52 protein-coding genes and 2 tRNA genes (1 of these 54 running past the window's edge) are annotated in these 57,671 nt (G+C 31.6%); 24 read left to right on the top strand and 30 right to left on the bottom strand.

What is annotated here, in order from left to right; all coding sequences use genetic code 11:
• On the bottom strand, positions 1–167 hold the 5' end (the start) of the coding sequence (locus tag WNY78_RS17935; RefSeq protein WP_342874603.1) for an ABC transporter ATP-binding protein. The gene continues 751 nt to the left of window position 1, outside the view; only the first 167 of its 918 coding nucleotides appear in the window; it begins with the start codon at positions 165–167; its stop codon lies off the left edge, out of view.
• A gap of 422 nt (positions 168–589) precedes the next feature.
• On the opposite strand from WNY78_RS17935, the gene WNY78_RS17930 reads away from it, so the two are divergent.
• The 7 genes from WNY78_RS17930 (at position 590) to WNY78_RS17900 (ending at position 8,026) form a co-directional block, all read left to right on the top strand.
• Positions 590–1,531 carry a hypothetical protein gene (locus WNY78_RS17930; protein ID WP_342874602.1) on the top strand — a complete coding sequence of 314 codons (942 nt, stop codon included), beginning with the start codon at positions 590–592 and terminating at the stop codon, positions 1,529–1,531.
• 2 nt (positions 1,532–1,533) lie between these two features.
• Entirely contained in the window at positions 1,534–2,061 is a 528-nt protein-coding gene (locus WNY78_RS17925) for a hypothetical protein (RefSeq protein WP_342874601.1), read from the top strand.
• Between the two features lie 131 nt (positions 2,062–2,192).
• On the top strand, positions 2,193–3,689 hold the full coding sequence (locus tag WNY78_RS17920; RefSeq protein WP_342874600.1) for a hypothetical protein: 1,497 nt from the start codon (positions 2,193–2,195) through the stop codon (positions 3,687–3,689).
• A gap of 129 nt (positions 3,690–3,818) precedes the next feature.
• A complete protein-coding gene (locus tag WNY78_RS17915; RefSeq protein ID WP_342874599.1) occupies positions 3,819–4,265 on the top strand; it encodes a GNAT family N-acetyltransferase in 447 nt (148 codons plus the stop codon).
• Positions 4,266–4,394: 129 nt separating this feature from the next.
• Positions 4,395–6,047 (top strand): serine hydrolase, encoded by a 1,653-nt coding sequence (locus tag WNY78_RS17910; RefSeq protein ID WP_342874598.1) that lies wholly within the window; start codon positions 4,395–4,397, stop codon positions 6,045–6,047.
• 65 nt (positions 6,048–6,112) lie between these two features.
• Positions 6,113–6,754 carry an MOSC domain-containing protein gene (locus WNY78_RS17905; RefSeq protein WP_342874597.1) on the top strand — a complete coding sequence of 214 codons (642 nt, stop codon included), beginning with the start codon at positions 6,113–6,115 and terminating at the stop codon, positions 6,752–6,754.
• Positions 6,755–6,790: 36 nt separating this feature from the next.
• Positions 6,791–8,026 (top strand): DEAD/DEAH box helicase, encoded by a 1,236-nt coding sequence (locus tag WNY78_RS17900; RefSeq protein ID WP_342874596.1) that lies wholly within the window; start codon positions 6,791–6,793, stop codon positions 8,024–8,026.
• A 78-nt stretch (positions 8,027–8,104) separates the two neighbouring features.
• On the opposite strand, the gene WNY78_RS17895 is transcribed toward WNY78_RS17900, so the two are convergent.
• The 4 genes from WNY78_RS17895 to WNY78_RS17880 are packed head-to-tail and all read right to left on the bottom strand — an operon-like array spanning position 8,105 to position 10,993.
• On the bottom strand, positions 8,105–8,740 hold the full coding sequence (locus WNY78_RS17895; protein WP_342874595.1) for a hypothetical protein: 636 nt from the start codon (positions 8,738–8,740) through the stop codon (positions 8,105–8,107).
• A gap of 4 nt (positions 8,741–8,744) precedes the next feature.
• The gene (locus WNY78_RS17890; RefSeq protein ID WP_342874594.1) at positions 8,745–9,926 is read right to left on the bottom strand and encodes a hypothetical protein; all 1,182 of its coding nucleotides are present in this window, start codon (positions 9,924–9,926) and stop codon (positions 8,745–8,747) included.
• On the bottom strand, positions 9,907–10,464 hold the full coding sequence (locus WNY78_RS17885; protein ID WP_342874593.1) for a hypothetical protein: 558 nt from the start codon (positions 10,462–10,464) through the stop codon (positions 9,907–9,909). Before WNY78_RS17885 ends, WNY78_RS17890 begins: the two co-directional genes overlap by 20 nt.
• A complete protein-coding gene (locus WNY78_RS17880) occupies positions 10,448–10,993 on the bottom strand; it encodes an RNA polymerase sigma factor (protein WP_342874592.1) in 546 nt (181 codons plus the stop codon). Before WNY78_RS17880 ends, WNY78_RS17885 begins: the two co-directional genes overlap by 17 nt.
• Before the next feature lie 110 nt (positions 10,994–11,103).
• On the opposite strand from WNY78_RS17880, the gene WNY78_RS17875 reads away from it, so the two are divergent.
• Positions 11,104–12,423, top strand: a complete 1,320-nt coding sequence (locus WNY78_RS17875) for a hypothetical protein (protein WP_342874591.1) — start codon at positions 11,104–11,106, stop codon at positions 12,421–12,423.
• On the opposite strand, the gene WNY78_RS17870 is transcribed toward WNY78_RS17875, so the two are convergent.
• Positions 12,420–12,857 carry a hypothetical protein gene (locus WNY78_RS17870; protein WP_342874590.1) on the bottom strand — a complete coding sequence of 146 codons (438 nt, stop codon included), beginning with the start codon at positions 12,855–12,857 and terminating at the stop codon, positions 12,420–12,422. The two genes, WNY78_RS17875 and WNY78_RS17870, sit on opposite strands and share 4 nt — an antisense overlap.
• Complete coding sequence (locus tag WNY78_RS17865; protein WP_342874615.1) at positions 12,838–13,428, bottom strand: sigma-70 family RNA polymerase sigma factor; 591 nt, start codon at positions 13,426–13,428, stop codon at positions 12,838–12,840. Before WNY78_RS17865 ends, WNY78_RS17870 begins: the two co-directional genes overlap by 20 nt.
• Positions 13,429–13,602: 174 nt before the next feature.
• Between WNY78_RS17865 and WNY78_RS17860 the strand changes: the two genes are divergently transcribed.
• The 4 genes from WNY78_RS17860 (at position 13,603) to WNY78_RS17845 (ending at position 16,984) form a co-directional block, all read left to right on the top strand.
• Positions 13,603–13,950 carry a DUF6249 domain-containing protein gene (locus WNY78_RS17860; RefSeq protein WP_342874589.1) on the top strand — a complete coding sequence of 116 codons (348 nt, stop codon included), beginning with the start codon at positions 13,603–13,605 and terminating at the stop codon, positions 13,948–13,950.
• Positions 13,951–14,069: 119 nt separating this feature from the next.
• Positions 14,070–15,056, top strand: a complete 987-nt coding sequence (locus WNY78_RS17855) for a hypothetical protein (RefSeq protein ID WP_342874588.1) — start codon at positions 14,070–14,072, stop codon at positions 15,054–15,056.
• Positions 15,037–15,702: a hypothetical protein gene (locus tag WNY78_RS17850; protein ID WP_342874587.1), complete on the top strand. Its 666-nt coding sequence runs from the start codon at positions 15,037–15,039 to the stop codon at positions 15,700–15,702. The genes WNY78_RS17855 and WNY78_RS17850 overlap by 20 nt, the downstream gene beginning before the upstream one ends.
• 64 nt (positions 15,703–15,766) lie before the next feature.
• A complete protein-coding gene (locus WNY78_RS17845; protein WP_342874586.1) occupies positions 15,767–16,984 on the top strand; it encodes an alpha/beta hydrolase-fold protein in 1,218 nt (405 codons plus the stop codon).
• Between the two features lie 70 nt (positions 16,985–17,054).
• Here WNY78_RS17845 and WNY78_RS17840 read toward each other — a convergent pair whose 3' ends face one another.
• A complete protein-coding gene (locus WNY78_RS17840) occupies positions 17,055–17,930 on the bottom strand; it encodes a DUF4349 domain-containing protein (protein WP_342874585.1) in 876 nt (291 codons plus the stop codon).
• A gap of 192 nt (positions 17,931–18,122) precedes the next feature.
• On the opposite strand from WNY78_RS17840, the gene WNY78_RS17835 reads away from it, so the two are divergent.
• Genes WNY78_RS17835 through WNY78_RS17825 form a run of 3 tightly spaced genes read left to right on the top strand, consistent with a single transcriptional unit; the run spans position 18,123 to position 20,376 of the window.
• Positions 18,123–18,947, top strand: a complete 825-nt coding sequence (locus tag WNY78_RS17835; protein ID WP_342874584.1) for a hypothetical protein — start codon at positions 18,123–18,125, stop codon at positions 18,945–18,947.
• Complete coding sequence (locus WNY78_RS17830; RefSeq protein WP_342874583.1) at positions 18,944–19,438, top strand: hypothetical protein; 495 nt, start codon at positions 18,944–18,946, stop codon at positions 19,436–19,438. The genes WNY78_RS17835 and WNY78_RS17830 overlap by 4 nt, the downstream gene beginning before the upstream one ends.
• Positions 19,439–19,443: 5 nt before the next feature.
• Positions 19,444–20,376, top strand: coding sequence for a YwqG family protein (locus WNY78_RS17825; protein WP_342874582.1), 933 nt, complete (start codon positions 19,444–19,446; stop codon positions 20,374–20,376).
• 3 nt (positions 20,377–20,379) lie between these two features.
• On the opposite strand, the gene WNY78_RS17820 is transcribed toward WNY78_RS17825, so the two are convergent.
• The 7 genes from WNY78_RS17820 to porU form a co-directional block, all read right to left on the bottom strand.
• Positions 20,380–21,066, bottom strand: coding sequence for an SDR family oxidoreductase (locus WNY78_RS17820; RefSeq protein WP_342874581.1), 687 nt, complete (start codon positions 21,064–21,066; stop codon positions 20,380–20,382).
• Positions 21,056–22,036, bottom strand: a complete 981-nt coding sequence (locus WNY78_RS17815) for a M20/M25/M40 family metallo-hydrolase (RefSeq protein ID WP_342874580.1) — start codon at positions 22,034–22,036, stop codon at positions 21,056–21,058. The genes WNY78_RS17820 and WNY78_RS17815 overlap by 11 nt, the downstream gene beginning before the upstream one ends.
• Before the next feature lie 167 nt (positions 22,037–22,203).
• Complete coding sequence (locus WNY78_RS17810; protein ID WP_342874579.1) at positions 22,204–23,883, bottom strand: pyruvate dehydrogenase complex dihydrolipoamide acetyltransferase; 1,680 nt, start codon at positions 23,881–23,883, stop codon at positions 22,204–22,206.
• Positions 23,884–23,886: 3 nt separating this feature from the next.
• Positions 23,887–24,885: a pyruvate dehydrogenase (acetyl-transferring) E1 component subunit alpha gene (pdhA, locus tag WNY78_RS17805; protein WP_342874578.1), complete on the bottom strand. Its 999-nt coding sequence runs from the start codon at positions 24,883–24,885 to the stop codon at positions 23,887–23,889.
• 174 nt (positions 24,886–25,059) lie between these two features.
• Positions 25,060–25,542, bottom strand: coding sequence for a cytidine deaminase (locus tag WNY78_RS17800; protein WP_342874577.1), 483 nt, complete (start codon positions 25,540–25,542; stop codon positions 25,060–25,062).
• 71 nt (positions 25,543–25,613) lie between these two features.
• Positions 25,614–26,840, bottom strand: coding sequence for a type IX secretion system outer membrane channel protein PorV (porV, locus tag WNY78_RS17795; RefSeq protein ID WP_342874576.1), 1,227 nt, complete (start codon positions 26,838–26,840; stop codon positions 25,614–25,616).
• Positions 26,841–26,905: 65 nt separating this feature from the next.
• Positions 26,906–30,751 carry a type IX secretion system sortase PorU gene (gene porU / locus WNY78_RS17790; protein WP_342874575.1) on the bottom strand — a complete coding sequence of 1,282 codons (3,846 nt, stop codon included), beginning with the start codon at positions 30,749–30,751 and terminating at the stop codon, positions 26,906–26,908.
• 250 nt (positions 30,752–31,001) lie between these two features.
• Here porU and gldJ point away from each other — a divergent pair, with 250 nt between their 5' ends.
• Together gldJ and murF are read left to right on the top strand one after the other, a co-directional pair.
• Positions 31,002–32,678: a gliding motility lipoprotein GldJ gene (gene gldJ / locus WNY78_RS17785; RefSeq protein WP_342874574.1), complete on the top strand. Its 1,677-nt coding sequence runs from the start codon at positions 31,002–31,004 to the stop codon at positions 32,676–32,678.
• Between the two features lie 67 nt (positions 32,679–32,745).
• A complete protein-coding gene (gene murF, locus WNY78_RS17780) occupies positions 32,746–34,011 on the top strand; it encodes a UDP-N-acetylmuramoyl-tripeptide--D-alanyl-D-alanine ligase (RefSeq protein ID WP_342874573.1) in 1,266 nt (421 codons plus the stop codon).
• Positions 34,012–34,321: 310 nt separating this feature from the next.
• On the opposite strand, the gene WNY78_RS17775 is transcribed toward murF, so the two are convergent.
• Together WNY78_RS17775 and WNY78_RS17770 are read right to left on the bottom strand one after the other, a co-directional pair.
• A tRNA-Val gene (locus WNY78_RS17775) sits at positions 34,322–34,396 on the bottom strand.
• A gap of 42 nt (positions 34,397–34,438) precedes the next feature.
• Positions 34,439–34,513 (bottom strand) — tRNA-Val (locus WNY78_RS17770).
• A gap of 159 nt (positions 34,514–34,672) precedes the next feature.
• On the opposite strand from WNY78_RS17770, the gene WNY78_RS17765 reads away from it, so the two are divergent.
• The gene (locus WNY78_RS17765) at positions 34,673–36,328 is read left to right on the top strand and encodes a hypothetical protein (protein WP_342874572.1); all 1,656 of its coding nucleotides are present in this window, start codon (positions 34,673–34,675) and stop codon (positions 36,326–36,328) included.
• Positions 36,329–36,333: 5 nt separating this feature from the next.
• Here the strand turns inward: WNY78_RS17765 and WNY78_RS17760 are convergent, their stop codons facing one another.
• From WNY78_RS17760 to WNY78_RS17715, 10 genes are all read right to left on the bottom strand, one after another.
• Positions 36,334–38,829 carry an Hsp70 family protein gene (locus WNY78_RS17760; RefSeq protein ID WP_342874571.1) on the bottom strand — a complete coding sequence of 832 codons (2,496 nt, stop codon included), beginning with the start codon at positions 38,827–38,829 and terminating at the stop codon, positions 36,334–36,336.
• A 6-nt stretch (positions 38,830–38,835) separates the two neighbouring features.
• Positions 38,836–39,129 carry a hypothetical protein gene (locus WNY78_RS17755; RefSeq protein ID WP_342874570.1) on the bottom strand — a complete coding sequence of 98 codons (294 nt, stop codon included), beginning with the start codon at positions 39,127–39,129 and terminating at the stop codon, positions 38,836–38,838.
• 45 nt (positions 39,130–39,174) lie between these two features.
• Positions 39,175–40,389, bottom strand: coding sequence for a folylpolyglutamate synthase/dihydrofolate synthase family protein (locus WNY78_RS17750; RefSeq protein ID WP_342874569.1), 1,215 nt, complete (start codon positions 40,387–40,389; stop codon positions 39,175–39,177).
• Between the two features lies 1 nt (position 40,390).
• Positions 40,391–41,260 (bottom strand): energy transducer TonB, encoded by an 870-nt coding sequence (locus tag WNY78_RS17745; RefSeq protein WP_342874568.1) that lies wholly within the window; start codon positions 41,258–41,260, stop codon positions 40,391–40,393.
• Between the two features lie 66 nt (positions 41,261–41,326).
• Positions 41,327–41,710 carry a biopolymer transporter ExbD gene (locus tag WNY78_RS17740; protein WP_342874567.1) on the bottom strand — a complete coding sequence of 128 codons (384 nt, stop codon included), beginning with the start codon at positions 41,708–41,710 and terminating at the stop codon, positions 41,327–41,329.
• 1 nt (position 41,711) lies between these two features.
• Positions 41,712–42,107: a biopolymer transporter ExbD gene (locus WNY78_RS17735; RefSeq protein ID WP_342874566.1), complete on the bottom strand. Its 396-nt coding sequence runs from the start codon at positions 42,105–42,107 to the stop codon at positions 41,712–41,714.
• A gap of 115 nt (positions 42,108–42,222) precedes the next feature.
• Entirely contained in the window at positions 42,223–42,918 is a 696-nt protein-coding gene (locus WNY78_RS17730) for a MotA/TolQ/ExbB proton channel family protein (protein ID WP_342874565.1), read from the bottom strand.
• Between the two features lie 65 nt (positions 42,919–42,983).
• Positions 42,984–44,381 (bottom strand): sodium:proton antiporter NhaD, encoded by a 1,398-nt coding sequence (gene nhaD, locus WNY78_RS17725; protein WP_342874564.1) that lies wholly within the window; start codon positions 44,379–44,381, stop codon positions 42,984–42,986.
• Positions 44,382–44,391: 10 nt separating this feature from the next.
• Positions 44,392–45,618: a Glu/Leu/Phe/Val dehydrogenase dimerization domain-containing protein gene (locus tag WNY78_RS17720; protein WP_342874563.1), complete on the bottom strand. Its 1,227-nt coding sequence runs from the start codon at positions 45,616–45,618 to the stop codon at positions 44,392–44,394.
• A gap of 152 nt (positions 45,619–45,770) precedes the next feature.
• Complete coding sequence (locus WNY78_RS17715) at positions 45,771–46,829, bottom strand: anhydro-N-acetylmuramic acid kinase (RefSeq protein WP_342874562.1); 1,059 nt, start codon at positions 46,827–46,829, stop codon at positions 45,771–45,773.
• A 93-nt stretch (positions 46,830–46,922) separates the two neighbouring features.
• On the opposite strand from WNY78_RS17715, the gene WNY78_RS17710 reads away from it, so the two are divergent.
• Positions 46,923–48,065, top strand: a complete 1,143-nt coding sequence (locus WNY78_RS17710) for an acyl-CoA dehydrogenase (RefSeq protein WP_342874561.1) — start codon at positions 46,923–46,925, stop codon at positions 48,063–48,065.
• Positions 48,066–48,144: 79 nt separating this feature from the next.
• On the opposite strand, the gene WNY78_RS17705 is transcribed toward WNY78_RS17710, so the two are convergent.
• Positions 48,145–49,647 (bottom strand): histidine kinase, encoded by a 1,503-nt coding sequence (locus WNY78_RS17705; protein WP_342874560.1) that lies wholly within the window; start codon positions 49,645–49,647, stop codon positions 48,145–48,147.
• 9 nt (positions 49,648–49,656) lie between these two features.
• On the bottom strand, positions 49,657–50,397 hold the full coding sequence (locus WNY78_RS17700; RefSeq protein ID WP_342874559.1) for a LytTR family transcriptional regulator DNA-binding domain-containing protein: 741 nt from the start codon (positions 50,395–50,397) through the stop codon (positions 49,657–49,659).
• A gap of 280 nt (positions 50,398–50,677) precedes the next feature.
• On the opposite strand from WNY78_RS17700, the gene WNY78_RS17695 reads away from it, so the two are divergent.
• The 5 genes from WNY78_RS17695 to WNY78_RS17675 all read left to right on the top strand — a co-directional run bounded on the left by WNY78_RS17695 (position 50,678) and on the right by WNY78_RS17675 (position 55,033).
• Positions 50,678–51,607 (top strand): hypothetical protein, encoded by a 930-nt coding sequence (locus WNY78_RS17695; protein WP_342874558.1) that lies wholly within the window; start codon positions 50,678–50,680, stop codon positions 51,605–51,607.
• Between the two features lie 140 nt (positions 51,608–51,747).
• Positions 51,748–52,296 carry a hypothetical protein gene (locus WNY78_RS17690; RefSeq protein WP_342874557.1) on the top strand — a complete coding sequence of 183 codons (549 nt, stop codon included), beginning with the start codon at positions 51,748–51,750 and terminating at the stop codon, positions 52,294–52,296.
• 59 nt (positions 52,297–52,355) lie between these two features.
• On the top strand, positions 52,356–52,868 hold the full coding sequence (locus WNY78_RS17685; protein WP_342874556.1) for an outer membrane beta-barrel protein: 513 nt from the start codon (positions 52,356–52,358) through the stop codon (positions 52,866–52,868).
• A gap of 10 nt (positions 52,869–52,878) precedes the next feature.
• Positions 52,879–53,427 carry a hypothetical protein gene (locus WNY78_RS17680; protein WP_342874555.1) on the top strand — a complete coding sequence of 183 codons (549 nt, stop codon included), beginning with the start codon at positions 52,879–52,881 and terminating at the stop codon, positions 53,425–53,427.
• 268 nt (positions 53,428–53,695) lie between these two features.
• Complete coding sequence (locus tag WNY78_RS17675; RefSeq protein ID WP_342874554.1) at positions 53,696–55,033, top strand: T9SS type A sorting domain-containing protein; 1,338 nt, start codon at positions 53,696–53,698, stop codon at positions 55,031–55,033.
• Positions 55,034–55,038: 5 nt separating this feature from the next.
• On the opposite strand, the gene WNY78_RS17670 is transcribed toward WNY78_RS17675, so the two are convergent.
• Complete coding sequence (locus tag WNY78_RS17670) at positions 55,039–57,483, bottom strand: helix-turn-helix domain-containing protein (protein ID WP_342874553.1); 2,445 nt, start codon at positions 57,481–57,483, stop codon at positions 55,039–55,041.
• Positions 57,484–57,671: the final 188 nt, after the last annotated feature.

The raw sequence follows: 57,671 nt of genomic DNA, 5'->3' as shown, positions 1-57,671 counted from the left end.
AGCAGTCCTAGCATCAACCTAATTGTAGTGCTTTTCCCTGAGCCATTTGGCCCTAGAAATCCATAAATACTTCCTTTAGGAATTTTTAGTTCCAAATTCTCAATATCCTGTTTTGATTTATTATAAGAGAAATTAAGATGTTTTGTGTTTACAATAAGTTGGTTCATATACGAGTCTGGTTGATTTACTTAATAACTAAACGAATCAATCAACTAATTGTAACAAGCTGTTTTAAAGAATCTTGATTATTTTATATATTTCTACTGAATTAAAACAGTTCACAACAGCATGAATATTTATTTGCTAGTTAAGTGTGTACTCGTATTATTTTAGAAGTCTCCTTTGAGTTTGGTTTCTTTTACAAGATTAGTTGCTTATCCACATTCCTTTTCTTTACTACGGAAAACCGTAAACCAACCACATTTTTTTAACATACTTTTATTGAAATATACGTAGAACTACGTATAGGAATAATTGAATAGTTGCGTTACTTTTATTGTTGGAAACTTGGCATATACCTTAATATTATATGATAAAGTCAAGTTTAATTTATTATAATAGGAGTTAGGCATAATACGAGAAAAAGATTATGGATAGAATTTTACTTTCAACATATATTCTTAAAATAAGAGATAGACAAAAAAACGACCAAATTTTAAGTCGTTTTAACGGAGAAGACGATTTTTTGAGAATAATGGAAAATTATCTTAATTCTATTTTTGAAACAATCTTGGCTACTGCTGATACTCGAGAAACTACTGCAATTCATTTGACTTTAGACGCACCTCCAAATGTGAATATTGAAAATCGGAGCATTCACGGATTTTTCTCAACTGGAATAAGCGGAGAACAATATGACATTAAAGATGTTGAATCAAGAGAAACTATTGTAGAAGTGCAAAGGAATCACGCTGCTTTCCGAAACATCTTCTTTTATCTTAAAATACCAACGGAAAGAGATAACGGAGCTTTGATTTTACAGAGAAAAGCAAAATTTGGAATAAAGACGATTTTAAAGAAAACTTTAAATCGGTATGTTAAGGGACTAGGATATCAGAATTACACTGTGTTCATAAATAATGTTGTTCATGGTCGCGTTTATAGAACAATGATAAAACACGGAAATCTTAAAAAAGTAGATTTTATAAAAAGAAGATTGCCAAGTTCAATAGAAGCTTATTATAATAATGATATGCGTGAAGACCAAATACCTGGAACTTTAAAAACTTCGATGCTATCACCTACCAGTTTACCGCAAAATTATAAAAACTTTGTAAATGATTTATTTACAAATCCAGATAGAGAAAGAATTGAGATTGATGGTATCGATGAAGATTTTGACGAGGTTGAATTTGAACTAGAATTAAACGGAAAAAGAAAAACATTCTATGTCAAACATAAAAACCGTATTCAGCCAGATATTGATGTAACTGCTGATGCCGAATTAAGTGAACAAGGTCAACCAACAATCGAATCTCTAATAAGAATAAGTGAAGAGTTAATTGTTGATATAATTCAATTGAGAATTTAACTATGCTAAATAGAATTAACATAATTAAAATCATAAAAGACCATTTAGGTACTCTGAGAAGTCTAAACCAAGGCTCTGATAGAATTTATTGGAAAGATTTTTTATTGTTTTTTATTTTTCCAATCATCTTGTCAATCTTAGTGGTTTGCAAAGGATATTCATTTAAAGAACAACTAGGTAATTTAATCGCAGCGATTTCGATATTTGGTGGTTTTTTATTTAACCTTTTGGCTATAATTTACAGCCAAATGGAAAACATCAAACTAGATGCTGAAACAGAAGATGATAAAGTAAAAACAAGGTTTATAAACGAAATACATATAAACATTTCATTCTGCATAGTTCTATCCATTATCATTGTTTTATCACTACTATTAACCACAATTGATTTTCCTGAATTTGAATATTTGGAAATATTAAAAAAAGCAATAAACGTACTGAATTATTTTCTTATGATATTATTTCTATTGACTTTGACAATGATTTTGAATAGAGTTTATATACTTATGAAAAAAGGAGTTGCGAAATAGTTCTATGCCTAACAATGTAAAAAAAAAAAAAAATGACTTTAACTTAATTTAAAAAGTTTCGCTTACTACAGCCTTACTTTTTTATACTAGATCATTAAGCACAAGTTAAACATTATCAATTAATAAATCGAATGACCAATAAACTTAATAATAATTTAGGGTTTTTAAAAAACCCTTTTTCTAAATTTTCTGCAGAAGAAGAAATAGAATTTCATAATGAAATTTTTTATGAACCAAATTTTTATCAAACTTTACTAGATGATTTAAAATCCGGAACAAGTAGGTTCATTTTGGGACAAAGAGGTCATGGAAAATCCTCTATAATTCATAAATTAAAAAACGACCTTGAAATGTCTCAAGTTCTTACAATTATTATTGATCGTTTTGATGAAATTTCATTAGTAAACAATAAAATAGAATTACTCAATTTAATTTTACAAGAATTTGTCACTAAATATACTCTCTTTTTAAATAAAAATAAAGTTTACTTAAAAAAATTAAATGATGAAGATAAAGAAGTTCTTTGCCTTTTAATCAAACTATTCTTTAAGCCTTTAACCAAATCAGAATATGAATCAAGATATGATAATTTAAAAAAAATAAAAACAAAAAATTGGATCATTAATCTTTATAATAAAATTGTAAAGCCAACAAATTCCCTGATCGGTACAGGTATCCTCATAACATCAAAATTAATATCAGATTCCTTAAATCTTAGTAGCTTTGAAAATAATAATAGCTATACAGATTTCTTATCAGAAATAGAAAATATTAACACTTCTGCTACTTCACAAGAAAAAGAACTTATAAAAAGTAAAAGACATCTAAAAGAATTATTAAACAGATTAAATAAAATTTCAAAAAAAACCTTTTATAAATCATCTGTCGTTTTATTTGATAAAGTAGATGAATTCCAAGATTTAAATCAAGACATAAATAAGATTGCGCATTTCACAGAAGACATCTTAACTGATACCGAATTACTTCTACAAAATGATATTGCTATTGCTTTTAGTTTGTGGTCAGAAGTTAAACCTATTTTATCTAAAAAAGTTCGTTTTGATAAATTTAAAGAAATTGACATTAGTTGGAGAAATAGTAATATGGAACCTCTAATTGACAAACGAATTTTATATTTCTCTGGAAATACAAGAACTTTTTCAAGTCTTTTTGAGCATCAATCAGATATAGAAAATATAATTTCTATATCAAACAAATCACCTAGAGACCTTATATCTTGTCTTTCTGACATCTATGACTTTCAAACGTCCAATGATAATTCAACTGTATTTGAAAGCAACTCTGTTTCAAAAGGACTTATAAAATTTGCTAATAGATATGATTATTTATCAATGTATCCTTCGAGAACAGGTAAAAATAAAGATGTAATTAGTATGATTAACATTATACTTAGAACACGAAAAACAAATATTACAATAATGGATTTAAATTCTACATTTAATCAGAAAACAAAATGGAGTCAAGGAAAAATAGAAAGCATGGTTAAATACAAATTACTTGAAGAAGATTCTAAATTAGGTAATAATGGAGAAAAAATATACTCAGTTTTAGATCCTAAATTAATCCATTTAATAAAAAGAAACATTACAAGTCTAGAAAACAACTAGTTATATCACACTATAATTCACCACTTGTTCTAACTAATATACTAAACCAAGACATAACCAACCCAAAAACCTCATCGCCATACAATTAATCATTAACATTAAACAATCAAACAACAATACCAAACCAAAATGATTAGAGCATACACAAGCCAAGACAAATCAAAATTAATTGAGTTGTTAAGACAAAACACGCCTGAGTATTTTGCAGCTTCCGAAGAAATCGATTTTGTAAATTATCTACATAACGACATCGAAGATTATTTTGTTTACGAAGAGGATTCAAAAATTATAGGATGTGGTGGCATCAACTATTTTCCCGAAGAAAAGAGTGCCAGAATTTCGTGGGATATGATTGATCCAAAATCACATGGAAAAGGCATTGGTAAAAAAATAACGCAACACCGAATTCATCATATCAATGCAAATCCAAACATTGATTTTATTATTGTAAGAACAACTCAACTTGTCTATAAATTTTATGAAAAAATGGGTTTTGAATTACAAAACATTGAAAAAGATTTTTGGGCGAAAGATTTTGACCTTTATGAAATGCGAATGAAGAATAAAAACGGTTGATAATAAAGCTTATAATTAATTCACTAGTTCTCATTAACTTATAAAAACGTTAATCTCACTGTAACCAATCCCAAACTTAAGCGTCTTACAATAAATCAGTAACTTTAATCAATCAAAAATCAATTCGACATGACAACCAATCATCACATTTCCAAAGTAATCACGCTTTGTATCTGTTTACTTCTAACAGTAAGCAGTTTTGCACAAACCTTAGAGCAACAACTCGACTCCTATATTGGCGAGCAGTTCAAATCAAACGCACCAGCTATGTCTATTCTAGTCGCCAAAGATGGTAAAGCCATTTACAGCAAAGCCTTTGGAGATGCTAACCTTGAGTTAGATATTAAAGCAGCACCAAAACACGTTTTTGAAATTGGCTCAATCACCAAACAATTCACAGCAGTTGCTATTTTAATGCTAGAAGAACAAGGTAAGCTAAGTGTTAATGACGAGATCACTAAATTTATTCCAGACTACCCAACGCAAGGCAAAACCATAACGGTTCATCACTTATTAAATCATACTTCTGGGATTAAGAGTTATACCAATATGCCAAGTTTTATGGAGCTTGCGCGTACAGATATGACACCAACAGAGCTCATAGATAAATTTAAAAATGAGCCTATGGAGTTTGATCCAGGCACTCAGTTTAATTACAATAACTCTGGCTATATCCTTCTAGGTCAAATTATAGAAGTGGTTTCTGGACAAACGTATGCAGACTTTATTCAAACCCATATTTTTGATAAAGTTGGCATGACCAATTCGTATTATGGCAGTATGATAAACCTCATCCCAAATCGTGCAAGCGGTTACTCTCAAACAGAAACAGGTTATAGAAACGCAGATTATTTGAGTTTAACGCTTCCTTATGCTGCAGGTTCTATCATGTCAACCACAGATGATTTACTAAAATGGCAAAATGCAATTAATGCCAATACACTCATTAAAAAAAGCACTCTAGAAAAAGCCATAAATGGTTCAACATTATCAACTGGCGAAGCGATTCCTTATGGTTATGGTTGGTTAAAAGGTGATATCAATGGTTCACGTACTGTGGAGCATTCTGGCGGAATTTTCGGCTATTCTACAAATGGCATTTTCCTTCCAGAAGAGAATGTTTATGTGGTTGGATTGTCTAACTGTGACTGTGGAAACGTTGGTGCCATCACCACAAATGTAGCAGCAATGGTAATTGGGAAACCGTTTCCTAAAAAAGAAGATGCCATTACATTAACCCAAGCACAACTCAGCAAATGGGTTGGTGCTTATGAATTTGAAGGCGCTATTCGTCATATCACCCTAAAAGACAACCAATTATTTAGTCAGCGAGAAGGAAGTGTCAATCTTGAGATTTATCCCATGACAGAGACTAATTTCATTTTTGATGGTGGTAGTACTATGTATGATTTTTATACTGAAAATGGAAACCGCATGGTCACTATGAAAGCTAACGGAAATCCTACGACAGGAAAAGGAATTGATAAAACACCTCCTGCTGAACGTGCAGAAATCACATTAGATGTTGATGTGCTCAAGCAATATATTGGAACTTATGAAATTCAACTTGGATTTAATATTGAAGTTAGTGTAAAAGACAATAAAATCTATGGTAAAGCTACAGGTCAAGGCGAATTTGAATTATTTGCAGAAGAGAAAGACAAATTCTTTTTAAAAGTAGTTGCTGCAGACCTTCACTTTTTTAGAAATGCAGAAGGTAAAGTGGAACGCTTAATCTTATTTCAAGGCGGACAAGAAATGCCTGGAAAGAAAATAGATTAAAACCAAAGTACATAAAGACACAAAACCATCTTAAGCAATTGAGATGGTTTTTGTAATTTTAATTCATGAAAATCATCTCAACAAACATCGCAAAACCAACCACATTCATCTGGAATGGTAAGGAAGAAACTACAGGTATTTATAAGAAACCGGTTGACACTTCTATTTTCCTCGGAAATGAAACGGTTAAAGACGATGAAGTCTCAGACAGAAAACATCATGGAGGCGAATACAAAGCCTGCTATTTGTTTTCGACAGATCAGTATCCCTATTGGAAAAACTTGTATCCTAACCTAGATTGGTCTTTTGGTATGTTGGGTGAAAACCTTACTGTAGAAGGTTTAAACGAAAAAGAATTACATATTGGTGACGTCTATAAAGTTGGCAACGCTCTAGTTCAAATCACACAACCTAGAGAACCTTGTTATAAATTTGCGATGAAATTTGACTCTAATGACGTTTTAAAACAATTTATTGATCATGGTTATCCAGGAACATACGTGAGAGTTTTAAAAGAAGGCACTGTAAAAAATGGTGATACGTTTGAGTTGGTTGAAAAAGCAACAGATAGTATTTCTATTTTTCAGTTTTTTGAGCTTTTGTATGCTAAAGAAAAAAACCAAGAATTACTTCATCTCGTTGTAGAGAACGAAGCACTTCCTCTTAAAAAACGAATAAAATTGGCAGCATATATTAAAAATAGTTGATTTGCTTTAACCTATCTTTGCCACAAATAATTACACATGTCATTTAAAGACTTAAAACTCAACAAACCTATTTTAAGAGCAGTTGCCGAAGCTGGTTACGATAATCCAACATTGGTACAAGAGCAAACGATTCCTTTTGTTTTAGAACGCAGAGATGTCATTACCTCAGCACAAACAGGAACTGGTAAAACAGCAGCTTTTGCATTACCTATTTTACAGTTGTTGTATGACAAACAGGCTGCACCTAAAAAAGGAAAGAAAATTAAAGCGTTGATAATAAGTCCTACGCGAGAATTAGCAATACAGATCAATAAAAACTTTGTAACCTACGCTAAGCATACAGATTTGACATCTGCTGTGGTATATGGAGGAACATCAATTGAGCCACAAAAAGACATTCTTAAAAAGGGTGTTGATATTTTAGTTGCGACTCCTGGACGTCTCCTCGATCTTCATAAACAAGATTTATTAAATTTAGATTATATAGAAACGTTAGTTCTTGATGAAGCAGATTTAATGCTAGACATGGGATTTATAGATGACGTTAAAAAAGTTGAACGTTTGTGTCCAGATACTAAGCAAACGCTTCTATTTTCGGCAACAATGCCATTTAAAGTGGAGCAGTTAGCCAATTCTATATTAAAAAATCCAGAACGTATTGAGGTGACACCTACATCTTCCGCAGCAAAAAATGTGAGTCAGGTGTTGTATTATGTTCCGAAGAAAAGCAAAATAGAACTTTGTTTACATGTGCTTAGAAATACAATTGAAGGTAATATCTTAATTTTTAGACGTACCAAATTTGGTGTAGATAAATTACATGAAACACTCATAAATAATGGTTTCACTGCTGAGCGTTTACATGGAGACCGTTCTCAAATTGAACGTCAAAATGCCTTGGCAGATTTTAAACGTGGTAAAGTAAATATCCTTATTGCGACAGATGTTGCTGCTCGTGGAATTGACATTATTGACTTAGATGCTGTTATCAATTTTGATTTACCTAACGTACCAGAAACCTATGTTCACAGAATTGGTAGAACTGGTCGTGCTGGTGAGTTTGGAAACTCCTACTCGTTTTGTTCTGCAGATGAAAAACCCTATGTGAAAGCCATTCAGCAATTGATAAATGTTCAAATTCCTGTAGAAGAAACACATCCTTATCCTTTAGATCCAAAAGCGCAACCTATTGTTCATAAAAAACAAGGAAGCAAGTATAGAAAAAGTCGTAAAGGTGAAGGTTCTAAAAAGAAAAAGAAACGTTGGTATTAAATAAGCTAGAAGCTGGAAGACATAAGACCGAAGTCAAAAAATCCATTAGTTAATAACCAATGGATTTTTTTTTATAAGTTAATCAAACTTCATTTCGAAAAGTAAGTAGTGTTCTATCCCAAATTTTTCTCCCCATTTTTCTATAGAGTCTCCTGAGGTTCCAACGTCACACCATGACTTTGAACCGTCTTCTCTTTCGTACGGCAAGATGTAGGCGAGAAAATAAAAGGTTTCATTGTATCCAATTTGTAAATTGCTTTCATCAGCTAGATTTCGTAAACTATAATCTTCAGAGCCTGTTGCATCATAATCTTTGGTCACACTAAATCTTGGAAACTTAAACTTTACTCTTAGATTATTACCTGTGTGTCTAGCAATGATTCGCATGCTAAGTATCGAGTCATTAATCGTTTCAAAATGTTTAATTCCAATATTTTTACTATCAAATACTGTTGTATCATTTACGACTTTACCGTTCCAAATTTCTTTGACAGTTATGTGATAGCTTTTCCCTTTTAGATCTTTCCCTGAAAAATCGACTTTCATATAATCAATACCTTGAAAGCTTAGCAAATCATTGATTTCTGAATTATCAGATCCATATTCTGTTACCATTTTTAAATCTGAAGTCGTATTAAAATCTACGTCGTTTTTTTGCGCGTTAAGTGTGCTGAAGCAAATGAATGCTACAGCCAAAATCATTAATTTTTTCATTGTTTTAGTTTTTAGAAGCTATGAATGTGTCGTTATAATTGTAGATGATACCATGGATGATATCAAAATTTATGGCTCCAGAAAAATGACCTTCGCCTTTTGCTTTCCGTTCCATCATATTAAATTTTTCGCCTTTACTTGTAGGTTGCATATTGACCACATATTTATCACCATACATACTCTTCGTATTATTTCCCATGACTTTCATACTAAAATCGTTATCCTCAGGATAGAATAAATGAATTTTAGAATATTCTGAAAACAAATCAAAGCGTTTAAAATCTGTGTTCCAATTATAGAAAAAGTATTCGCTGTTGAAATCTGTAATGGACACTTTCTCTTTAAGCTCACCAATTTGGATTTTAGAAAACTCAGATGTTATTTTTACATCTTGTAAACTCCCAATCAAGCCTTTAGAAATATTATTAAAATCATAATGACCACCAACAATACCTTCTGCTCTTAAATTGGCATTTTCAATTTTAAAGAGATTGTATTCATTGATTAATTGTTTGGCATAAAAATAACCACGCTTTAACACCACAGAGAGTTCATTCATACAATCATCTCGCATCGTGATTTGTGCATCCTTTCCGTTGATTTTAAGTTTTAAATATGGCGGAATCTTAATCACAAACTGACTTCTTAGAATCTTGACATTTCCCTTTCTAATGTTTTTTAATGTTCCGTTTTCATCTTTGGTTTTAAAACGTTCATTAAAATATTTAAATGGCGCTTTTATTTTTCCGAAGGCATTATAACGAATCTCCTCAATAATAGAATCTCTAGATTTTCTAACAATACTATCATTGGTTTTATGCAAACCATCATAATCTAAAACTAGACCATTTGGAGCGTCATAAACATAAGTCACATCTGAAATTTGAGTCACACTATTAGATATTAGAGTAATATGGTTTTCAAATTTTGTGGCTTCCACTTTTATGTTTTGTAACTTCTCTGCGATCTCTTTTTCAGAATAGCCATCAAATTCTAAAGTGTAATCAAAATGGACTTTCCCGTCTGTAGACGTTTCAATAGAAACCGTTGTATTTTCTAAATTAAAAATTGCGGTTGTATTTTTATCTGCGGAAAATTGCTCAGAATACACTGTTTTTTTCTGTGCAAAAACAGATATTGATGTGATGAGCATCAATAAGCTGATTTTAAATGTTAGTCGTTTCATACGGTTCTGTTTTTTGATTTAATACGTTGATGTGTTCTTGGATATCTTTTAATAGTTGTAATCTGGTTTGGAGATTCTCAACTAGAGATTCTATGACAAAAATATCGTTGTTATCTTCCTTAAACTGAAGTGAAAGCTCTTTGTAATCACTATTTAAATCATCTAACTTATCTTTATAGCGTTTAACTAATTTTTCATCATTAGCAACTTTTAAAAAGCGCTTCCATTCTATATCTATACTTGCCAAATATTCTTTTTCTATACCTTCAATTTGAGTTTCTATTGAAGGTTCGTCAACGATTTGGTTTGAAGTATTATCAACGGTCGCAAACAGCGCAATTGTTAATGCAACAAACAAGGTGATGATAGCAGCAATTTTTATCAAATAGTTGGTATTCAATTTAGATTCGCGTCTTGGCCTCGATGCTTTGAGTTGATCGTAAAACTCTTGTCTGTGATTGTCTAGCAATTGCTTACCAGAAGCATCGACTGAATCAGCGTCTGTATCTCGAAATAAATCTCTAATATCTTGCTTCATTGTATTGTGTTTTTAAAAGTTCGCGAAGTTTTAATTTTCCGCGTCTTAAATGTGTTCTTGATGTTTTCTTCGGAATGTCTAAAATGCTAGAAATCTCTTCATGATCATAGCCTTCTATCAAATATAATTTGACGACAATTTTATATTTACTATCTAATGTTTCTATAGCATCGATAATATGTTGTTTAGATATTTCCGAAGAAAACGTCCAATCATTATCATCTTCTATATTAAGATTTACAACCTCTGTTTCAACAAATTCTAGTCGTTTCTTTTTTAATTGATCAATACATTGGTTGATGACGATTTTTTTTAACCACGATCCAAAAGTGAATTCTGGTTGGTAACTTTCTAGTTTTGCAAATGCTTTTATAAAGCTTTCTTGCATCGCATCTTTTGCATCTTCTTCATTTAAATATCTACACGAGATTTGAAACATCGCGCCACAGTATGCATCATAAATTTGCATCATGGCTTTTTCATCTCCTTTTTTACAACGATTGATTAAAATGTTGTGGTTGTTTGACATTCAGTTTTGGTTAGTTTACATTATCAATAACGAAAGAAAAACGTTAGGGTTTCAAAATTGTAGATTTTTTTTTAGAAAAGTGTTTATCTTTAATCACAAATTCCAACCAGATGAGTCAAAATTATAATAATCCAGCTTTTAAAAAATTACTTCAAAAGCTTCAGGAAGAAAGCTGGCAGTTAGAATTACTTATTTCTGGTTTTGCCATTTTTGGACTATTTACCATTTTTGACCCAATTACAAATAGCATGCATGAGGCTAGAAACTCGCAGCAAATTTACAAGTTTGTTATTTCACTAGTTGCTCAAATTTCGTGTGCTATTCTTATTTTTAATTTAGTATTGCATGTCTTACTTCGTGGACTTTGGATTGGTGCATTAGGTTTGCGTTATGTCTCTGGTGATATTGATTACGAGGAATTAAACTACAGTGAGAAATTTACCAAATACCTCAAAAAAAAAGTAGGTTCTTTTGATCGATATATTGGCACATTAGAAAACTATTGTAGTATCATTTTTGCTATTTCGTTTTTACTCATTTTCTATGTACTTGCACTTACATTTACTATTGTTTTTATTGCCTTAATTGCAAACTATATTATTGATAGTGATTGGCTACCAGGATGGCTATCTAAAGGTATTGGTGTCCCATTAATGATTTTCTTGTGTATTGGAATGATTATCACTTTTATAGATTTTGTAACACTTGGGTTCTTAAAAAAGAAAAAATGGCTTTCTAAAATCTATTTTCCAGTGTATTGGGTGTTTAGTTTTGTGACATTGTCATTTTTATATCGTCCTCTAGTTTATAATTTTCTGGATCACAAATTTGGAAGACGATTAAGCTTCATTTTGGTACCCTTTTATTTATTGATTTTATTGCTAACCTCTTTCTATTATCAGAATTCTAATTATATCAATGCTAATGTAGATTCAAGTGCTATAATGGCCAACGTTGAAAATTATGAAGACCATTTAGCAACTAATGAAAAATTTACAGGCGATGTGACCATTCCTTCTAAAGTGATCTCAGAATCCTATTTAAAAGTATTTTTATTATACCATGAGCGTATTGAAGATCGCATTTTTGCATTTGATTCGACCTTAAAACCTAAAGAAGATCTCAGAGGCTTACAAAATGAAATTGGAGGAAATAATTTCATGAGAGGTTCTAAGTATGATAGTTTGCGACGCGATTATTTAAAAATGTTTAATAAGATATACACTGTTCGAATTGATTCTACAAAATATGAGTCTGATTTTATACTGACACAAAACTTTAAAAACGAACTTGGTTTTGAAACCTATATTAATTTGGATAGTTTAAGCAAAGGCAAACATGTACTTAATATTGATAGGCTACGAATTAGAAAAGGTGACACTATAAATTGGAACGTACAAAAAATTCCGTTTTGGTACTTTAAAGATTAAACCTCGAGACGTTTATTAAAATAGCGTTTTAGTAACGGAATTTGAATACACAACATCAATGCAAATAATACCACACCATAAACGGTAGTTTGAGAAAACTCAAGTTGAGATAAAGGATTAACAAACTCATAAGCAGATATACGTTCTAAAATGAGACGATCCAACCAACTGCTTTTTTCACCTGAGCTAAGCGTAATCAAAGTAGTGGTAGTTCCAAAACTTACAAACCCAACAATTGCAGCAAATACCAATGCTATAATAGCCCAAACCCATTTGGATATTAATGGAACATAAGTGGTAGCACTTGAAGTATTTAAAGCGTTAATTTGAGACATGACGCTTTTTGTAAAATCAAACGACGGACTTTCAACTGCCGACTCACCAATCACTCTTCGTGATAGGCTATCTAAATGTTTATCTGCGTTCTCGTTCATAATATGCTATTGTTTCTGGTTCTAATTGCGACCTTAAAATAGTCGCTAATTTTTTTCGGCATCTAAACAATTTCACTTTAATAGAATTTGCTGTGATACCAACCACTTTAGATATTTCGTCTAAAGATAAGTCATCAAAATAATATAAGGTTAACAAAAAACTATCTTCACTTGGCAAGCTTTCTATACATCGTTGGATGGCTTTTTCTTGTTCTTTAGCTTCTATATTGGTTAATGCATTATCTATCGTTTTGACTTCATGTGCTGTAAACTCATTAATCTCAACGTCGTTTAAATGCTTTTTATTTTTTTTAATGCGATCTAAACAGGTATTGTAACATACTCTGTAAATCCATGTAGAAAATTTAGAATCGCCTTTAAACCGATCTAACGACTTATAGGTTTTTATAAAGGTATCTTGTGCAACCTCTTCGGCTTCTTCCCTATTTTTCAACATACGCAATGCTAATGTAAACACCAAACTTTTATACCTATCCACCAGCACTGAGAACGCATTAGCGTCGCCTTCAATGATTTGATTGATGAGTATTTGGTCGTTGTTGGTGGTCATTTTGGTATATGACGACTCGTTTAACCTAATGGTTACAATTTCCGAAGAAAAAATTTCCGACCTGCCTGTCCGGTAGGCAGGAGAAAAAAAATTAAATAAATCTGTAACCATAATTAACAAGTTGTCGTCATAAGCTAAAACCATTTAAAATTAATCAATTAAAAACGAAACATTATGGGATCAGAATTAATCATTATGCCAATCATCGTTGGAGCAATCTTTGGAGTATTTTATTTATACTTTTCAACTAGAAACAAAGAACGTTTAGCACTTATTGAAAAAGGTGTAGATGCCTCAATTTTTATGAGAGGAAAACAACAAACAGCACCAATTTGGAAAGTACTTATTCTTAACATAGCGCTTTTGCTAATGGGAATAGGTTTAGGTATTATTATTGGTGGGATTTTATACCAAAACTTAAATGTAGATGACGACATAGCAATGCCAGGAAGTATTTTTCTTTGTGCAGGTTTAGGACTCTTTCTAGGTTTTAATATGACCAAAAACTTGGACAAAGAATAAACAAGATCTCATCAATCTTAAACCGTTACAATTTGATATAAACAACATCAAATTGTAGCGGTTTTTTATTTACTTAAACTTAATTGTATCTTTAATGCAAATGTAAAGTTTGCCCTAAAATGAAAAACACTAGTACCACAATCTACATATTCCTGCTTCTTTTTGCGATACAAACATCTGCCCAAACAAAAATCATAGATGCAGAGACTAAATATCCTGTATCCTATGCTACAATATCTTTTGGCGATGGTCAAGGATTATTTGCAGATGATGATGGCCTTTTTATTTTCACCAAAAAATTATATAAAGATGTAGATTCACTGTTTATTTCCTCACTTGGCTTTAAAGATCTCGCATTAGCAACGATCAATTTACCTGAGACTATTGAAATGCAAGCAGATATCAACAAATTAGATGAAGTCATTGTCACAGCCAAAATAGATAGAAAATTTAAAGAAGAAACTATAAAACCTTATCTGGATGATGACTATTACAAATGTTGGTTACCAACTATAGAGAGTGAAATTGCTGTGTTTTTCCCTAACGGAAATGATAAACTTAAAAAAATTACAACTGTTTTATTTCCCTTTGCGTTAGAATCACGAGATTGGAAAAAGCGCAAACGTGCCAACGCAGATAAGCGGAAATTCTCAACATTATTCAAAGTTAAATTCTACAAAAACAATAATGGCTTACCAGGTGATGTCATGACTTATACAAATATTGTGTTTAGAGCTACCGAAAAAAATGGTGATGAGTTTGAGCTTGATGTATCTGAGCATGATTTATTTATTCCGGAAGATGGATTTTTTGTTTCTCTTCAAGTATTAGGCTATACAGATCCTAACGGAAAATTACTACCCAATAAAAAATATAAAGAGATTAAAGGCAGAAGCGGAATCGTTAAAATACCAACCAATTTTAGACCTCTATTACCTTTTACAAATGAGATTAATACTCACAACACATATATAAAACGCGTTTTTATTAGTGGTAATAAATGGGTTCAATTTAAAAAAGGAAATGGGATAGAATCCAGTCTTCTAAAAACCGACCTCAATAATTATGGTGTTGGGATAAATTATAATGAATATAGAGATGAGTAATGACTATTCCATATTTAGAAGATTTTCAAATATTGAGCAAGCACTTGAGTTAAAAGACATACTCAATACTAATGAAATAGACAGCATAATAGATGACAACTCACCTCCTGTTGATGTAACATTTGGTGTTGGTGGCTCATTACAAGATACAATTGAGGTTAGAATTAAACAAACTGATTTTGAAAAAGCAGAATTAATTTTAGAAAAAGAAGCTGAAGAGCAACTTAATAATATAGACCCAGATTACTATCTCTTTGATTTTACAAATGAAGAGCTTTATGATTTACTCCTAAAAGCTGACGAATGGAACAAATTTGATTACTCACTGGCTCAGAAAATATTAAAAGAGAGAGGGAAATCTATTGATAAGGACCTTTTAGATTCACTTAAAAAACAGCGTTTAGATGATTTATCTCAACCAGAAGGTAACCAAAAACCATGGATAGCTGTTGGATATATTTTTGCCTTATTAGGTGGATTTTTAGGATTGATAATTGGTTATTTCTTATGGACTTCTAAAAAGACATTGCCTAACGGACAAAAAGTATATTCTTATTCTGCAAATGATCGCAAACAAGGCAAGTATATCTTTATTTTTTCTGTTATTATCTTTCCTATTACCCTATTAATGAGAATAGTAATTTAATTTTTATTATATTGAAACTATATAACTAGGAGTTAGATAGTTTCAATTTAAAATCATAAACACAATGTCTAAAACACTATCATTTATTGCGTTTTTATTCACAACGTTTTATGCAACTGCACAATTTACCCAAAACAAAGACAAACAAATAGTCATAGGCACTGTAGACTCATTGTTTTCTAATACTCTAAATGAACAGCGAGAAATTTGGGTTCATGTACCAGAAAACATGGATACTAATGAAACGTATCCTATTATTTACTTACTAGATGGAACCTCACAGTTTTATACAGCTACAGGTATTTTAAAACGTCTAGAAAAATGGAATATACCTGAGTCAATCATTGTTGGCATTTCAAACACAGACAGAACGAGAGACTTCACGCCTTCAAAAGTAGAGTTTCAACGTGGTCATGAATCTCCAACTTCTGGAGGAGCTGCTAATTTTTTAACTTTTATTTCTACTGAATTACAACCTTATTTAAAAAGTAAGTATCCTATTGACGACATGAGCACTATCATTGGTCATTCTACTGGTGGACTTTTTGTATTGTATACCTACACCAATCATCCTGAAATGTTTGATAACTATCTAGCTATTGACCCAAGTCTTTGGTGGGACAAAGAAAAACTAGTAAATGAATCTAAAGAGCTATTAAAAACAACAACCCGTCAAAACAAATACCTAAATATTGCAGTTGCTAATAGCACAGGTATTGATACCGTGAGTATCAGGAAAATGAAATCTGAACCAACTGAAATGCTAAGAGCAAACCTTAAATTTCATGATTTGTTAGTAAAAAACAAGAATCATTTAAATTTTACGTGGAATTATTATAAAAACGAAGACCATGGAAGTGTCGTGATCCCAGGAATGTATGATGGTTTGAGAGCTTTGTTTTCATGGTATCCATTTCCAGAACGCTGGCGATTTAACACACCTAAAGCATATACTGCTCAAGAATTAACTGAGCCTTTCTTTATTCATTATAAAGAATTAAGCAAGCGTTTTAAACGTGAGGTAAAACCAGAATGGCAATTTATTAATGATGTTGGATTTCATATACTATCGTCATTTAATGCTCCAAAAAGAGCACAAGCTTATTTAGAAATGAATATAAAATTCTATCCTAATGAATCTAGAAGCTATGTGGCAATGGGAGATTTTTACGTGATGACAAACAAAAAAAAGGAAGCTAGTACACATTTTGAAAAAGCTATTGAAATTGATGGTAGTGTCGATGCTAGAGTAAAATTAGCCAAATTGAATAAAAGCAAATAAAAACCTAATATTCTAATTTTTCAAATATTGGGTTTGAACATCTATAAATACATCCAAACCCAATTTACAACTAAACAGTTTTTCTATTTCTCAATCGCTTTCTAATTAAGAAAAACACAACAATTGCTATAATCACTAAAGGCCATGCATATAGTAGTCCAATAACAAAACTCTCAATGACATTCCACCCAAAACTAAGCCCTTCTTTACTTTTAGAGAGAAACGTTTTAGAGTAACTCTTAGGTTCTTCAGTATAAGCAACGGTTTCATACAAATCAATTTGAATGGTACTATACGACACCTTGTTAGACAAATATTTTAAACGTCCTTGGGCAGATTCTATTTCTTCTTGGATAACACGTAGTTTTTCTTCCGTAGCCAATATTTCATCTATGGTTTTTGCATTATTTCGCATAATAGCTTCATATCGAGATTTGACTTCTAGTTTTGTATTTAATCTTGTTTGAATATCCACATATTCCTCAGTTACATCTTTTGTGGTGATGTTTTCATATTCTATAAAATCAACAATGTATCCAATAGAATCCATCATAGAATCAAAATATTGCTGAGGGATTTTAATCGTAAACCGATTTTCTTTTTTATATAAATCGTTGGTGTATCTTAAGTCGGAAATGTAAGCACCATAATTTCCGGCAATTCTTTTAATATTTCGGGTTGCAGTTTTCACATTCTCTACCTTATATTTTGCAGTTGCAGATTTGATGATTTTTAAATGCTTCGGAATCTCATTTACAGACATTTCAGTTTTTAGAGCTGTTTGTTCATTATTTCCAACAGACTCAAAATCGTCGTTAATATCAACTGTTGCAACTTCTACGCTTTCATTATAACTTTTATCATTTTGTTGGCATCCCAAAACAGCGACTATCAGTGTTAAAAAGATTAATGATTTAATTCTGGTTTTGACTAACATTACATTCATAATTTTATATTTTTAATGATTATGAAACAAATCTAGAGTGTGAATACAGTTTAGGTTTGTAAAGGACTTGTAAACCCATTGTAAACTGTTTTACAATTATTAAATAATTAAAAATCAAATAATTACATAAAACTGAATTCCGGAGAAACATATCAATTTCAACAACTTAAAAGTGCTGTAGTTTCCAAATTCTTGGAAAACCATAGTGCTACTTCAGATGTAAAGGATTGGAATGGTGATACTATTGTCATGTTTCAGGAGGATTTATTTCAAGAAGTAAAAGGAAAAGTCAGCGAAAAATGGTTTTATACCTATTTCAAAAATGAGACTTCAAAATTACCTCGAGTAGATATGCTCAATTTATTGAGTAGTTATGTTGGGTTTGAAAATTGGCATGCGTTTAAGACTGCTCATAGTTCCGAAGAAATAAAATCAAATCCAGTAAAAAAATTAAGTTGGTTAATCATTTTTATACCAATAACCATTGTATTTATGGTGACAATGAATTCTAAAAATGAATTTAAATTTTGTTTTAATGATGACTTAAACTCGACGATTGTCAATCAAATAGATATTAAAGTACTTCTAGAAAACCAATCACCTTTATACTTTAAAACCGATAGTTTGGGCTGCTTTAATTATGAGACCAAAAGTGACAAAATCACATTTGTAGTTTCTTCACCTTATTATAAAACCGATACGATTGTGAGATCTATCGATAAAAATGAACATCAATCCATAAAACTTCAAAGTGATGATTATGCATTGGTTTTGAAATATTATACCAGCGGAAATGTAAAAGATTGGAAAAAACATAGGCAGAAATTACAACAGTTAATACATAATGATGCTCAAATTTATAGACTTTATGAGGATAATATAGGTGTTGAAATTTACACTAAGGAAGATTTCGTAAGGCTGTTGACTATTCCGACAAAAACGCTTAAAAAAATTAAGGTTCTAGATAAAAGCTATGAAAACAATCAAATCAAAACCTTAAAATTTACGGTGAAATGAAAAAGATACTATGCATATTACTCCTTTTTTCTTTCATGACTTGTAAGAACAATGAGGCTATGAAAATGGAAAGTACAGATATGGAAGTGATGTCTGTAGAAGACGAAAATGACTTTGATAGAGTAATGCTTTCTTCGGAAGCTATAAGCATAAAAAAACTGGAAGAGTATATAAATCTAATCCAACTCAAACAAGAACATCCAGAGTTTGAAGATGATATTATTTTACAGCTGCGAAATTTCACACTTGACAGTTTAGCAGCTTTAAACTACCCTAAAGGATTTACAATATCTGATGTTAAACTAAAAGAAAAGCCTAGACCGTTAACAAATACTCAAGAAGTGTTAAGTTTAAAATTCACAGTAACATCACCATCAAAAACTTTTAAAGATTCGATTGGTGTGATGATTAAAAGCGAACCCATCGAGCTAGATGGTAAAACACAAATATCGAGAGAAATTTTGTTTTTATCACTTTCAGGAAAACCATAAAAATTATGAAAACACATAAACAATTTTTATTGAGTTTAATAGTATCACTAATGGTATTTGGGTGTTTTGCTCAAAGTTCGTCAGAAGTATATGAACAAAAAAAGGAAGACTTTACTGAGACTATTTTAAAGCATAAATGGAGTGAACCCAATAAAATTAAAAACATAGTTGAACCAATAATCGTAATGCGTATTGGTAGAAACCAAAAAATAGGCGCATCAAAGTTTGGTGGTACTCCAGACTTACCAGAAGGTACAGCGTGGCCAAAATTTAAAGGACATTCAATGGTGTTTTTTGCACAATTGAATTTAAGCGACATTGCCAATTTTGATCAAGAAAACGTACTACCAAAAACAGGCTTTCTATATTTCTTTAGTTATTTTGAAGCTCCTGAAGGTGACTATGGAGCAGAATATGAGTATATAAAAGATAACGCAGATTACAAGGTTCTGTATGTAGACAAACCTTTGACCGATTTAAAGGCAACCAAATTCCCAAAAGACTTAGTTAAGGTATACCAGTTTAAGCCAAGTCCAATAGACTTTGAGTTGATATTTCAAATTCCGCCAACCATAGAATGTTCAGCTTATGACGTAGCAGATTTAAATTCGGATGATGCTGCTATTTACGATCAACTTATAAGTGATTATGATAATTATGAATGTGAAGAACAAATGATTTTAGGAACACCTTGTCCAATACAATATGGAGCTGACTTTGATTGGGCACTTTCCTATTTAGATATTACTGATTTTCAAGACCCAATACAACGAGAAAAAGTAGAAAACATAAGACCTGAGTTTATCAATTTATTCTCATTTCCTATGTATGATATATTTGAAAAAATAGGCTATTCAAATTGTTATTTCGGAATCACAAAAGAAGATTTAAAAAATGAGGACTTTGATAAAACTGTTTTTATCATGCAAGGCACATAGAGTTTAAGGCGTAGAATTAGAAACCTGCAACGCTTTACCATTGTAATATTTGTTTCCGTTGTGTGCAAAATCTTGTATGTATTCTGCCATTTCTATAGCTGTAGTAGGCGCTTGATAATCTGGGAATGCTTCTTTTAGCATTTCGGTTTGTACTGCACCTAATGCCAAGACATTAAACTGAGGTCCTGTTTCTTTGTATTCTTCTGCAAGCAACTCTGTAAGTGTTATGACTGCTCCTTTACTCGAACTATAAGCTGCTAATCCAGGAAATTTCATACTACCTTGAATTCCACCCATGGAGCTTATGGTGATCACATGTCCATCTTTTTTCATAAATGGCAACACAATTCTTGTCATTTCAGCAACACCAAAAACGTTAGTTTCATAGACTTTAGAAAAATCTTTAAACGTAGTTTCTGCAAATGGTTTGTTAAGTAACATTCCTGCATTATTGATTAGAATATCAACATGCTTAAATTCATTCTTGATGAATTGCTCTACTCTTAAGTAATCATCTGCTTCACAAAGATCAAATGCAAACGAAGAAATATTATCAAAATGAAGATTACTTACTGGTTGCGCGTTTCTTGATAATGCTAACACATTATGACCTTGATTTGCAAATAAATGCACAAGCTCAAAACCAATACCACGACTTGTTCCTGTAATGATTATATTTTTACTCTTCATTTAAAACAACTTCTTTAGTTGGTGCATTCATCATACCTTCTAGTGCAGGTATCATTTTATTCATAAAATTAGCCATATGCACATAATCCATTTTATCTGCTTCGTCATCTACATGATGATAATAATCAAAATTTGTAAAATCAAACGTAGAAATAGCATGAGCTGGAATTTCTAATTCTTTATAAAACGGAAAGTTATCTGATCTAAAGAATAGGTTCATTTCTTGTGCCTTTGGAAAAAAGCCAACAACTTCCTCACCAGCATATTGATTTAAAATTGGTGCAAAATTAGAACGATTATAACCACTCATATAAGCTAAAGGTTTTCCTTCTGCTCTTGGTACTCCAATCATTTCAAAGTTAATCATCGTATAAGCATTGATCCCTTCCTTTTTTAAACGTTCTGCTAAATGACCAGAACCTTTAAGTCCCATTTCTTCCGCAGAATACAACGTAATTAAAATACTACGTTTATTTGTTTTTGTTTTAGCAAAATAACGACCAAGCTCCATTGCAGCAATAGTACCAGAAGCGTCATCATTTGCTCCATTGGCAATAACATCACCATCAACTTCTTTGCCCTGACCAATATGATCATAATGTCCTCCAAGAATGATATACTCGTTTTTAAGTTTTGGATCATTCCCTTCGATAACGCCAACAATATTAAATCCTTGAATTGGCGCTGGATTTTCTGCTCTTTTATTTACAAATTCGAAGTCATCTCTATACGTTTCAAAATATGGTTTAATCCCATTTTCATTTAAATAATTTTCAATATAAACGGCAGCTTTCTCAATACCTGGAGTTCCTGTAGCTCTTCCATTTAACTCATCTGAAGCTAAGAACTCCATACTCTTTTGAATTGAACTCTGACTAATGGTAATTGCCTCTCCATCTTTACCATTTGGTTTCGTCCCACAAGACGTTAATAGTAATGTGATTGTAAGTATTGAAATTATTTTTTTCATGTTTTTACATATTTCATTCCTATAAAAAATAGGAATCAATTTATTTGAGTTTAAAGATAAAAAAATCCTGACTTGAAATATTATCAAATCAGGATTATATTGTAGTATAGAAATTGATAGACACTTCGACTGCGCTCAGTGTGACAAATTGCTATGATTTTTCTGTTTTACACTAACATCGTCACAGGATTCTCGATATACCCTTTTAAGGTTTGTAGAAACTGTGCTCCAGTTGCTCCATCAACCGTTCTGTGATCACAAGCAAGTGTTAATTTCATTGTATTACCTGCTACTACTTGTCCGTTTTTAACAACTGGTTTAGCCACAATTGCACCAACAGATAGGATTGCAGAGTTAGGTTGATTGATAATTGAAGTAAAACTTTCAATACCAAACATTCCTAAATTAGAAATGGTAAATGTACTTCCTTCCATTTCATCTAAAGTCAGTTTTTTATTCCTTGCCTTACCAGCATAATCTCTAACAGCTGCTCCAATTTGTGGTAAACTTTGCTCATTTGCAAATTTCACTACAGGTACTAATAAACCATCTGGCACAGCAACTGCAACACCAATATGTACGTGATTATTAAGTTGCATTTTATCATCAAACCACTGTGAATTAACTTGTGGATGTTGTTTTAAAGCTAATGCACAAGCTTTAACGATCATATCATTAAAAGATATTTTTGTATCTGGTATTGAGTTGTATTGTACTCTAAATGCCATAGCATTATCCATATCAAACTCCACATTTAAATAATAATGTGGTGCTGTAAATTTAGATTTTGCTAAATTTTTAGCAATCGCTTTACGCATATTTGAATTTGGAACCTCATCAAAATCTTCTTGTCCAGAAGGTACAAATTTACCAACTTGAGTTCCAGCTTGAGCAGGTGTATAATTTTCTATATCGCGTTTTACAATACGACCATTTTCTCCACTTCCTTTAAGTTGAGATAAGTTAATCCCTTTCTCTTCAGCCATTTTTTTAGCTAATGGAGACGCGTGGATTCTACCATTTGAAGTAGTTGTTGCAACAGGAGCTGCTTTCACTTCTTTTTTAGTTTCAACTTTTGGAGCTGTCTTTTTATCTTGGAAAGCTGAACTTGTCGAAGCTTCTTTTTTTGGTGCTTCTTCTTTCTTTTCTTCGGAAGATGAGCCTGATGCTTTGAAGTTTTTAGCAATCCCAGAAACATCTGTTCCTGCAGGACCAATAATAGCTAAAAGTGAATCTACTTTTGCTGTTTCGCCTTCTTCTAATCCAATAAATAAAAGTGTTCCAGATTGAAAAGATTCAAACTCCATTGTTGCCTTATCGGTTTCAATTTCTGCAAGAATATCTCCTTCTTCAACTTTATCACCGACTTTTTTCAACCAAGTGGCAACCGTTCCTTCTTCCATGGTATCACTTAAACGTGGCATGGTTACAACGATGACACCTTCTGGCAATTCTTCTTCGTTCACTGACCCTTCTTCTTTTTCTTCGGAAGTTTCTTTTGAAGCACTCTGATTATCGTCTTCTTCTTTTTCTTCGGAAGATTCAGGCTTTGAGTCTTGCGCTTTAGCTTCCGAAGCATTATTATTTACATACTCAGAAATATCTTCACCTTCTTCACCAATTATAGCTAAAAGAGTATCAACCTTAGCCGTTTCTCCTTCTGGAATACCAATATAAAGTAGAGTTCCTTCGTTAAAGGATTCAAACTCCATTGTTGCCTTATCGGTTTCTATTTCAGCTAAAATATCACCTTCTTCAATTTTGTCACCTACTTTTTTTAACCAAGCAGCAACTGTTCCTTCTTCCATCGTATCGCTCAAACGAGGCATGTTAATTATTTCTGCCATAGCTTATATTTTGTGGTCTATAAATGGATAATCTTCTTGTTCGTAAACGACATCGTACATCACACTTTTATCTGGATATGGAGATTCTTCTGCGAATTTCTCACACTCTGCGACTAATGCTTTAACACGTTTATCTATAGTTTTTAAATCTGCTTCTGTAGCATATTTATTTTCTAGAATAATATCTTTAACTTGAGTGATTGGGTCAATTTTCTTGTACTCTGCAACTTCATCTTTAGTTCTATAATGTTGCGCATCACTCATTGAGTGACCTCTATAACGATAAGTTTTAACCTCTAAAAATGTTGGTCCTCCTCCAGATCTTGCTCTTTTTATAGCTTCGTCAAAAGCTTCTGCCACTTTTATTGGATTCATACCATCCACTGGTCCACAAGGCATTTCATACCCTAAACCAAGTTTCCAAATATCTGTATGATTTGCAGTACGTGCTACAGAAGTTCCCATTGCATAACCATTATTTTCACAAACGAAGACTACAGGTAAATTCCACAGCATCGCTAAATTAAAAGTTTCGTGTAATGATCCTTGACGAGCCGCTCCATCTCCAAAACAACATATTGTTACACCATCTACGTCATGATATTTGTCACCAAATGCAATACCAGCTCCTAAAGGAATTTGGCCACCAACGATACCATGACCACCATAAAAACGGTGTTCTTTAGAAAAGATATGCATAGATCCACCTAAACCTTTTGAAGTACCTGTTGCTTTACCGTACAATTCTGCCATGATACGTTTAGGATCAACTCCCATACCTATTGGTTGCACGTGATTTCTATAAGCAGTAATCATTTTGTCTTTAGTTAAATCCATTGCATGAAGCGCACCAGCTAAAACTGCTTCTTGACCATTATACAGGTGAAGAAACCCTCTTACTTTTTGTTGAATGTATACTGCAGCAAGTTTGTCTTCAAACTTTCTCCATAACATCATGTCTTCATACCATTTAAGGTAAACTTCTTTAGTGATTTTTTGCATTATTTGATACTTCGTTAAATGTAGTTATACAATTTAGTAGATACCAATTTAAAATTGGCATTAGCTCAACTATTTTTTCAAAAAAAATAAATTCAAAAAAAAAGTTTCACTAACAAAAGTAACACTTTAGTTAGGAATGAAAAAACCGAAAAACGTAAAAATGTTACGAAATCGTTATAGAAAACTTCTATCGAAGCCTAAAGGCAGTAAATTGGCAAGTGAGTTTGATTTTACAACCTTACCTGAGGTTCCCATAAAATAGATTTCTATTGGTGAATCTTGATTAACTTCATATTCTGAAATTGATTGTCTACAAGCTCCACAAGGAGGAATTGGTGAATTAGTAGGCTGCTTTAAAGAACCAGCAGTTATAGCCATCATTACAATTTTTGCGTCTGGATAATTTGCTCCTGCATAATAAATTGCTGTACGTTCTGCACACAAACCTGAAGGATAAGAGGCGTTTTCTTGGTTATTACCTGTAATTACTTCTCCATTATCTAATAAAATCGCTGCACCAACTAAAAACTCTGAATATGGCGCATATGCCTTAAGTCTAATATTTATTGCTTGATCCATTAATGACGCAACAGCTTTAGGAAGCTCATTATAATCTTCATAAACGGTAAGGGTAGATTCTATTTTTATGTCTTTCATCAAAAACGAGTTTAGCCAAAAAAACTATTGCTGTTATAACAATAGTTTTTAAAGTTGAATTATGTTATCTACTAATATTCATCATATTCTCCATCTCCAAAATTAAATGTTAGAGAAAAACGTAATGTATTTTCTAAAGGACTTTGAACCTTAGATGCCGAAAACAAATATGATAAGTCAATATTTATAGTTGTGTATTTAAATCCTGCTCCCATTGCAAAAAACTTTCTTGCTCCTTTTTCGTCACTTTCATTAAAATAACCTGCTCTAAAAGCAAATGATTCTTGATACAAGTACTCTGCACCTAATGCCCAAGTAAATTCTTTTAGCTCTTCGCTAAATCCGCCTGGTGCATCTCCAAAAGATTGAAAAGCTCCTGATAAGAAACTCACATTATTGTCTTGACCACCAGTGATAATTGTTGGTTCATTTTCATCTTCAGGTGTACTAGCATCATCAAAAGTTTGCACTCCATCTCCATTAGTATCAACAAATCCAAACAAAGGAGGCGTTGGCACTAAAAGTTTTGTTACTTCAGCAGTTACAGATAATGTATTATACTCATCAAATATAAAATCAAATCCTCCACCTAATCTTAAATTAGTTGGCAAAAAGTTTTCACGACCACCATCATCATATTTGATTTTTGGTCCTAAATTTTGAATAGCGAATCCTAAACGTGTTCTACCATTGAAACTATCATAAGCTTCTTCTTCACTTTGATAAAAACCAGAAATATCTACACCAAAAGAACCAGCTGCACTTGCATTGGCATCTACCGCTTGGATTCTTAAATCTGAACGTAAGTAACGTAATGCTACAGCCATAGAAAACTGGTCTGCTAATCGTAAAGAATATGATGCATCTACAGTAAATTCGTTAGGCTTTTCTATTAATGGTTCAGAAAACTCATCTGGTCGGATTTCAATTTCACCTAAACCAAAGTATTTAAAACTCACTCCAAAGGCACTTCTGTCATCAATTCTATTAAAATAAGTTAGATATGCAATAGAAATATCATTAACTAATTTACTTAGGTAAGGTGTGTAGCTAACTGCTATTCCTGATTTTGCTTCAGAAAATGTGTATTTGGCAGCATTCCATTGTTGTGCATAAGCATCCACAGATGTTGCAACTCCCATGTCTCCCATACCAGCAGATCTTGCATCTGGTGCAATGAGCATAAATGGAACTCCTGTTGTAATTACTGTAGATTGGTTTTCAAATGTTATTGTTTCTTGAGCATTTGATATATTAAATACCGAAAGCGTTAGAAGGGCTAAAATGTACTTTTTCATATGTGAATTCATGTTTATATTAAGGTATTGCTACTTATAATATATTAGGCAAATATAATTTATTATTATAGTATGACAAGTTTTTCGATTTTTTCAACTTGTTTATTTAAACTGTTAGATCTCACTTTTAGTTTATAAACGTAGACTCCTTTGCCAATTTTGTCTCCAAAATCATCGCGTCCATCCCAAACAATATCCTTAGAAAGTGAGCTTGTTATTTTTCCTCCTCCAGATGTTTGACCATTTAAAGTACGTACCAATTTTCCTGATACAGTAAAGATCTGTACTGAAACGTCTAAAACATCAGAACTATTGTGATTGAACCAAAATTCTGTATAATCAATAAATGGATTTGGGTAATTCAAGACATTAGTAATGACTAATTCTTCATCTTTATCTCTCACATTAAATTCTAATTGAGCAGTTGATGCATTGTTATAAACATCCCAAGCTTTAAAAGTTAATGTATGTAAACCTGGTTCTAAATCTCTAAAAGGGTAGCTTAACTTTCCGTTTTTATAGTCGTCAACACTTGCCTCATAATAATCATTTAAAATAAATGGATTGGTTTCATCACCATCTATTAAAGCTGTGATATCGTGTCCAATTCCACTAGCTGTATTTATACCATTATCGTCCTGAAGTCTTGCAATAAGCACTGGTTGTTCGTTTGTTATTCCACCAGAAACAAAATTCTCATCATTCATAAACAATTCAATAACAGGTCCTATATTGTCTTCTTCGGCATTTTCGTTAATCCCTCCTACCTGAATATCAAAGCTGTAACCTGATTTGTCATCTAATATATTATCTTGTTTTGAATAGAAACCAACTTTTCCTTGACCTACAGGAATACCAATATCACGAGGCACTACAAATTCAAAATCAAATTTACCGTTTGTCACAGTGGCTTGACCTTTAAACATTGTTTCACCAAGAGTTTTGAAGTCTAAAATAATTAATTCTCCATTACTTGTTATTCCATTATTACCTAACGTTTGTCTATCAATTTCTTTATCCATTACTGTTGCAGTAACTATCCCATTGTAGTTAGATAAAAAATTCCCTGCAGAATCATAAACTTCTCCAGACATTTTAACTCTATCTAATGCTTTTAAAGGTTCTGTTTGTTGTGCAACTGGAATATCATTGACTGCAGTTAATCGAACTTCAGGTTTTGCAATTGGTAATTTCATAGCAGGATCACCTATAAAAAACACTAATGACTTTTGATTAATTCCAACTACAGATGGATCATTTTTAGTCAATCTTAAAGCCTCAGCTATAGTTGGATAATCATTAGATCCATAATTAAATAAATACGCATCTAGTTCTTCATTTACTGTGACACCAACAGTTACAAATATTTGTCGTGTTGTCGTAATTAATCCTATTGCTCCTCCTTCTTTATTCCAATAGGTAAACTCACCTGCTGTAGCTCTTTGAGGATTATCAAACTTGGTAAATTCACATGTCACCGTAATAAAGAGATTAAACTTACATAGGTTTCTAATTTCTTGAGCATCTACTTTTGTAAATATACGCTCAGCTGCTAAACCATCTTCTCCACCATGTCCAAAATAATTAACAACGATTGCACCAACGTCAAGGGCATTTTTAATGGCCTCATTTACTGACGGGTAACGTTCACCGCTTGCTGAAGATTGTTGCTGATAAGAGTCTGTTAGAATTTTAGTTACATTTATAAAAGGTTTTTCGGCTGTGATTTCATTAGCAATTTCATCTGTAGTTGTTTCTAATATTATTTCCCAGTCTTTATCTACATCATCAGCTATAGCAATTACATTATTTCTCCAACTCCCATAAGCTTCTTCACCATAATAGCCTTCAATTTTATCAACTAGTTCTTTAGCACGTTGAGGCGTATCTGCTAGAATTCTTCCTACAGCAATATCTAATAATCCTCCATCTACCATGTCACCTTCATTTTCGTCCATCATTCCGTAGAAATCATCTGAGATAAATGAAGACACTAAACTGAAACTTTCTGTTGAATTCCACGTAGGTACTATATTTGTATTATTTGAAATTCTATCTTTGTAATCATAAGACGCATCTCCAAACAGACACAAATATTTTAAACGCTCACTTGGTTCACTAGCGTTTTGATACACATATTGAACCATGTTTCTAATAGCTGCAACATCTTGCTTACCCGAACCAAATTCGTGATATATCTCATTAAGCGTAATTACCTTAACGTTAAGACTATATTGATCTCTATTTATTTGAGCTAATCTTTCGGCTTGAGAAATATAATTATTATTTGCTATTATGATATAATCTACATCTTCAAACTCTCCTTGACTATTTTTAAAAACAGTCCCTTTTATATCTTGATTACTAACACTTGTGTTTGCATCTCTTAAAGGTTGAAAATAATTTGAACTAGTTACGGTTACATATTTTTTTGCTGAACCTGCAATATCCTTAAATATTATATTAGAGTCTTGATTACTATTTAATACTGCTTTAACATTATATTTATCTGTAATATCCCAAACTTCTTGTACATTATTAGCATTTGTTAATGTGTATTGAACTACACCAGAACTTAGTGTGACTTCATCATTTTTAAACACAAATTGAGTTCCAGCAAATATCAATTCTCTAGTAGCTTCAATGGATATGTAATCTAAATAACCAAAAGTAGATGGATTACCATTATTATTGTAGATTAACTTAATTCCTACATCTTCTGCTGTAAGTGTTACATCATTTTGAAAAGAACCTGATGATGCAAGTATGGGATTATCAATAATTGAAAAGCCAATAGTCCCAACTAAGTTTCCATTGACAACCACTTGCATATTACTAGCTGTAGACTCACTTACTCCAGCTGCAAGCACTCTAATCTTTGCAGGCTCTGTTGAAACAATATTTGGAAAATTAAAATTAAAATCTTTTTCATTTTCAAAATCAAAACGTTCTCCAAACCAACGTCTTCCAATTTTTCCTAAATTATTTTCATCAACTTCATGAAATTGGTAATCCTGAAATGTTGTTATTTCTAAAGAAGGTTCATCTTCTGGTTGATTTAATGTAGTTATACGCTTTCCGAAGTCACCTTGAGTTGTGATATAATAATATGACTTGTCTGCATACAAATTAATATTTGTATCACTTTCTTGATTATACTCGGTAGGTCCTTCGGCATAAAACAGTATATAATCGTTGTCATTAAAAACACCATCATCTCCTCCTATGAACCGAATAGCATTCTCCTGTAAATCATTTGGCGCAGGCACATTATTTGACAAAGGAAGCATTGCACCACCATTACCATAAAGTTTTATTGATTTAGGGTCTACATTAGTATTTACTCCTATTGAATTTAAAAAACTCTTATTTAATATATAGACTCCAGACTTTTCTACATAAAAACGATGCCATTGACCAGTACTTAATACAGAACTTACAATTTCTTGATTATTTAAACTTGTTCTATTTACAGAACCTCCAAATTGATAATTTATAGTAAATGACGTGATTTTTTTATAAACACCTCTATCATTTATTATAGGAGTTATTTCAAAATAAGCAGATATATTATCTCTTTCAATTGCATTTTTTAATATTACTTTAGGTGAATTTGGTAGTGTAGATAATGGTAAGTCAATTAATTCTGAAGTACTTATAGTTGTATATGACACTTGACTTAATTCAACAGAACTTTCATCTATATATGTAGATTCTTCCCACATAGAAAAAAAAGTAATCCCCTTTTTGTAGGAAAAGCTAAAATGCTTTTTATCAAAAGATGGTATTTCAATTTTAGAATTTGGTGTTTCTAAGATTGTTGTAGCATCCCAATTAATATTAAATTGTTTTTGTTGTGCGTTGCCAAAAAAGGCAACTAATATTAAAGGTAAGAGTAAATATTTTTTCATATTTAAATAACGTCTTTAAAGCCGTGATATTATTTATGCTAATTTTTTTATTCAAAATTACAACAATAATTGATTTAATCGTTCGTTATTAAAGACAAAATACATCGACAAACTGATCAAAAATCCGTTGTTGTGTATAAAAAAAGGGATGAAATGCAGTTTTTTTTGCATGATTTTGACAAAAAGTATTGTAAGTTTACCTTTAATTACTATATTGCGTCTCTAAAATTAAATTAGCTTACTTAAAAGTATGGATATGAAAAACGTCTTAAATCTAAGGATATTATTAGCCCTAGTGGTATCTTTAACAATTGTTAGCTGTAGTAGAAACTCTTCTAAGAACACATCAAGAGCTACGGGTTGGAAAATCAACGATAAAAATGGTGGTTTCCAATACAATGACAAATTCCAAGAGCAAGAAACTGCTCCAGGATTAGTATTTGTCGAAGGTGGAACCTTTACAATGGGTAAAGTACAGGATGATGTTATGCATGATTGGAATAATTCTCCAAATCAACAACACATTCAATCTTTTTATATGGATGAAAGTGAAGTTACCAATGTAATGTATACTGAATATCTAGATTGGATTAAAAGAACTTATCCACCAGAAGAAGAAAATTATAGATTAATATACCAAGGTGCACTTCCTGACACATTAGTATGGAGAAACAGACTAGGTTATGCTGAAATGATGACTGAAAATTATTTACGTCATCCAGGTTATGGAGAATATCCTGTTGTTGGTGTAAGTTGGATTCAAGCTGTTGAATTTGCTAGCTGGAGAACAGATAGAGTTGCAGAAATGAAATTACAAGATGCAGGTTATTTAGAGAGAGATACTCATTTAACATCTTCTGCAGATAGTAATTTTAATGTAGACACCTATATTGCTACACCAACATCAACTTATGGAGGAAATGATTCTATCATCAATCCTTCTAAATCTAGACGTAGAGTACAAACAACTGCATCTGGAGATACAATCAACCAATATGCTCGTAGAGAATCTGGTTTAATATCACCAGACTACAGACTACCAACGGAAGCTGAATGGGAATATGCTGCACTTGGAATGAGTGAACTAAGAAGCTTTAACGTATACAGAGGACGTAAAAAATATCCTTGGGATGGACAATACACAAGATCTGGAAAACGTAAAACTAAAGGTGATCAGTTGGCCAACTTCAAACAAGGTAAAGGAGATTATGGTGGAATTGCTGGATGGTCTGACGATGGTGCAGATATTACAGCACAAGTAATGTCATACGAACCAAACGATTATGGTATCTATGATATGGCTGGTAACGTTGCAGAATGGGTTTATGATGTTTATAGACCAATTGTTGATGATGAGTTTAACGACTTCAACTACGTAAGAGGAAATGTATATTATAAAAATGCAATTAACGAGGATGGAACTGTAAAAGTGATTACTCCAGATGAAATTGTTTATGATACGCTAAGTAACGGAAGAATTATTGCAAGAAACCTTCCTGGTGAAATTGCACGAGTGCCTGTTACTGAAGAAGAAACTTACTTAAGAACTAACTTTGATAAAAGTGACAACAGAAACTTTAGAGATGGAGACACAAGATCTTCTCGCCTATATGCTGAAAGTTTTGACGAAGACGTTGATGATACAAAAAGTGAAACTGGTAAAATGTATAACTCTCCAAAACATAATGTTCAAAGAGATTCTTTAGGAAACTTAATTAAAGAATATGATACATCTAATCAAAGAACATCTTTAATTAACGATGAAGTTAGAGTTTACAAAGGTGGTTCATGGAGAGATAGAGCATACTGGATTGATCCTGCACAACGTAGATATTTCCCACAAGATATGGCAACAGACTATATCGGATTTAGATGTGCAATGTCTAGAGTAGGTTCAAAATCACAAGGATCTAAGAAAAGAAATTAATACTTTTAATAACATATTTTTAAAGTCCTAATCATTACGATTAGGACTTTTTTATTACATTTATTCTATGACAATAGAAACTCTCCATACGCTTTTTCTAAAATGCGAAGCTGTTTGTACAGATACTAGGAAAATTACTAAAAACTGCCTATTTTTCGCGCTCAAAGGCGGAAATTTTAATGGAAACCAATTTGCAAAAGATGCCTTAAAAAATGGAGCTGCTTTTGTTGTAATTGACGAAGTAGATTATAAAGTTAACGACCAATATATTTTGGTTGAAGATGTTTTAAGTAGTCTACAAAAGCTATCATCATTTCATCGGAAATATCTAAACATTCCTATTATATCACTTACAGGAAGCAATGGTAAAACAACAACAAAAGAACTTATAAATGTTGTGCTTTCAAAAACGTTAAAGACTACAGCAACAAAAGGCAATTTAAATAACCATATTGGAGTTCCTTTAACGCTTTTAAGCATGGACAACTCAACAGAGGTTGGTATTGTTGAGATGGGAGCAAATCATCAAAAAGAAATTGAATTTCTAAGTAATATTGCATTACCAGATTATGGATTGATTACAAATTTTGGGAAAGCTCATCTTGAAGGTTTTGGTAGTTTTGAAGGTGTCATAAAAGGTAAATCTGAATTATACCACTATTTAATAGCGAACAAAAAAACTTTGTTTGTAAATGAAAATGACCAACTACAACTTAAACAAGCTGGCGACTATGACAAAACAATTAAATTTGGCTCTCAAACAAAATTATTAGACTCTCAACCCTACATCTCTTTAAGTTATAAAAATGAAACTATAATCACAAAACTAACTGGTACATATAATTATAATAATGTGTGTATTGCTATAGCTTTAGGAGAACATTTTAAAGTCCCTACTCAAGACATAATTGATGCAATAGAAAGCTATACTCCAATTAATAATAGATCACAAATTGTAGAACAAAACGGCCATCAAATTATTTTGGATGCGTATAATGCAAATCCGTCTAGTATGATTGCCGCATTATCAAATTTCGACCAATTAGACAGCGAGAATAAAATTACCATATTAGGAGACATGTTTGAATTAGGAGAAACAGCACAAACAGAACATCAACATATTTCAGATTATGTAAATAATTTAAGTTTAAAAAAAGCAATTTTTGTAGGAGAGAATTTTTACGGAATTACATCTAAAAACAAGAATAGCTACTATTTTAAATCTTTTGAAGATTTTAAGAATAACTTCGGAAATTTTAATTTTAAAAATCAGTCGTTCTTAATAAAAGGATCACGAGGCATGGCTTTAGAGCGTGTGTTAGATTTAATATAAGCACACTTAATTCACTTACTTGGCAGTGCACATCAAAATATAACTAAACTTATTTTAAATTGAACTTTCACGCACTAGCTCCCATTTAAACTTTTTACTTTTTCTGAATTCAATTGAATTCACATCTTTGCAATACATTGATTATCTAAGATGATCCATAATAAAGCTGCTACTGGTCATTGAATCTCGTTGTGCGAGCGCACATCTAGAATTATTATTTTTCTGTAATAGCTAGAATTTACAACTTACGAATTCAGAAAAAATAAAAAATCCTGATTTACCAATCGGCAAATCAGGATTCTGCTTAATGTGGGTCATACTGGATTCGAACCAGTGACTTCCACGTTGTCGACGTGACACTCTGAACCAACTGAGTTAATGACCCCTTATATAAAAACAAAAAAGCCCACATTACTGTGGACTTTTGTGGGCAATGAGGGATTCGAACCCCCGACCCCCTCGGTGTAAACGAGGTGCTCTGAACCAACTGAGCTAATTGCCCTATTTATTGGACTGCAAATATAGTCTAGATTTTTAATTACCAAAAGGTTTTTTCAAAAAAAATAAAAATAATTTTCAAAGACACACTTTACCGAAAAAACTGGGTTATTTGTTGTGTTCAGACTTATTTTGATATTTTTATATCTTATAACTAAATACTTTGAAATACATTTCTTTTATTGACCAATTAGGCATAGACATTAATGAGTTATCTCAAATAGATTCTAATGGAATAATCAAGCTACAAAAACAACTCAAAGCTAAGGCTATGTTAGGTGATGCTAATAACCTTGGAGATATTTCTAATCTAATTGATAAATTAAAAGATGAAACTATAATTCAACATCATGTATTTATTGAGAAACACGATTGGCTAAAACAATTAATTTCTGGAAATTATCAAAACATTAAACAAAATGAAATCACTGTAGATGATTCATTTATTACTAATCTTGATGATTTAAAATACTTTCTTGCGCCTTTTTTGAAAGAGAATCTAAAAGTATTTTTATCTGACACCTTGAGTAAAGGTAAATATGTATTATTACTAAAAGTTCTTACTCACAATGATCTCTTTTCCGAAGAAAACAATCAACTAATCATCAACTTTTTTAAAGCACGCTTAAATTATGCTAGTGTTTACTTACGTGAAGGTCGCTTAAAAAACAAAGAATTCCCAATAGCATATATCACCAATAAAGTATTCATTAATTGCTTAAATGAATATCCTGACTGTTTTAACGAAGATATGCAGGAGCTCAACTCTGAAGTTATTGACATCTACAATTCAAACCGTAGAAACACGAGTAATCAAGAATTTAGATTTGCTGCAAAAGCAATGGTTGCATTTTCAATTTTAGATACATCCAATGTGTTTTTAAAAGAAACGCTAGTCTCTAATGCTGATATAGCTAGACAATACTCCTACCCTTCTAGATCAAGTAAAAAGACAGGTTCTGGTTTTGGTGGATGGAGTATTTTCGTGATTGTTATGATCGTTATTAGAATAATTTTTTGGGTAGGAAAAAGTTCTAATAGCAGTAATGATTTTGATTATTTTAAAAACAGTGAATACAACTCAAATCCTGTTTTTAATGAAAAAAATCAAAAAATGCTGGACAGTATTCAACGTTCAGGTTCAACAGATGATACGTTTATAATTGACGAAGAGTTAAAAGATGCTCTTGGGATTGAGGAAACTGTTATCGAAGACACTTATACAGAATTAGATGATAGGTATAAGCTTACAGATCACACTAAATTTATTTACACTTTAAAACGTAAAGTGGAACAAAAAACAAGCGATGAAATTTTAGGCATGAGGTTAGCTCCTTTTTCAAATCCGTATCAAACAACCTTTAATGAATTACCTTATTCTGAAGACTTAACAACTAAAAATTTTCTAAAAATAAATAATAAAAGCAAGAAAGATCTCATCCTATTTAGGTTAACAAATGGTATTGACCAATCTATTTATATTCCAAAAGGAGAACGTATTTCCATTGAGGCTATTCAAAATGATTCTTTACTATTTTACACAGGTACCGATTTTGTCACCACACGATTTTCGCATTTTAAAAGAGACACAGATTTATCTAAATTATATAAAATCACAGATTATAGTATTTCCGAAGACAAAGAAATCATCATTTATCCTTTTGAGGATATTATCTCCAAAGTAAAGAGTAGTTCTTCAAACAAAATATTGATAGATACGGTAAGAGGTGAAACCATAAAAGCCAATAAAATAAAATTAAAGCAGCTAAGTATTAATAAGATTTACACAGATTGGTACAATAAAAAGTATAAAAATTGAAGTTATTAACCTAAACCAGTTCTACTATCATCTTTAAATTTCTTTTGCTTTTCCTTTTCGTAGTCTGGTAAAAGCGCAGATAATCCATACACGATATGACGCAACGATTTATAATCTTGCTTATCTAATGCTTCATCACCTTGTTTTATTAATTTATCTGCTTTTCGTTGATTTGTGTAGTCTATCCCAAACTTCATGTGTAAAAAGTAAGTGATAAAATTTTCGTCACTAGATTGAATTATGGAATCATACAATTCATCCAATTCTTTAATTTTTGAACGTATTAAATACTTATTACCAGAATTGATAACCTCACGTTCATTTTTAATAATTCTAGCATATTTTTCTTGAAAACGTTCATTCTCCTCTTTGTTTAAATGATATTCTAATGTTTCTTTAGACTCATTATACTCTTCAATTTCATGAGCTATCAGCTTGTTTCTGGTTAAATCATCAAATTTTTGAATGAGTTTTCGTTTACGATCATCTAATTGAAATTTTGCATCAGACACATCATCATCATTAATGAGCGAAGCTGCAATTTGAGTTTCTATCAAACCAACTCTTATGTTCTCTAATTGTTGCGAGTATTCGAAGTTTTCTTCGGAATTATTAGTCCTTATCAACTCCTCTACATCTCCAAGAACAGTATTGATTTCCATATTAATCTTATTGATGCTTATGGCTCTTTCAGATTCACTAAATACATTTTTAAATTCTTGATCACAAGATTGCAAAAAGACGTTAATTTTTAAATCGCGAGACTCAGTTACCTCAATTTCGATCTCAATATCTGTACCTTTAATAAGGTCTTCTTCTAGATCTTTTCCGAAGATTTCAATATAACCAATACTCAATCCTGAGCTAGGCAACCCTTTAGATTTCCCTTCAATAATATTGATAATTAAATTTGAATTTGATTGCCTCAAAATTGTTTTTGAAGCAGTCTTATAAATTTTCTTTTTAAGAGGCAAAATACTGCCTTTTGCAAATACCAAATCCAATCGCGTTGTTGATGCATCTAAATCATCAACTTCCATACAAATATCGTTTGGTAGTGGCTGACCTTGCACATTATAACTACCTTGGTTTATAGCTACAGTATCTATGACTTTAAGCACGTCTAAAGCATCATTTAACAATTGAATTTTAAACGGATTTAAGCGACCTTCTAATAGTGGCACAAACTCAGAAAACGTGTCATCTTCTAACGTTTTCACGCCAGAATCATAACCACCATCTTTTCTCATTATTCTGTAACTCTTAGCGTTTCCAGAATTCACTTTACAAGTAATCAACTCCTCTAAATCTCGAGTGTTTTGTTCGTAAAACAACTTAAAATCTATGGTTTCTAAGGTCGTATTTTCAACTTCTTTTTCTTCGGTTTTAATAACAGAAGCTGGCTTAGAGCCGGCAAAATAAGCCGCACCATGAACCACTGCAGAAGTTGGGTCTATGCTAGAATCAACTTCTACTCCTATTGCCTCTGAAATTCGTTTTTTAATTAGTGGTACATACGTTGTTCCTCCAATTAAAATTACTCGATCTATTTGAGAATTGAGTAATTGATTATTCTTGATAACATCTTGAATAAAAGTAATGGTCTGCTCAACTTTTGAGGAAATTAAATCCTCAAACTCTTCTCTTTTTATAAGGAATTGCTCATAGAAATTCTCGCCATTGATATCAATATCTATTTCAATTTCTGTCTCTTCGTATATAGATAATTCCTTTTTTGCCTCTTCGGAAATTTTAAGCAACTCAAAATAAAGCCCTTTAAATGAAGTGGTTTTAGACTTCAAATCTTTCCAAAGATTAGTGATCGCTAATTTTTCTTCTATAAACGGAACAACTAAATGCTCAACAATAAGATTATCAAAATCTGCTCCTCCTAAATAATTATCACCTAAGTTATCAGTAACCTTTAATTCTCTATCATTAACTTCTACTAAAGCGACATCAAAAGTCCCACCACCAAAATCGTAAACAATCCAATTTTGCTTATCTGTAACTACAATATTTGAAGTGTTTGCAAATGCTAGGCAAGCTGCAATTGGCTCTTGCAATAAAACAACCTCTTTAAAACCTGCTAAGTAACCTGCTTTTTTGGTTGCGTTAGATTGTATGGTATCAAACGATGCAGGAATAGTAATCACAACAGCATCCAAAACTTCTTCATCATTGACAAAGTTCTTTAATTCTTTTAAAATCAATGAAGACAATTCTATTGGAGACATTTCTTTATCAATGGATGGTACAAAATAGGTATCTTGAGTACCCATTTTACGTTTAAAAAGCATGCAGATATTTTCGGCATCCTTTTCAAGATAATCTAATGCTTTATCACCTATTACAGTTCTATTCCCACGAAAAGCGATACAAGATGGCAAGGTTTGTTTTAAACCTAACGGGTTGTTGTAAATTTTAATATTTCCGTCGTCATATTTAGCAATAAGACTATTAGTCGTTCCTAAATCTATGGCAAAATTTATAGTTTTCATTCGAGGCTATTCTACAATTACAATTCCTTTTTGAAGGAGTTTCGTTTCGTTATTTTCAATTTGGTAAATGACTGGTTTTAATACTTTAGTAATTTTAGAAGTTCTACTCAAATCACCTAATACATTAGCTTCAACATCTGTCATTTCATTGCGATAGGTTTTACCCAACGGAATTACGATTTGAAAACCCATCGCTTCAAACTCATGATAAATACGATCTAAATATCGATTTCCACTATCGTTATTCTCTTTTTTTAATTTTGAATCTAGCGCAAAAATTTGATTGATAATCTCTGTCATTGTAAAATTTTAAACTGAAGTTTTAAAGATACAATTTTTTGAAGTTTACACGACTTCTGCAACTACAAAAGTGCTTCCGCCTACATATATTAAATCTTCGGGATTTGCGAGTTTTTTAGCATTGTCTAATGCACTATTCACAGATAAGTAAGCCTCTCCTTTAAATCCAGAGGACGTGAATTTGAGTTTTAAAATTTCAGCATCTAAGCCTCTAGGCACATTAGGTTTACAGAAATAATACCTAGCTTTTTTGGGTAATAATGGCAAAATAGAATCCACATCTTTATCGTTAACCACACCAAAAACAATATGGAGATTTTTGTAGTTTTCTTGAGCTAATTGTTTAACAATATAAGTGAGTCCTTCTTTATTATGCGCAGTATCACAGATGATCTTAGGTTGTGATTGCAATACATGCCAACGCCCTTTTAAACCTGTGTTTTTAACTACATTTAGTAATCCTGTTTTTATATGTGCTTCGGAAATTTTAAAACTTTTATCATTTAGAACTTTTAAAGCTTTAATGGCTGTTTTAATATTATGCTTTTGATAATTCCCTTTTAAATCGCTGGTATATTTAGAACTCGTTTCATCTGCAAAATAAATTTCTGAAGCATTTGATTTAGCAATTTCTAAAAATACTTTTTTAGTTTCCTTTTGGGTTTCTCCTATGATGACAGGCACATGAGGCTTTATAATTCCTGCTTTTTCTCTTGCGATTGCATCATAAGTTGTTCCTAAAAACTGAGTATGATCAAATCCAATATTGGTTATCACTGAAACTTCTGGAGTAATAATATTTGTAGAATCTAATCGACCTCCAAGTCCAACCTCTATTACAGCAATATCAACATTTTGTTTTGCAAAATAGTCAAAAGCCATCCCAACGGTCATTTCAAAAAAAGACAATTGATGTTGCTCTAAAAAAGTAGTATTGCGTTTTATAAAACCAATAACAAATTGCTTGCTTACTTCTTTACCATTAATCTTAATACGTTCTCTAAAATCTTTTAAATGTGGCGACGTATATAGTCCAACTTTATAACCAGCTTCTTGTAATACAGAAGCCAACATGTGACTTGTAGAACCTTTACCATTGGTTCCAGTGACATGGATACTTTTGAATTTGTGTTCGGGATTTTTTAAATGATTGGCTAAAAGAATCGTGTTTGACAAATCCTTTTTAAAAGCAGTTTTACCTTGATTTTGATACATAGGCAACTGCTTAAACATCCAGTTTACTGTATCTAGATAATTCATTTTAATTGGTAGGAGAAAAGTTTACGACCACTTTACCAAATTGTCTAGTAGGTGCTTTTGAATTAGCAGGCCATTTGTAAGACATGGCTATTTTTTTTGCTTGTTCTTTTAAACAAGAGGTTGCATTGTTACTTCCTCTTACACCTGGAGTTGCTTCTATAACTTTACCGCTTCTATCAACAACAATATCGACCATGATTTTACCGTATTCGTTTTCGCAACCTTCATGCATTGTAAAACTCGGTTTTCCTCGTCCGTTTAAACCATAACCAACACCTCCATTTCCAGAACCTGGAGTTCCGTTGTATGGTGCGTAAGGATTTCCATCTAAGTCACCTTTATCTCCTGGACCATCACCAGGACCTTCGCCTCCTGTTTCTGGACCATCTGCGTTTTTTACACCACCAATAAGCGCGTCGAATTTATCTTTTTTATCTTGTTCTTCTTTAGCTTTTTTAGCTTCGGCTTCTTTTTTTAATTTTTCTTTAAGCTCAGCATCTGCTTTCGCCTTAGCATCAGCTTTAGCTTTGGCTTCTTTTGCTTTTTTGATTGCAATAGCTTCTGCAGATTCATTAGTCATAACCTCTTCTGCATTACTACTGGCTTCTGTAGGCTTTGTTACTTCTTCAACTTTTTCTGTTTGCTGTTCTTCTTTTACAACCTCCTTATTAACCCTAGTTTTTATAGGTTCTGTTGGTTGAATTTTACCCGAACCAACTTCAGAATTCCCAAAATTTATAGCAACACCATATTCTTCTGGAGGATCCATATAAGTATTTCCCATAACAAACAACAGCAAAACAAGAATGACTGCAATTAATGCAGTAATCTTAGCTGAATTTTGTTCGTGTTTGGTTTCTAAATACTTCATTTTTTTATTCTTATTTCTAAATAAAGTTAATAAAACAATATTCGTTCCAAATAAATATTTTAATGACTAATTATCAGGTTTTAAAGCAAATATTACTTTAAATTTATTTCTATTAGCAATATCCATGACCTTGACAATATGCTCTACTGGAACAGATTTTTCTGCTTTCAAAACTATAGTCAAACTATCATTGGAAGCCTTTTTTAATAATATATTTTCTATATCTATTACGTCACGTTGAATATCATCAACATAGACAATTAAATCTTTATTTATTTTAACTACAACCGTATTCTTGTTATGTAAAGAATCTTTGCTAACTAATGGTGTTAAAAGATCAACTCCATTTGTTATTTCAATTTCACTAGTAAATGATTTAAAACAAAATACAACTATTAATAAAATTATCCCTAACCCTGAATATAAAAAAGGCTTTAGATTTCTTTTCAATTTAATTACCTGGTTTTACTGCTAAAATAACTTTGAACTTATTTCTGTTAGCAATATCCATAACCTTAACAACATGCTCTACGTCAACAGATTTTTCTGCACGTAAAACTATAGTTGGTTCATCCTTTTTTGATAACAACGAAATCAATTCGTTTTCTAAAACACTTTCTCCTACACGCTTATCATCAATATAAAACGTCAAATCTTTTTTAATACTAACTGCTACTGATTTTTTATTTTCAGTTTTTCCATTTGCTGTTGGCAGTAAAATATCAATTGCATTTGTAGTTACCAATGTTGAAGCTATCATAAAAAAGATTAATAACAAGAACACAATATCTGTCATTGACGACATATTGAACTCTGGTGTTACTTTATTTCTTCCTCTTAAATTCATCTATTCTAATTTTTTTATAAAAGAATTAAATAAAAAATTCTTCATATTCAGGAATTCGTTCAAAAAATTTAAGTCTGTTAAAAGATAATACTTAAATTTTTAGTCTCTCATTTCATTAAATAGGCTCGTTTAAGTGATCTAAAAATTCTAGAGAATTTGCTTCCATTTGATATACCACTTTATCTGTCTTAACGACTAAGTGATTATAAGCCATATAACCAACAATACCTACGATAAGTCCTGCAACTGTTGTTGTCATTGCTGTATATAAACCACTCGCAAGTACATCCATTTGAATGGTTCCTCCTGCATTGGCGAGTTCAAAAATTGCTAAAATCATACCAACTACGGTTCCAAGAAATCCAATCATTGGAGCAACACCAGAAATTGTAGCTAGAATACTTACGTTTTTTTCTAATCCGTAAATTTCTAATCGACCTGCATTTTCAATGGCTGTATTTATATCTTCTAAAGGTTTACCAATACGTGTAATGCCTTTATTAATAAGTCTAGACACTGGAGAATTAACTTGTGCACATAACATTTGCGCAGAATCTATTTTACCATTACTCACATGGTCTTTAATTTGATTCATGAAGTTAGAATCTATTTGAGAAGCTGCTTTGATAGCAAACAATCGCTCAAAATAAATATAAATTGCGAAGATGAGCATCACGAATAAAATCGCAATAATCACTTGTCCTGCTAAACCTCCACTACTAATTAATTCTATAATGGATAATGTTTTTTCTACTGGTTCTCCATCTGTTAAGACATCTACACCATCTTGAATATTACTTTGTAATATCATATTAAAAAAATTGAATATTAATTTTTACTATTTTATAACGGTTCTTTTCTTCTGAAAGTATATAACTAGAAAATTGTTCTTGTAAACATAAATACTACTGCTCCTGCTAAGAAACCTATTAGTGCTAACCAAGATATTTTTTTGAGATACCAGAAAAAGTCGATTTTTTCCATTCCCATAGCAACAACTCCTGCTGCAGAACCTATTATCAACATAGATCCTCCTGTTCCTGCAGAATATGCGATAAAGTGCCAAAGCTCATTATCTATAGGCTCTGTGAACATTCCTAAACTTGCAGCTACCAACGGTACATTATCAATTACAGCAGATCCTACACCTAGAAGTAAAACTACTAAATCTGAAACACCTCCATGGTGTAACTCTGTACCTAACATTGGCATAGTATCTTGAAGCGTACCAGCAAATCCAAATAAAATTCCTAAAGATTCTAAGGCAGCAACTGCCATTAATATTCCGAGGAAAAATAAAATACTTGGTAACTCAATTTTAGATAAAGAATGATGAACAGGACTATGATGAGCATGCGCATCACTTTCTGCCGAATCATGGCTTGAAATGCTGAATTTTGAATTACTATAAATTTCAGCAAAAATAGCGACTACACCTAAAGCTAACATCATACCAACATAAGGTGGCAAATGCGTTACTGTTTTAAAAACTGGCACAGACACAATACCTCCTAATCCTAAGTAAAGCATTGTAGAGCTAAATTTACTTTTAGGTTTATCGTCGGCATCTTCTGTACTTTGTTCTAAGTTCCCTTTGAAAGGAGACATAAATGATGCGATAAAAAACGGTACCAACATACATATAAGTGATGGTAAAAATAAGTACACAAACAAATGGCCTGTAGTTACTTTTTTACCAATCCATAACATAGTTGTTGTTACATCTCCAATTGGAGACCATGCTCCACCTGCATTTGCTGCAATAATAATTAAACCAGCATACCAAATACGAACACTTCTATCATAGACTAATTTTTGTAAAATAGATATCAATACAATAGTAGCTGTTAAGTTATCTATAATAGCTGATAAGAAAAACGCTAAAAATCCAAAAATCCATAGAATTCTCTTCTTGCTTTTTGTTTTGATAAAACTTTTGATTGTTGAGAATCCATCAAAGTAATCAATGATTTCAACGATGGTCATAGCTCCTAATAAAAAGACTAAAATCTCTGCAGTTTTACCTAAATGGTGAAGTAATGTTTCTTCCATCCAGTGCATTTTGCTTTCATGACCTAGACTTTCAAAACCTTCTACTAATCCATGATTTGCAGAATCAAACCATTGTGGAAACGTATCAATACCTAAAGAAATCAATGCCCAACTTATAGCCATCATGACTAATGCGGGAATTAGTTTATCAATTTTTATACTGTGTTCTACAGTAATGGCTAAATAGCCTAAAACAAATACTAATATAATAATAGTTTCCATAGTGGTTTAGTTATACTAATTGGGTTAATGCAATTTCAAAAGCTGTTGCGCTTATGCCTGTTTTTGATTGATTTTTATCGTGAACTTTTTGTATTGCTTTTCTAATAATCTCTGATGTATCATTAAAAATGGCTTCATCTGTCATTTGTACTTTTCGTTCCATGAAGTAGGCAAAAACTCTTGCCATACCACAGTTTGAAATAAAATCTGGGATTAAGCTCACTTTATTATCTGTGTGCTCCATAATACTTCCGAAGAAAATTTCCTTATCTGCAAAAGGCACATTAGCTCCACATGAAATGACTTCTAAACCAGTGCTAATCATTTGATCAATCTGGTCTTGAGTAATTAAACGAGAGGCAGCACAAGGTGCAAAAATCTCTGTTTTAAGAGACCATATTTTTTCGTTCATTTCTGAAAACGGAATGAGATGATCACTCACTAAAGTATTTCCAGATTTAGCTAGATAAAGTTCTGTGATTTCTTCAAAAGAAAATCCGTCTTCTTTGATTAAACCTCCTACAATATCAATAATACCAACAACCTTTGCTCCCATTTGAGCTAAATAAAAAGCTGCTGCAGCTCCTACGTTTCCAAAACCTTGAACAATTGCTCGTTTACCAATTATAGAATCACCTTTTACATCATAAAAATGTTTTGCAGCTTCTGCTACTCCAAAACCAGTAATCATATCTGCTACTGTATATTTTTTAGCAACACTAGGTGAATACTTTGGGTTTTCTATAACTTTAATCACACCATGTCTTAACTGACCAATACGATTAATTTTATCTGCTATCGTTGGTTTAAAGTGACCTTCAAAAACACCTTCTTGAGGATGCCAAACACCACTTTCTTCGGTAATTGGAATCACTTCATGAATTTCATCAACATTTAAATCTCCTCCTGTACCATAATAGCTTTTTAATAGTGGAGATACTGCTTTATACCAACGCTCTAAAACGCCTTTTTTTCTTGGGTCTTTTGGGTCAAAATTTATTCCAGATTTTGCACCACCAATTGCTGGTCCAGAGACCGTAAACTTCACTTCCATAGTTTTAGCAAGTGATAAAACCTCGTTCATATCGAGACCTTTACGCATTCTAGTTCCTCCACCTGCTGCACCACCTCTAAGAGAATTGATGACTGTCCAACCTTCGGCTTCTGTTTCAGGATCTTTCCAATTGAAAATTATTTCTGGCTCTTTATCTTCGTATTTTTGTAGTAATTCTTTCATTTATATACTTTGAATCATTTGTAACTTATTTAAAATCTTTGATGTAAATAAATGGCGTAGCTAAAGTTGATTCATTTGTAGAAAATTTATATTAGTTAGTTAGAACAAATATAAAAAACTAAAAATCGCTTTATATTAATTTTAGTATATTTTTATGGATAAAATATCACTCCAGAAGCATGATCATAATCTGCACCAGTTACACTCGCTAAACAGTTCACTTCTCCTCTAAGTTTTAAAACACCTAAAAGTCCGAAAATGAGCGCTTCTTTGTATTCTATAATTTCTGTAGAAGGTCGTATCAGCTCAAACTCTTTATGAGATTTAATGCGCTCTAATAGGAAGTCATTAAAGGTTCCGCCTCCTGTAAACAACACTTTAGAGTGAGTTGTAAAAGCGTTTGCTATTTGTATGGCAATGTGTTCTATGAAGGTTCTTAAAATGTGTTCTTCGGAAATTTTAGAAGCTTCCAATATTGGGAATATTTGAGATTCTACCCATTCTAAACCCAAAGATTTTGGTGGCTTTTCTAAATAGAAGTCTAAATCATTGAGACGCTGTAATAGTTTTTGATCTATCGTTCCTGATTTAGCAATGTTTCCACCTTTATCATAATCAAAACCCAATACATTTGCATATCGATTCATGACAATATTTACTGGGCAAATATCATAAGCTATTCTAGTTTGGCCTATTTCCGAAGAGATATTTGCAAAGCCTCCTAAGTTGATACAATAGTCGTATTCTGAAAATAATAAACGATCACCTATTGGCACTAAAGGCGCACCTTGTCCATTAAATTTCACATCTTGAGTTCTAAAATCACAAACAACTGTGTGACCTGTTAATTTTGATAGTGATGGTAAATTACCAATTTGGTAGGTTAGATTATTTTCTGGCTGATGCAACGCTGTATGTCCATGAGAACAAATGGCATCAATGTTATGCAGTTGATATTTCCGAAGAAAATCATTAATAATTTCTGCTAAATACGTCGTATAATTTTGGTCTAATGATTTTAGGGTTTCTATATCTAAATTGACAAGATTTGCGAGTTTGAGTTTCCAGTATTCGGTATATGAGATTGTTTCAGCATTGTGGATTTTGAATGTCCATGAATTATCAAATTTGAAAGTGATGTGTGCTAAATCAATTCCGTCTAGAGATGTCCCAGACATTACACCAACAATATTATAACTGGATTTTATCATATTCTGTAAAAATAACTATAACGATTGAAATTTTCCTAATAAAGACTTATCTTTGCCATCATTTTTTAACAATTCAATAATTTATTTTAGACTATGGATTTTAGCTTAACTGAAGAACATATCATGATTCGCGATGCAGCTCGTGATTTTGCACAAACCGAATTACTTCCTGGCGTTATAGAACGTGATAATGCACAAACCTTTCCTGATGAACTTGTGAGAAAAATGGGTGATTTAGGGTTTATGGGTATTATGGTGGATCCTAAATATGGAGGAAGCGGAATGGATGCCATCTCATATGTATTAATTATGGAAGAACTTTCTAAAATTGATGCATCTGCCTCTGTAATGGTTTCTGTAAACAACTCTTTAGTTTGCTATGGTTTAGAAGCTTACGGTAACGAAGAACAAAAACAAAAATATTTAACAAAATTAGCTACTGGAGAACAAATAGGTGCCTTTTGTTTAAGTGAACCAGAAGCAGGAAGTGATGCAACGTCACAAACAACAACTGCTATTGATAAAGGTGATCACTATTTACTTAACGGAACAAAAAACTGGATTACAAATGGTGGAAGAGCAGGTGTTTACTTGGTTATTGCACAAACTGACAAACATAAAGGTTCTCATGGTATTAATGCTTTTATTGTTGAAAAAGGAACGCCTGGATTTGACATTGGACCAAAAGAAGACAAATTAGGAATTCGCGGAAGTGACACACACACCTTACAATTTAATGATGTAAAAGTGCCTAAAGAAAATAGAATTGGTGCTAATGGATCTGGATTTAGATTTGCTATGAAAACATTATCTGGAGGACGTATTGGTATTGCTGCACAAGCTTTAGGAATTGCTGCAGGTGCTTATGAATTAGCATTAAAATACTCCAAAGAACGTAAAGCTTTTGGTACAGAAATTTGTAACCATCAAGCAATTGCCTTTAAGTTAGCTGATATGCATACCGAAATTGAAGCTGCACGTATGCTTGTCATGAAAGCTGCTTGGGATAAAGATCAAGGAAATAATTACGATATGTCTAGTGCTATGGCAAAATTATATGCATCTCAAGTTGCAATGACACATACTGTTGAAGCTGTACAAATTCATGGTGGTAATGGTTTTGTTAAAGATTATCATGTAGAACGTTTGATGCGTGATGCAAAAATTACACAGATTTATGAAGGGACTTCGGAAATTCAAAAAATTGTAATTTCTAGAGGTTTGATTAAAGGATAATAACTTCACTAAATAATTTTAACTAAACCTAACTTTAATAAAGTTAGGTTTTTTTACACTCAAAATTATTGCGCTTTATTCATTTTAATTTTAGGGGAATTAATAGTGTGACTTTTGTTCCGCATGGTATATTTTCATGTATTAAATCTGTAAAGGTTAATTGCCATTTGCCTTCATAATTTTCACTAAAATGCTTCAAGCGTTCTTTAGATAGTTTTATACCAACAGAGTTGCGTTTTAATAGTTTATTTTGTTTTATTTTCATTGATCTTTGTCGTCCAATACCGTTATCAATGATGTCAATCTGAAGCTGTAAATCATTAATTTTTTGAATATTTAAAGTTAATTGTTTATTTTCTTTTTTTAACGAGAGCCCATGCCACAGAGCGTTCTCAATAAATGGCTGTAATATTAATGAAGGGATTTTAATAGTAGATGTATTTAAGAATTCATCTATATTAGTATTATATTCTATTGTATTATTAAACCTAATATTTTCAATATTAACATATAGCTCCATAGTTTCTATTTCTTCAGCTAATGAAGATTCTTTCTCCATAGTTGAGGCTAAAATTTTTCTAATGAGTTTGGAAAATTTATTTAAATAAAAAACGGCATTTTCTTTTTCATTATCAATTATATATCGTTTGATAGCATTTAAGGAATTAAAAATAAAATGAGGATTCATTTGACTTCTTAAGGCAGATACTTTTAGTTCTGCAAACTCTTTGTCATATTTCATTTTTATGTTTTCAAGCTTTTCAATTTCAGCTTGCTTATTTAAATATTCTACTTCATGTTCTAATTGTTCCTGAATTTTTTCTTTTAATTTTTCATTTTCTTGAAGTTTCTCTATCAACATGTTTTGCGAATGATTTCTTTCTTCTAAGATAAGTTTCTGCTTATGTCCTAAACCTAATGAGAACAAAATATTTTCAAGTATAAATCCAAGGTATAAAATACTAAAGGCAGGTTCGGGACTTAGACCTCGATTAACTAAATCTAAATAATAAATTAAAGACACTAATGAGGACATCATTAATAAAAGAGAGCCTACAATTACATAATTTTTTAGTGGACTTTTTAACTTAAAAAACGGTATATACATAATAAGCCCAAAAACAGTCATTGGAATAGTGAAATAAAAATACCCTTCTAATAAAATATTATAATCTGCTTTAAATAAATAAATGATAAAAATAATGATGCAATAGGCTATAATTAAACTCAGTGCTTTAAAACTCCATTTGTACCATTTAGGCAAATGTTCTTTTATATCTAGGAATTTGAATGCAAATAGGACGTAAATTATATAGTAGATTTCTGTAGCAACCATTGGAAAATTAGTAATACGCTTTATAGGTAAAAAAAGTTGGTATAAAAATCCTTCTGAAAGTTGATGTAATTGTGAAAATATGATAAAAAAAGTATAGCCACTATATAACAGATACAGTTTATCTTTATGTTGAAAATAGAGTAAAAAATGATAAACCGTAAGAATAAATAATATTCCTAAAGTAAAGACAAGAAAACCATTTTGGATGGCATGGTTAAAAAAATAGGATGTTAAATCTTGTTCCAAAAAAATATTTTAGCTATTTAATAATTGAAGCAATTCATTTTTTCTAGACCTTGATACTGGTATTGTATTACCATTTTGCAGTACTAAATAAAGGCCTTCATTTTTCACAAACTCTTTTATATAATTAATATTTACTACATAGGAATTATGTACTCTAAAAAATGAATTATTGGTTTTAACCTCTACATCTTTTAAGTTTTTAGACAACATTTTTTTTTCGCTATTAGCCAAATGAATCTCAGTGTAATTACCATTAGATTTGCAAAATATAATATCATCCATGTTTACATAAACAGTCTTACCTATGAGTGGTAAAGCCAATCGCTTTGGCTGTTGAGTTGGCGAGAAGCTTTTTATTATTTTTTTCACTTCTTCTCCTAAAGAATTTTGACTTTGATTTTTGCGAACACGTGAAATAGACTCTTCAAGATCTTCAGAATCTATAGGTTTTAGAAGATAATCTATAGCATGCTCTTTAAAGGCTTTAATGGCATAGTTATCATATGCTGTGGTAATGATTAGATCAAAATCGCGAAAGGTTAATTGATTTAAAAGTTGAAAACCATCCATTTCTGGCATTTCGATATCCAAAAAAACACAGTTTGGCTTTAAATAATTTATAGCAGAAATAGCTTCAATAGGATTTGTAAATGTGTCACAAACTTCTACATCATCACAAAAATTTTCAATTTCCCATTTCAAATTTTTAATGGCATTATACTCATCATCTATTATAACTGCTTTAATCATATAACATCCTGCATTTTTATCAAAAGTATAGAGATTCTTCTCTTTCTATATATCAATTTACATGAACGGATCACTTTAGTACATCAATGGTAAGATTTTAAGTTTAGTATGCAAATTGTATAAAATAAATCACTTCATACAATTTACAATTTAAATCCCACAAAACACATGGTTTTCAATGCAATACATTAATTAACCGATTTTTTTACTATTCGTTTCTTCTACTTTTAATCAAGAATTATGATCTATAAAGACTAATTGTACTTAAACAAAACATACCATGAGAGGATTACAAAACATAATAAAACTCAACTTTCTTTTAATAGTTATTTGTATAAGCTGTAAATCTGAAATTAAGGAACCTAAACTACAAACCCTTGATAATTCTATTGAAATTAGAACAGAAAATATGGAAATACAAACTGTAGATACAATTGCCTCTGGTTGGAATACTTTTAAATATAAAAACCTTTCTCATGAAACTCATTTTATTGTATTTGAAAAATATCCTGAAGGAAAAAATTTAAAAGATTCAAAAACTCAAATATTTCCGGTGTTTAAAAAAGGCATGGATCTTATTAATATAGATAAAACAGATGAAGGAATTGAGGCTTTTGGTAGTTTACCTCCATGGTTTTTTAAAGTAATCTTTACTGGTGGAATTGGTCTAACTTCTCCAAACACAACTTCAGAGTCTACCATTTATTTAGAACCAGGAAATTACTTAATGGAATGTTATGTAAAAATGTCTAATGGGCAATTTCATTCAGTTATGGGAATGTATAAGGAAATAATAGTTACTGACTCAAAAAGTAATACTGAAAAACCTAAATCTACGGTAAACCTAAGTATTTCTTATGAAGATGGCATTAAAGCAGACGATGCGTATACAGCAGGTAACCAAACGATTGCTGTAACATTTACTGATCAAAAAACACACGAACACTTTTTAGGGCATGATATCCATTTAGTAAAATTAAATGATGAGGCTGATCTTGAGGAATTAGACAGTTGGATGAACTGGTTTAACCCAAAAGGACTAATATCTCCTTCTCCAAAAGGAATTACTTTTTTAGGAGGAATTCAAGAAATGCCAAAAAATAATACTGGTTATTTCAAAGTAAATCTCAAACCTGGCAAATATGCATTTATCTCTGAAGTACCAGATCCAACAAAAAAGAATATGTTAAAACAATTTATAGTCAAATAATTATTGACTTAAATTTTAATTAAAACAATGGAATTGACTTTTGAAGATAAGATAGCAATGTAATTCGAAAGTGTTTTATTATATAAAAAAGGAGCGAATCATTCAATATGATAAGAAATAAAAACCATAAAATTAAAGACATGAAAACTATATCACAATTTAAAACACTAATTACATTAGTCTTATGCATCAGCTTATTTACATGCAGTAACAATGACGATGAGCAACAGAGCAATGAATATCCAATATCTTACGCAGAATTCACAATTCAAGGCCCTAATACAAATGGTAATTATGAATATAGAGATGAAGTCGAAACTGACGATTTTAGCACTACTGGTCGTTTATATACAACTCAAGAAAATCCTGACCTTCCTGAAGACCAAATACAACTTTATATAGGTAAGACATTCTCATTAAATAATTTTTTAGTCGTTGCACCTAACAGTACAGGTACTCATAGTATAACGTATCAAGGAGGTCCTAACGACCGTGATGTAGCCATAAAACTAACATCACCAGAAGAAAATTATTATGCAAAAGAGGTTTCAATCACAATAACAGAACTTGAACTAAACGGCAGTAACGTAATTCATTGTAAAGGGACGTTCGCTGGATCCTTTTATCGATATAACCTTGTTGAAGCAGATGTACATACAATTAACGGAGAGTTTGAAATTAACCAATAAATAACCATTTTTCAATGTTAAATTAATAAAAACTATAGTAAACAGTAAATCAGTATTTTATGAAAAAATTAAGTCTATTAGTAACAGCTCTGTTAATTTTTACTACCAGTTCATATACGGTTAAGGCACAAACAGAAACAAAAATTGGAGGCTTCTTAGCTTACGGAACAGAAATAGAAAATATTGGAATAGGTGTCAATGCCGAATTCACGATATTGGAAAATTTAACTATCTCTCCCTCTTTTATTTACTATTTGCCAAAAGATGAAAGTGGCATAAAAATCAATTGGATTGAATTTAACGCCAATGCTAATTATTATTTTATTGATAAAAAAAACATTGATGTTTATGGAATTGGAGGTCTCAACTATACTAACGTAAAAGTAGAATATGATGGTGATTCCATTTTTGGCAATGATCTTTCAGCGAGTGACAGTCGTATAGGCCTCAACTTGGGTGGAGGTGCTAATTTTAAAATTGGTAATAAAATAATCCCTTTTACAGAACTAAAATATGTCATCATAGACACTGGACAACTCGTAATTGCGGCTGGTGTGAAGTTTAATATATAAATCTAACATTATGAAATGTAGACTAAATGCAATAAAACTAATCATATTAATGTCATTAATCACTATATCATGTAGTAAAAATGATGATAACTCTAATCGTCTTTCGCAACAAGGTACTTATATCAATTATAGTGTTGCAGGAAATCAGATCAATAACACTTTTAACATTGTCATCGAAGATTTAAATAATACAAATGTAACGGCCTATGGCAATATATATCCTGAAGATGAATCGGCTAATCTAAAATCGGCATTGGTCTTATTTGTAGATCAAAACCAACGCATTAATGTAGGTATGAGCATTCCTGCAAGAACAGGTTTGGTAGAAATATTAGATGGGCATCCAACTTTTGACTTGCTATTTGGATTTGAGGATGTTGGTATGGAAGCAAAATCCATTTCAGTAAATGTTGAAGAAATTGAACATAACGATATATATGTAATTCATATTAAAGGAACTTTTGAAGGCATAGCAGTTGATGTCCATGAAGAAAATGGCATAGAGATAGAGGAAACTTATATTGTCAATGGAGAGTTCCAGTATAATGTACCACAATAAATATAAAACTCAATATTTAATAGAATTAGTGACGAGTTAAATATTTATAATAAAATCTAAAGCTTTAATACCATAAAAACTTAATGTCATGAAAAATCTACTACTAATTTTAATAGGTCTATTACCTTTCACAACAATAAATGCCCAACCAGAAATTGCATGGCAAAAAAATCTATGAGGCCAAAATTACGATGAAGCAAACGCTATAAAACAAACAACAGATGGAGGATATATTGTTGCAGGACATTCTAGTTCTGCAAATTTTGACGTGAGCGAAAACAATGGTAAAAAGGATATATGGATTGTAAAACTAGATGCTTTTGGCAATCTAATTTGGGAACATAGTTATGGAGGTAGCGAGAATGAAAAAGCCTATGACATCGAACAAACAAGTGATGGTGGATACATTGTTATTGGTATTTCTGAATCTAATGATTTTAATGGTATTACTGGACATAATGGATATGAAGATATTGTGGTATTAAAACTCGACAGCTCAGGAGTTCTAGAATGGGGGAAATTTCATGGCAGTTCTAGTTATAATGATAGAGGTTTATCAATTGAGCAGACTGCAGATGGTGGTTATATAGCTGCTGGATTAGTTGGGGTAGATGGGAATGGATTCGATTTTTGGATCGCCAAATTGACTAATTTAGGTGAGATAGATTCCAATTGGGCAAATACCATATATGGAGGCCAATACAATGATGCTGCACATGATGTAACAAAAACGAGTGATGGAGGCTATGTAGCTGCTGGCTTTGCCAAATATGGGATACCAGGAGTTGGTATTGAAACTGATTTTTGGATTAAAAAATTTGATTCTAATGGTAATGTGGAGTGGGATCAATTGTTGGGAGGAACAGGAACAGATGTTGCTCAAACAATTTATCAAACCTCAGATGGTGGTTATATAGTAGCGGGAACAACAAGATCTAATGATGGACATGTAACAAATTATCACGGTAAATCAGACATTTGGGTCGTAAAGTTAGACAATATGGGAGACCTAGAATGGCAACGAGCACTTGGAGGTTCTGATGATGAAGAAGCCACATCCATTTTCCAAACTTTAGATGGCAACTATGTAATTTCAGGTTTCACAGAATCAATTGATGGAGACATAAGTTATTCTATAGCTTCTAATTTAGTAAAGGATTTTTGGGTTATTAAATTAGATCCTAATGGTAACATAATATGGGACAAATCGTTAGGCGGTTCTATTGAAGAATATAATTATTCTGCTCAGCAAACGAACGATGGAGGTTATATTTTGGCAGGAACATCAAATTCAAATGATTTTGATGTAAGCGGAAGTAATGGTTATTATGATTTTTGGGTAGTTAAGCTCGATGGTGAAAGCTTAAATATTGACGATAATAATTTTAAAAGTGAAGTCTCAATTTTTCCTAATCCAACAAATGGAAAAGTTATGGTGCAATCGAATAAAAGCATACAATCTATACACGTATTTTCACTTTTGGGAAAGTGTGTGATAGTTACTACAAACAATGAAATAAATTTGAGTGGTTATCCTACAGGTGTATACATTGTTGAAATAAATACCGAACAAGCCAGCCTAATAAAACGAATTATTGAGAATTAAATATCTTAAGTTGTCTCTAATTCTTGTAGTACTAATCTAATTTCAGCATAAGAATACTTATCATCAATTTGATGTTTTAGGTCTGAAAGATTATCAAATGATTTTTTCGGAATAATTTCTTTTAGTTCGTTATAATGTTCTTCGGAAATTAAATCCGTAATTTTTATTTCTCCTGAAGGAATAAAACTTGCTAGATGTCCAACAATAGTACTTACATTTAATTTTCTTATATCAGAAATATCTTCAATAGATTTCCCATCTTGAAATAGAGTTAAGGATTTTGTCTTGGTTTCACCTTTTTTCTGTTTTGGTTTTGACTCTGGTTTTTCAAAAATTTCATTATCTATTGCTGTTTCAATATCATTTTCATCGCAATAATCTCTAATAACTTCTATAATTTCGGCACCATACTTCTCCACCCTAGTTTTGCCCATACCGTGAATTTGCTTTAAATCAGCTTTCGTAATAGGAAGTATTTCACACATGGCATATAATGCCTTTTGAGTAAATATTTGATAATGGATAAGATCTTCTCTTTGAGCGATAGTGTTTCGTAATTCCCTAAGTAATTCAAAGAGTTCAACATTAGTCGTACCATCAACAACTGTTTTTCTAGGTTTCTTTGGCGCTTCTTTTGCCAAGAAAACAGATTTAGCTCTTAATTCTAAAAAAACATTGACTTTAAAACCACTAGCTAAGCCTTTAAAATATAATTGTTTAGTTGCTAATAACTCATCAAATAAGTCTACAGCTTTTGACAAATCATTTTCAATAGATTTATTATCAGTCGTAAAACTAAAAGAATTATAAGGCTCAGATATATACGTTTCTACCTGCTGACTATAATATTTCAAAGCTTTTATAAAGCGAAGTTGTATCTCTTCACTAGATTCTGGTAATTGACCAACAATACACAATTCATTTAATTGTGCTTTAAAAGCATTGGCAACTTTAAGTAAATTTGCGACACAATCTTTGATTACTATTATTGGTGAATCTATATTACCCTCGATACTACCTTTATTTTTATAATAGAGATCCAAAATACGGTTTAAAGGGTATAAAAATTTATAAAAATTAAAAACTTCGGAAATCAAATTTAATTGAAAAACTGACTTCGATTGATTTAAGATAATTTCATTTGGTTGATTTTCTTCTGATTTCTTATTAAAAGAAAGGACATTAGCATCACTTATAATTTGACTCGAATTAATTTTACTTTTCAAAACCAGCCCATCCAAACTTTTACACCTACTTAATGCGACGTATGTTTGACCATGTGCAAAAGCACCTTGAGCATCAATAATAGCTTTTTCAAAAGTTAAACCTTGACTTTTATGTATAGTTATGGACCAAGCTAATCTTAAAGGTATTTGTTTGTATGAACCAATCTTATTTTCTGTAATAGCTTTAGTGTCTTTATCTACTGTATAATTTATATTTTCCCAAATTTCTGTAGATACTATAATATTAAAATCGTCATCTGGACATTTAACTACAACTTCATCTTCATCTAATAAAATAATTTTCCCTATTTTACCATTAAAATAACGCTTCTCTAAAGAACTATCATTTTTAATAAACATGACCTGTGCACCTACCTTCAAACTCAAATCTTGTTTTGTTGGATATGAGTATTCTGGAAATTTACCTTCTACAGTTGCTATATAGTTAACAGATTTTGACTTTAATTTATCTAGTTCAGTATTATTAGTGCTTTCTGCTTTACTATTATGAGTAGTTAAAGAGATATAACCTTCGTTTTCCGTAGGTGAAAAATTTGGTTGATATCTTTTGTTTAACTCTACTGCTGAACTATCTGACAACATATTAGTCCTTATCTCATTAAGGATCTCTATAAATTTTGGATTATCTTGTCTGTATATATGCTTGAGTTCTAACGTAAGTGCGTGACATGATTGATACGCTAAACTACTAAAAAAGAAAGCATTATTGTAAAAGGGTTTTAGTAAATACCATTCATTATCTTTAATAACAGGAGATAATTGTTGTAAATCACCAATCATTAATAACTGTACACCTCCAAAAACTTTATCTCTATTTCTAAACTTCCTTAAAGTTTTATCTATTCCATCTAGTAAATCCGCTCTAACCATGGATATTTCATCAATTACTAATAAATCCATAGATTTAATAATATTGATTTTAGTCTTACTAAATTTTCTATTAAAACCTCCCGTACCTTTCAAGTCTTCATTAGGTAAAATTGGTCCAAAAGGCATTTGAAAAAATGAATGAATAGTAACACCTTTAGCATTAATTGCAGCTACACCAGTAGGAGCAACAACAACCATTCTTTTTAAAGACTTCATTTTTAGTTTGTGTAAAAAAGTAGTTTTTCCTGTGCCTGCTTTACCTGTTAGAAAAACATTTCTATCTGTATTATTAACAAAATCCCAAGCTAATTCTAATTCCTTATTGATATCCATTTAGAAAATTTCGATATTAAAATTAAAGTTATAACATTGAAAGATAATTGTAGAAGTTTTTATGTAAAATTGATAGTAGATTTATCTATAAATTGAACAAAAAACTATAAAACAAACATTTAAAGACAAGAATCTAAAGGATGTATCAAACTAAAGTATAAAACAAAAAAAATCCTCAACAAAATAAA

The sequence above is a fragment of the Psychroserpens sp. AS72 genome (assembly GCF_038900375.1).
Taxonomy (GTDB): Bacteria; Bacteroidota; Bacteroidia; order Flavobacteriales; family Flavobacteriaceae; genus Psychroserpens.
Note: the sequence above shows the minus strand (reverse complement) of the source record. Positions and strands in the feature narration are given on the sequence as shown.

Excerpts from the sequence above, each read along its gene's own strand:
- WNY78_RS17930 (WP_342874602.1), top strand. The coding sequence starts at position 590 with ATGGATAGAATTTTACTTTCAACATATATTCTTAAAATAAGAGATAGA.
- WNY78_RS17925 (WP_342874601.1), top strand. The coding sequence starts at position 1,534 with ATGCTAAATAGAATTAACATAATTAAAATCATAAAAGACCATTTAGGT.
- WNY78_RS17920 (WP_342874600.1), top strand. The coding sequence starts at position 2,193 with ATGACCAATAAACTTAATAATAATTTAGGGTTTTTAAAAAACCCTTTT.
- WNY78_RS17915 (WP_342874599.1), top strand. The coding sequence starts at position 3,819 with ATGATTAGAGCATACACAAGCCAAGACAAATCAAAATTAATTGAGTTG.
- WNY78_RS17910 (WP_342874598.1), top strand. The coding sequence starts at position 4,395 with ATGACAACCAATCATCACATTTCCAAAGTAATCACGCTTTGTATCTGT.
- WNY78_RS17905 (WP_342874597.1), top strand. The coding sequence starts at position 6,113 with ATGAAAATCATCTCAACAAACATCGCAAAACCAACCACATTCATCTGG.
- WNY78_RS17900 (WP_342874596.1), top strand. The coding sequence starts at position 6,791 with ATGTCATTTAAAGACTTAAAACTCAACAAACCTATTTTAAGAGCAGTT.
- WNY78_RS17895 (WP_342874595.1), bottom strand. The coding sequence starts at position 8,740 with ATGAAAAAATTAATGATTTTGGCTGTAGCATTCATTTGCTTCAGCACA.
- WNY78_RS17890 (WP_342874594.1), bottom strand. The coding sequence starts at position 9,926 with ATGAAACGACTAACATTTAAAATCAGCTTATTGATGCTCATCACATCA.
- WNY78_RS17885 (WP_342874593.1), bottom strand. The coding sequence starts at position 10,464 with ATGAAGCAAGATATTAGAGATTTATTTCGAGATACAGACGCTGATTCA.
- WNY78_RS17880 (WP_342874592.1), bottom strand. The coding sequence starts at position 10,993 with ATGTCAAACAACCACAACATTTTAATCAATCGTTGTAAAAAAGGAGAT.
- WNY78_RS17875 (WP_342874591.1), top strand. The coding sequence starts at position 11,104 with ATGAGTCAAAATTATAATAATCCAGCTTTTAAAAAATTACTTCAAAAG.
- WNY78_RS17870 (WP_342874590.1), bottom strand. The coding sequence starts at position 12,857 with ATGAACGAGAACGCAGATAAACATTTAGATAGCCTATCACGAAGAGTG.
- WNY78_RS17865 (WP_342874615.1), bottom strand. The coding sequence starts at position 13,428 with ATGACCACCAACAACGACCAAATACTCATCAATCAAATCATTGAAGGC.
- WNY78_RS17860 (WP_342874589.1), top strand. The coding sequence starts at position 13,603 with ATGGGATCAGAATTAATCATTATGCCAATCATCGTTGGAGCAATCTTT.
- WNY78_RS17855 (WP_342874588.1), top strand. The coding sequence starts at position 14,070 with ATGAAAAACACTAGTACCACAATCTACATATTCCTGCTTCTTTTTGCG.
- WNY78_RS17850 (WP_342874587.1), top strand. The coding sequence starts at position 15,037 with ATGAATATAGAGATGAGTAATGACTATTCCATATTTAGAAGATTTTCA.
- WNY78_RS17845 (WP_342874586.1), top strand. The coding sequence starts at position 15,767 with ATGTCTAAAACACTATCATTTATTGCGTTTTTATTCACAACGTTTTAT.
- WNY78_RS17840 (WP_342874585.1), bottom strand. The coding sequence starts at position 17,930 with ATGAATGTAATGTTAGTCAAAACCAGAATTAAATCATTAATCTTTTTA.
- WNY78_RS17830 (WP_342874583.1), top strand. The coding sequence starts at position 18,944 with ATGAAAAAGATACTATGCATATTACTCCTTTTTTCTTTCATGACTTGT.
- WNY78_RS17825 (WP_342874582.1), top strand. The coding sequence starts at position 19,444 with ATGAAAACACATAAACAATTTTTATTGAGTTTAATAGTATCACTAATG.
- WNY78_RS17820 (WP_342874581.1), bottom strand. The coding sequence starts at position 21,066 with ATGAAGAGTAAAAATATAATCATTACAGGAACAAGTCGTGGTATTGGT.
- WNY78_RS17815 (WP_342874580.1), bottom strand. The coding sequence starts at position 22,036 with ATGAAAAAAATAATTTCAATACTTACAATCACATTACTATTAACGTCT.
- WNY78_RS17810 (WP_342874579.1), bottom strand. The coding sequence starts at position 23,883 with ATGGCAGAAATAATTAACATGCCTCGTTTGAGCGATACGATGGAAGAA.
- pdhA (WP_342874578.1), bottom strand. The coding sequence starts at position 24,885 with ATGCAAAAAATCACTAAAGAAGTTTACCTTAAATGGTATGAAGACATG.
- WNY78_RS17800 (WP_342874577.1), bottom strand. The coding sequence starts at position 25,542 with ATGAAAGACATAAAAATAGAATCTACCCTTACCGTTTATGAAGATTAT.
- porV (WP_342874576.1), bottom strand. The coding sequence starts at position 26,840 with ATGAAAAAGTACATTTTAGCCCTTCTAACGCTTTCGGTATTTAATATA.
- porU (WP_342874575.1), bottom strand. The coding sequence starts at position 30,751 with ATGAAAAAATATTTACTCTTACCTTTAATATTAGTTGCCTTTTTTGGC.
- gldJ (WP_342874574.1), top strand. The coding sequence starts at position 31,002 with ATGGATATGAAAAACGTCTTAAATCTAAGGATATTATTAGCCCTAGTG.
- murF (WP_342874573.1), top strand. The coding sequence starts at position 32,746 with ATGACAATAGAAACTCTCCATACGCTTTTTCTAAAATGCGAAGCTGTT.
- WNY78_RS17760 (WP_342874571.1), bottom strand. The coding sequence starts at position 38,829 with ATGAAAACTATAAATTTTGCCATAGATTTAGGAACGACTAATAGTCTT.
- WNY78_RS17755 (WP_342874570.1), bottom strand. The coding sequence starts at position 39,129 with ATGACAGAGATTATCAATCAAATTTTTGCGCTAGATTCAAAATTAAAA.
- WNY78_RS17750 (WP_342874569.1), bottom strand. The coding sequence starts at position 40,389 with ATGAATTATCTAGATACAGTAAACTGGATGTTTAAGCAGTTGCCTATG.
- WNY78_RS17745 (WP_342874568.1), bottom strand. The coding sequence starts at position 41,260 with ATGAAGTATTTAGAAACCAAACACGAACAAAATTCAGCTAAGATTACT.
- WNY78_RS17735 (WP_342874566.1), bottom strand. The coding sequence starts at position 42,107 with ATGAATTTAAGAGGAAGAAATAAAGTAACACCAGAGTTCAATATGTCG.
- WNY78_RS17730 (WP_342874565.1), bottom strand. The coding sequence starts at position 42,918 with ATGATATTACAAAGTAATATTCAAGATGGTGTAGATGTCTTAACAGAT.
- nhaD (WP_342874564.1), bottom strand. The coding sequence starts at position 44,381 with ATGGAAACTATTATTATATTAGTATTTGTTTTAGGCTATTTAGCCATT.
- WNY78_RS17720 (WP_342874563.1), bottom strand. The coding sequence starts at position 45,618 with ATGAAAGAATTACTACAAAAATACGAAGATAAAGAGCCAGAAATAATT.
- WNY78_RS17715 (WP_342874562.1), bottom strand. The coding sequence starts at position 46,829 with ATGATAAAATCCAGTTATAATATTGTTGGTGTAATGTCTGGGACATCT.
- WNY78_RS17710 (WP_342874561.1), top strand. The coding sequence starts at position 46,923 with ATGGATTTTAGCTTAACTGAAGAACATATCATGATTCGCGATGCAGCT.
- WNY78_RS17700 (WP_342874559.1), bottom strand. The coding sequence starts at position 50,397 with ATGATTAAAGCAGTTATAATAGATGATGAGTATAATGCCATTAAAAAT.
- WNY78_RS17695 (WP_342874558.1), top strand. The coding sequence starts at position 50,678 with ATGAGAGGATTACAAAACATAATAAAACTCAACTTTCTTTTAATAGTT.
- WNY78_RS17690 (WP_342874557.1), top strand. The coding sequence starts at position 51,748 with ATGAAAACTATATCACAATTTAAAACACTAATTACATTAGTCTTATGC.
- WNY78_RS17685 (WP_342874556.1), top strand. The coding sequence starts at position 52,356 with ATGAAAAAATTAAGTCTATTAGTAACAGCTCTGTTAATTTTTACTACC.
- WNY78_RS17680 (WP_342874555.1), top strand. The coding sequence starts at position 52,879 with ATGAAATGTAGACTAAATGCAATAAAACTAATCATATTAATGTCATTA.
- WNY78_RS17670 (WP_342874553.1), bottom strand. The coding sequence starts at position 57,483 with ATGGATATCAATAAGGAATTAGAATTAGCTTGGGATTTTGTTAATAAT.